The 52,894-nt window shown below is 64.6% G+C and carries 56 protein-coding genes; 37 read left to right on the top strand and 19 right to left on the bottom strand.

From position 1 onward, the window contains the following. Positions 1–557 precede the first annotated feature (557 nt). The 3 genes from GFY24_RS37170 to GFY24_RS37160 form a co-directional block, all read right to left on the bottom strand. Complete coding sequence (locus tag GFY24_RS37170; RefSeq protein ID WP_309231791.1) at positions 558–764, bottom strand: DUF397 domain-containing protein; 207 nt, start codon at positions 762–764, stop codon at positions 558–560. After that, on the bottom strand, positions 761–1,381 hold the full coding sequence (locus tag GFY24_RS37165) for a DUF5753 domain-containing protein (protein ID WP_153809802.1): 621 nt from the start codon (positions 1,379–1,381) through the stop codon (positions 761–763). The genes GFY24_RS37170 and GFY24_RS37165 overlap by 4 nt, the downstream gene beginning before the upstream one ends. Before the next feature lie 187 nt (positions 1,382–1,568). Next, positions 1,569–2,606 (bottom strand): IS630 family transposase, encoded by a 1,038-nt coding sequence (locus GFY24_RS37160; RefSeq protein ID WP_309231790.1) that lies wholly within the window; start codon positions 2,604–2,606, stop codon positions 1,569–1,571. Here GFY24_RS37160 and GFY24_RS42645 point away from each other — a divergent pair. Then, positions 2,589–3,185, top strand: coding sequence for a hypothetical protein (locus GFY24_RS42645; RefSeq protein ID WP_228567025.1), 597 nt, complete (start codon positions 2,589–2,591; stop codon positions 3,183–3,185). The two genes, GFY24_RS37160 and GFY24_RS42645, sit on opposite strands and share 18 nt — an antisense overlap. Positions 3,186–4,619: 1,434 nt before the next feature. On the opposite strand, the gene GFY24_RS37150 is transcribed toward GFY24_RS42645, so the two are convergent. Next, positions 4,620–5,396 (bottom strand): helix-turn-helix domain-containing protein, encoded by a 777-nt coding sequence (locus tag GFY24_RS37150; RefSeq protein WP_194853168.1) that lies wholly within the window; start codon positions 5,394–5,396, stop codon positions 4,620–4,622. A 416-nt stretch (positions 5,397–5,812) separates the two neighbouring features. On the opposite strand from GFY24_RS37150, the gene GFY24_RS37145 reads away from it, so the two are divergent. From GFY24_RS37145 to GFY24_RS37015, 27 genes are all read left to right on the top strand, one after another. Beyond that, the gene (locus tag GFY24_RS37145) at positions 5,813–5,959 is read left to right on the top strand and encodes a hypothetical protein (protein ID WP_153809799.1); all 147 of its coding nucleotides are present in this window, start codon (positions 5,813–5,815) and stop codon (positions 5,957–5,959) included. Positions 5,960–6,221: 262 nt separating this feature from the next. Continuing rightward, on the top strand, positions 6,222–7,022 hold the full coding sequence (locus GFY24_RS37140; protein WP_153809798.1) for a hypothetical protein: 801 nt from the start codon (positions 6,222–6,224) through the stop codon (positions 7,020–7,022). A gap of 17 nt (positions 7,023–7,039) precedes the next feature. After that, complete coding sequence (locus GFY24_RS37135) at positions 7,040–8,263, top strand: cutinase family protein (RefSeq protein ID WP_228567023.1); 1,224 nt, start codon at positions 7,040–7,042, stop codon at positions 8,261–8,263. Further along, entirely contained in the window at positions 8,260–9,381 is a 1,122-nt protein-coding gene (locus GFY24_RS37130) for a lipase family protein (protein ID WP_153809797.1), read from the top strand. Before GFY24_RS37135 ends, GFY24_RS37130 begins: the two co-directional genes overlap by 4 nt. Before the next feature lie 186 nt (positions 9,382–9,567). Next, complete coding sequence (locus tag GFY24_RS37125; RefSeq protein ID WP_194853167.1) at positions 9,568–10,989, top strand: cutinase family protein; 1,422 nt, start codon at positions 9,568–9,570, stop codon at positions 10,987–10,989. A gap of 117 nt (positions 10,990–11,106) precedes the next feature. Then, positions 11,107–11,826 (top strand): hypothetical protein, encoded by a 720-nt coding sequence (locus GFY24_RS37120; RefSeq protein ID WP_153809795.1) that lies wholly within the window; start codon positions 11,107–11,109, stop codon positions 11,824–11,826. A gap of 4 nt (positions 11,827–11,830) precedes the next feature. Next, positions 11,831–12,493, top strand: coding sequence for a hypothetical protein (locus tag GFY24_RS37115; RefSeq protein ID WP_153809794.1), 663 nt, complete (start codon positions 11,831–11,833; stop codon positions 12,491–12,493). Beyond that, positions 12,490–12,783, top strand: coding sequence for a hypothetical protein (locus GFY24_RS37110; RefSeq protein WP_153809793.1), 294 nt, complete (start codon positions 12,490–12,492; stop codon positions 12,781–12,783). The genes GFY24_RS37115 and GFY24_RS37110 overlap by 4 nt, the downstream gene beginning before the upstream one ends. Positions 12,784–12,909: 126 nt before the next feature. Continuing rightward, positions 12,910–13,845, top strand: a complete 936-nt coding sequence (locus tag GFY24_RS37105; RefSeq protein ID WP_153809792.1) for an alpha/beta fold hydrolase — start codon at positions 12,910–12,912, stop codon at positions 13,843–13,845. Next, positions 13,842–14,075, top strand: coding sequence for a hypothetical protein (locus tag GFY24_RS37100; protein ID WP_153809791.1), 234 nt, complete (start codon positions 13,842–13,844; stop codon positions 14,073–14,075). Before GFY24_RS37105 ends, GFY24_RS37100 begins: the two co-directional genes overlap by 4 nt. A gap of 20 nt (positions 14,076–14,095) precedes the next feature. Further along, positions 14,096–14,731: a hypothetical protein gene (locus tag GFY24_RS37095; RefSeq protein WP_153809790.1), complete on the top strand. Its 636-nt coding sequence runs from the start codon at positions 14,096–14,098 to the stop codon at positions 14,729–14,731. A gap of 20 nt (positions 14,732–14,751) precedes the next feature. Continuing rightward, positions 14,752–15,558, top strand: a complete 807-nt coding sequence (locus GFY24_RS37090) for a hypothetical protein (protein ID WP_153809789.1) — start codon at positions 14,752–14,754, stop codon at positions 15,556–15,558. Next, positions 15,555–17,009, top strand: coding sequence for a hypothetical protein (locus GFY24_RS41415; RefSeq protein ID WP_194853166.1), 1,455 nt, complete (start codon positions 15,555–15,557; stop codon positions 17,007–17,009). The genes GFY24_RS37090 and GFY24_RS41415 overlap by 4 nt, the downstream gene beginning before the upstream one ends. Continuing rightward, positions 17,006–18,481, top strand: a complete 1,476-nt coding sequence (locus GFY24_RS37080; RefSeq protein WP_153809788.1) for an SCO6880 family protein — start codon at positions 17,006–17,008, stop codon at positions 18,479–18,481. Before GFY24_RS41415 ends, GFY24_RS37080 begins: the two co-directional genes overlap by 4 nt. Further along, a complete protein-coding gene (locus GFY24_RS37075) occupies positions 18,478–20,259 on the top strand; it encodes a hypothetical protein (protein WP_194853165.1) in 1,782 nt (593 codons plus the stop codon). Before GFY24_RS37080 ends, GFY24_RS37075 begins: the two co-directional genes overlap by 4 nt. 30 nt (positions 20,260–20,289) lie before the next feature. Then, entirely contained in the window at positions 20,290–21,372 is a 1,083-nt protein-coding gene (locus GFY24_RS37070) for a C40 family peptidase (RefSeq protein ID WP_228567022.1), read from the top strand. Further along, positions 21,369–21,920: a hypothetical protein gene (locus GFY24_RS37065; RefSeq protein WP_194853164.1), complete on the top strand. Its 552-nt coding sequence runs from the start codon at positions 21,369–21,371 to the stop codon at positions 21,918–21,920. The genes GFY24_RS37070 and GFY24_RS37065 overlap by 4 nt, the downstream gene beginning before the upstream one ends. Before the next feature lie 113 nt (positions 21,921–22,033). Continuing rightward, on the top strand, positions 22,034–22,480 hold the full coding sequence (locus tag GFY24_RS37060; protein WP_153809786.1) for a hypothetical protein: 447 nt from the start codon (positions 22,034–22,036) through the stop codon (positions 22,478–22,480). Then, on the top strand, positions 22,477–23,457 hold the full coding sequence (locus tag GFY24_RS37055) for a hypothetical protein (RefSeq protein ID WP_153809785.1): 981 nt from the start codon (positions 22,477–22,479) through the stop codon (positions 23,455–23,457). Before GFY24_RS37060 ends, GFY24_RS37055 begins: the two co-directional genes overlap by 4 nt. A gap of 67 nt (positions 23,458–23,524) precedes the next feature. Beyond that, a complete protein-coding gene (locus GFY24_RS37050) occupies positions 23,525–24,400 on the top strand; it encodes a hypothetical protein (RefSeq protein WP_153809784.1) in 876 nt (291 codons plus the stop codon). An 86-nt stretch (positions 24,401–24,486) separates the two neighbouring features. After that, positions 24,487–25,398, top strand: a complete 912-nt coding sequence (locus GFY24_RS37045) for a hypothetical protein (RefSeq protein WP_153809783.1) — start codon at positions 24,487–24,489, stop codon at positions 25,396–25,398. After that, the gene (locus tag GFY24_RS37040; RefSeq protein ID WP_153809782.1) at positions 25,395–26,333 is read left to right on the top strand and encodes a hypothetical protein; all 939 of its coding nucleotides are present in this window, start codon (positions 25,395–25,397) and stop codon (positions 26,331–26,333) included. Before GFY24_RS37045 ends, GFY24_RS37040 begins: the two co-directional genes overlap by 4 nt. A 98-nt stretch (positions 26,334–26,431) precedes the next feature. Continuing rightward, the gene (locus GFY24_RS37035) at positions 26,432–27,307 is read left to right on the top strand and encodes a hypothetical protein (protein ID WP_153809781.1); all 876 of its coding nucleotides are present in this window, start codon (positions 26,432–26,434) and stop codon (positions 27,305–27,307) included. Between the two features lie 293 nt (positions 27,308–27,600). After that, positions 27,601–28,398 (top strand): hypothetical protein, encoded by a 798-nt coding sequence (locus GFY24_RS37030; RefSeq protein WP_153809780.1) that lies wholly within the window; start codon positions 27,601–27,603, stop codon positions 28,396–28,398. Next, a complete protein-coding gene (locus GFY24_RS37025) occupies positions 28,395–29,669 on the top strand; it encodes a hypothetical protein (RefSeq protein ID WP_153809779.1) in 1,275 nt (424 codons plus the stop codon). Before GFY24_RS37030 ends, GFY24_RS37025 begins: the two co-directional genes overlap by 4 nt. A 72-nt stretch (positions 29,670–29,741) precedes the next feature. Then, positions 29,742–31,598, top strand: a complete 1,857-nt coding sequence (locus GFY24_RS37020; protein WP_153809778.1) for a type IV secretory system conjugative DNA transfer family protein — start codon at positions 29,742–29,744, stop codon at positions 31,596–31,598. Continuing rightward, the gene (locus tag GFY24_RS37015; RefSeq protein WP_153809777.1) at positions 31,595–32,473 is read left to right on the top strand and encodes a DUF4913 domain-containing protein; all 879 of its coding nucleotides are present in this window, start codon (positions 31,595–31,597) and stop codon (positions 32,471–32,473) included. Before GFY24_RS37020 ends, GFY24_RS37015 begins: the two co-directional genes overlap by 4 nt. A gap of 32 nt (positions 32,474–32,505) precedes the next feature. Here GFY24_RS37015 and GFY24_RS37010 read toward each other — a convergent pair whose 3' ends face one another. The 7 genes from GFY24_RS37010 to GFY24_RS36980 are packed head-to-tail and all read right to left on the bottom strand — an operon-like array spanning position 32,506 to position 38,968. Continuing rightward, a complete protein-coding gene (locus GFY24_RS37010; protein WP_309231789.1) occupies positions 32,506–33,060 on the bottom strand; it encodes an AAA family ATPase in 555 nt (184 codons plus the stop codon). A 40-nt stretch (positions 33,061–33,100) separates the two neighbouring features. Next, positions 33,101–33,835 carry a class I SAM-dependent methyltransferase gene (locus GFY24_RS37005; protein ID WP_153809775.1) on the bottom strand — a complete coding sequence of 245 codons (735 nt, stop codon included), beginning with the start codon at positions 33,833–33,835 and terminating at the stop codon, positions 33,101–33,103. 3 nt (positions 33,836–33,838) lie between these two features. Continuing rightward, positions 33,839–34,768 carry a glycosyltransferase family 2 protein gene (locus tag GFY24_RS37000; protein WP_194853163.1) on the bottom strand — a complete coding sequence of 310 codons (930 nt, stop codon included), beginning with the start codon at positions 34,766–34,768 and terminating at the stop codon, positions 33,839–33,841. Next, positions 34,765–35,967, bottom strand: coding sequence for an arylsulfotransferase family protein (locus tag GFY24_RS36995; protein WP_153809804.1), 1,203 nt, complete (start codon positions 35,965–35,967; stop codon positions 34,765–34,767). The genes GFY24_RS37000 and GFY24_RS36995 overlap by 4 nt, the downstream gene beginning before the upstream one ends. 5 nt (positions 35,968–35,972) lie before the next feature. After that, positions 35,973–36,740: a creatininase family protein gene (locus tag GFY24_RS36990; RefSeq protein WP_153809773.1), complete on the bottom strand. Its 768-nt coding sequence runs from the start codon at positions 36,738–36,740 to the stop codon at positions 35,973–35,975. A 45-nt stretch (positions 36,741–36,785) separates the two neighbouring features. Continuing rightward, positions 36,786–37,757: a hypothetical protein gene (locus GFY24_RS36985; RefSeq protein WP_153809772.1), complete on the bottom strand. Its 972-nt coding sequence runs from the start codon at positions 37,755–37,757 to the stop codon at positions 36,786–36,788. Positions 37,758–37,768: 11 nt separating this feature from the next. Further along, complete coding sequence (locus GFY24_RS36980; protein ID WP_153809771.1) at positions 37,769–38,968, bottom strand: radical SAM/SPASM domain-containing protein; 1,200 nt, start codon at positions 38,966–38,968, stop codon at positions 37,769–37,771. 203 nt (positions 38,969–39,171) lie between these two features. On the opposite strand from GFY24_RS36980, the gene GFY24_RS36975 reads away from it, so the two are divergent. Then, positions 39,172–40,677: a peptide deformylase gene (locus GFY24_RS36975; protein WP_309231788.1), complete on the top strand. Its 1,506-nt coding sequence runs from the start codon at positions 39,172–39,174 to the stop codon at positions 40,675–40,677. Positions 40,678–40,833: 156 nt separating this feature from the next. On the opposite strand, the gene GFY24_RS36970 is transcribed toward GFY24_RS36975, so the two are convergent. The 3 genes from GFY24_RS36970 to GFY24_RS42640 all read right to left on the bottom strand — a co-directional run bounded on the left by GFY24_RS36970 (position 40,834) and on the right by GFY24_RS42640 (position 42,216). Then, positions 40,834–41,379, bottom strand: coding sequence for a hypothetical protein (locus GFY24_RS36970; protein WP_153809770.1), 546 nt, complete (start codon positions 41,377–41,379; stop codon positions 40,834–40,836). 2 nt (positions 41,380–41,381) lie between these two features. After that, complete coding sequence (locus tag GFY24_RS36965; RefSeq protein WP_153809769.1) at positions 41,382–41,843, bottom strand: hypothetical protein; 462 nt, start codon at positions 41,841–41,843, stop codon at positions 41,382–41,384. 64 nt (positions 41,844–41,907) lie between these two features. Further along, on the bottom strand, positions 41,908–42,216 hold the full coding sequence (locus GFY24_RS42640; protein ID WP_228567021.1) for a hypothetical protein: 309 nt from the start codon (positions 42,214–42,216) through the stop codon (positions 41,908–41,910). A gap of 568 nt (positions 42,217–42,784) precedes the next feature. Between GFY24_RS42640 and GFY24_RS36960 the strand changes: the two genes are divergently transcribed. Further along, on the top strand, positions 42,785–44,092 hold the full coding sequence (locus GFY24_RS36960) for a serine hydrolase (protein ID WP_194853162.1): 1,308 nt from the start codon (positions 42,785–42,787) through the stop codon (positions 44,090–44,092). Here GFY24_RS36960 and GFY24_RS36955 read toward each other — a convergent pair. Continuing rightward, positions 44,073–45,272, bottom strand: coding sequence for a helix-turn-helix transcriptional regulator (locus GFY24_RS36955; RefSeq protein WP_153809767.1), 1,200 nt, complete (start codon positions 45,270–45,272; stop codon positions 44,073–44,075). The two genes, GFY24_RS36960 and GFY24_RS36955, sit on opposite strands and share 20 nt — an antisense overlap. Positions 45,273–45,484: 212 nt before the next feature. Here GFY24_RS36955 and GFY24_RS41410 point away from each other — a divergent pair, with 212 nt between their 5' ends. Continuing rightward, entirely contained in the window at positions 45,485–45,814 is a 330-nt protein-coding gene (locus GFY24_RS41410) for a carbon storage regulator (protein ID WP_194853161.1), read from the top strand. Here GFY24_RS41410 and GFY24_RS36945 read toward each other — a convergent pair. Beyond that, complete coding sequence (locus GFY24_RS36945; protein ID WP_153809765.1) at positions 45,808–46,170, bottom strand: Rv2640c family ArsR-like transcriptional regulator; 363 nt, start codon at positions 46,168–46,170, stop codon at positions 45,808–45,810. The genes GFY24_RS41410 and GFY24_RS36945 overlap by 7 nt on opposite strands. A 97-nt stretch (positions 46,171–46,267) precedes the next feature. Here GFY24_RS36945 and GFY24_RS36940 point away from each other — a divergent pair, with 97 nt between their 5' ends. Together GFY24_RS36940 and arsM are read left to right on the top strand one after the other, a co-directional pair. Then, positions 46,268–46,798 (top strand): ArsI/CadI family heavy metal resistance metalloenzyme, encoded by a 531-nt coding sequence (locus tag GFY24_RS36940; protein ID WP_153809764.1) that lies wholly within the window; start codon positions 46,268–46,270, stop codon positions 46,796–46,798. Between the two features lie 36 nt (positions 46,799–46,834). Further along, positions 46,835–47,614, top strand: a complete 780-nt coding sequence (gene arsM / locus GFY24_RS36935; RefSeq protein ID WP_153809763.1) for an arsenite methyltransferase — start codon at positions 46,835–46,837, stop codon at positions 47,612–47,614. 150 nt (positions 47,615–47,764) lie between these two features. Here arsM and GFY24_RS36930 read toward each other — a convergent pair whose 3' ends face one another. Together GFY24_RS36930 and GFY24_RS36925 are read right to left on the bottom strand one after the other, a co-directional pair. Next, positions 47,765–47,998: a DUF2188 domain-containing protein gene (locus GFY24_RS36930; RefSeq protein WP_153809762.1), complete on the bottom strand. Its 234-nt coding sequence runs from the start codon at positions 47,996–47,998 to the stop codon at positions 47,765–47,767. Positions 47,999–48,424: 426 nt separating this feature from the next. Beyond that, positions 48,425–49,189, bottom strand: a complete 765-nt coding sequence (locus tag GFY24_RS36925; RefSeq protein ID WP_309231787.1) for a GNAT family N-acetyltransferase — start codon at positions 49,187–49,189, stop codon at positions 48,425–48,427. Positions 49,190–49,199: 10 nt separating this feature from the next. On the opposite strand from GFY24_RS36925, the gene GFY24_RS36920 reads away from it, so the two are divergent. Continuing rightward, complete coding sequence (locus GFY24_RS36920) at positions 49,200–50,060, top strand: MerR family transcriptional regulator (protein WP_255458844.1); 861 nt, start codon at positions 49,200–49,202, stop codon at positions 50,058–50,060. A 147-nt stretch (positions 50,061–50,207) separates the two neighbouring features. Here GFY24_RS36920 and GFY24_RS36915 read toward each other — a convergent pair whose 3' ends face one another. Beyond that, complete coding sequence (locus tag GFY24_RS36915; RefSeq protein ID WP_153809759.1) at positions 50,208–50,453, bottom strand: hypothetical protein; 246 nt, start codon at positions 50,451–50,453, stop codon at positions 50,208–50,210. 390 nt (positions 50,454–50,843) lie between these two features. On the opposite strand from GFY24_RS36915, the gene GFY24_RS36910 reads away from it, so the two are divergent. The 3 genes from GFY24_RS36910 to GFY24_RS36905 all read left to right on the top strand — a co-directional run bounded on the left by GFY24_RS36910 (position 50,844) and on the right by GFY24_RS36905 (position 52,808). Further along, positions 50,844–51,131, top strand: coding sequence for a DUF1918 domain-containing protein (locus GFY24_RS36910; RefSeq protein WP_309231786.1), 288 nt, complete (start codon positions 50,844–50,846; stop codon positions 51,129–51,131). A 648-nt stretch (positions 51,132–51,779) separates the two neighbouring features. Next, complete coding sequence (locus GFY24_RS41405) at positions 51,780–52,112, top strand: hypothetical protein (RefSeq protein WP_194853160.1); 333 nt, start codon at positions 51,780–51,782, stop codon at positions 52,110–52,112. 417 nt (positions 52,113–52,529) lie between these two features. Next, positions 52,530–52,808 (top strand): hypothetical protein, encoded by a 279-nt coding sequence (locus tag GFY24_RS36905; RefSeq protein ID WP_153809757.1) that lies wholly within the window; start codon positions 52,530–52,532, stop codon positions 52,806–52,808. Positions 52,809–52,894: the final 86 nt, after the last annotated feature.

The following is a 52,894-nucleotide window of genomic DNA, read 5'->3' as shown; positions in this document are numbered from 1 at the left end:
CCACGGCACCATCATCGCCGGTGGCCAGGTCGGTGACACTCAGGGTCACGTTCAGAACATCCGATCTCGCCCATATCTTCAGAGAACTACATGGTCACCATGTCTCGGGCGAGTCTGGCAGATAGGGTAACCCCAACAGTTCAACGGAGACCGCTACCCGGAGGCGGCTGGAACGTGTGGGATGTTTTCGGCACACGGGGCGCCGACGGATGTGGGCTGCCCTGATAGGGGCCGGCGAGGAGGCGGAAGAGCCGCTTTCTGGCAGCTAACGAAAAGCCCCGTCAGGCATGGCGTCCTGGCAGGGCTCTTCTGGGTAATCGACCAGTGCCGCATCAGTGAATGACTCGATACCAGTCGCTCGGAATGCTAGCTGACTATGCGGTGAGCCCAGGGCACTGCGTGGGTGTGTAGGGCCTGGGTTCGACAGTGTCGTTCTGCTGGCTGACGAATCAGGCGCAGGGTTCGAGGTGCTCGTAGAGTCGGGATGTCGAGTCAGGGTGGAAATTGCCACCCCGCCATCAACAATGGGTTCCACATCCAGCGGAGTGCTGCCTCCTCTAAGCCTGATCGAACCGGCGGTCCTTGACGCCCGCGGTGAACGCGGTCCAATCAGCGCTGCTGAAGAGCAAGGCTGGGCCGGTGGGATTCTTGGAGTCTCGGACGCCGACCACGCCTTCATCGAGGAAGGCGATTTCCACACACTGGGAGCCACTTTCGCTATAGCTGCTCTTGTACCAGTGTGCGTCAGTCAGGTCGACGTTCACGCCGCATACTCCCTTGCTACCCCGCGAAGAAGGTCTCGCGATTTCACCTCGTTCAGCGCATCCGTGCGGATGGCCTCGGCAAGCTCATGGTAACGCCGGACGTCGTCGGGCTTTTCCATGTACTGGTCATTGCCCAACCTGCCCTCGATGTACACAACGGGAGGTTCGATCTGTTTGCCTCGGTTGTCGGTACCGAAGTCCAGGAGGACGAATGTGCCGTGAAGGAAGCCCCACGTCATGCCTGCGGAGTACGGGTGAACGCGCACACTGACGTTCGGCATGGTGCTGGCTTCGGCAAGGTGCTTGAGTTGGGCGGCCATGACGCGTGTGCTGCCCATGACCCGGTGCAGGGCCGATTCGTGGAGTAGGACTTCCAGGGCCAGCGGGCGCGCCTTGCGGGTGACAATGATCTGTCGCTTCAAACGGACCTCGACGCGTCGGTCGATGTCGTCCTGGCTGGTGTAGCCGGGGAATGCGCCGAAGGTGGCCCGGGCGTAGTCCGCGGTTTGTAGCAGCCCTGGTACTTGCTCCTGGTAGGTGACCAGGTTGCGGGCGGATCGTTCCATTCCGACGTACATGTTGAAGGCATCGGTGAAGAGTCCGCCGAGGGCTGTCACGCCGTCGTCGTCCTTGCTCGACGCTTGGATCGAGAGTCCGACGGTCTTCTCGGTTTCCTCTGTGCTGACTTCGTAGAGACTGCACAGTTCCCGAACGTCTTGTTTGCGTGGGCTTTTCGACCGGCCTGCTTCGAGACGTTGGAGGGCGGCGGAGCTAAGTGGTCCCGCCCGCAAGTTCTTCGGGGGTTCACGCGGCGGCCGGTGAAGCGGCAGTCTGGTGATCGCAGCCGGTGGGCTGTTGGGAGTGCTCTTTCTGTTCGTGCCGCTCGATCCGGGCCATCAGGTCCTCGAGGTCGGCCGGGGTGAACTTCCATTCGAAGGGCCGGGCGGTCTCGTTGTAACGACGCCCGAAGACGGAGAGTCGGTCTTCGACCTGGTCAAGGCTGGTGAAATCGTTGGGAGACACGACTTTTCGTTGCACGATGGAGAAGAAAATCTCCACCTGGTTCAACCAGGAGGCGTGCACCGGGGTGTGGACCATGACCGCCTTGGGAAACCGCGCGGCCAGCCGATCGGCAGCGGCTTTGCCGCGGTGCGAGGATCCGTTGTCGACCACCCAGAACACCCGTTCGGCCGAGGCGTAGGGCTCGCTGGTCATGACCTTCTCCACCAGGGTCATGAACGGCACGATCCCGGTCTTGGCCGCGCAGTGCCCCGATACCTGGGCGTGGTGGACGTCGTAGGCGGCCAGGTAGGCCAGGGAGCCACCGCGGTCGTATTCGTGGTTGACGCGCATTGTGCGGGAGACGCCGGGCGGCAGTGTGGGGTGGCAGCGGCAGCGGGCTTGGATCGAGGTCTTCTCGTCGGAGGAGATCACGTACTCGTTGTCGCCGAGTGGGATGCCGCCCCAGACCCGCTGGTAGAGGTCGAGTACCCGGGCCGCTTTCGCGGCGAAGTCGGGGTCGCGAATGAACACCCACGACTGATACTGCCATGGCTTGAGCGCATCCTCGGCCAGGATCCGGCGGACGGTCGAGGCTGAGATCGCCGCCATGATGCCCCGGCCGATCGCCTCGGTGGCCAGGTCTGTGCTGCTCCACCGTGACAGCGGCACACCGGTTTCGGCCGGCAGCTGGCACGCCAGGGCTTTGATCTCGGCGCGTTGGACAGGAGTGAATCGGGGCGGCCGGCCCACACGGGGCCGGTCTTTGAGCCCGTCGAGGCCGTGGTCTGCGTATCGGCCACGCCAGGTTCGCACCGTGTCGAGATGGACCTGCTGCCGCACGGCGATCTTGTTGTTCGAGTAGCCATCGGCGGCATCGAGGACGATCCGAACACGCACGACCAGCCCGATCTCGGCGGTGCGGGAGTAAGCCAATTTCTCGAGCCGGCGCCGCTCGGACGCAGTCAAGGCAATCTGGCGGGCACGGGGAACAGACACGAAAATAACAGGCTTTCAACGACTTTCGAGACACCGACCGTCACGACCTTGCCCGATCACCTCACCTGCGCCGGCTCGACACACCGCAGGAGGCAAGATGACCTCATGCCCGCGATCCCGGACTCGACCAAAACCTCCCTGGCCCAGCGGCTGCACCAACATGCCGCCGCGCACTGGCCCCAACTGGCCGGCCTGCATGTGCGCTACCACGGCCAATTCGCCTACGTTGAGGGCGAACTGGCCGATGGCGACCGGGTGCCCCTGCTCCGGCTCCGCTACGGCGGATCGGCTTCAACGTGGGGATTCGGTCTCTACCTCGCCAGCAGCGGCAAATACGAAAACCAGATCCTGCCCACCGGATTCACCGCAGGCAGTCCCCAGGAAGCCCTCGACTGCGCCTGCGACCTCTACCTCGGGCACTGACCCCCGAAGAACTTGCGGGCGGGACCACTAAGTTGCACTTCTTTGGCTGCCATGGCGATGGTGAGACCCTTGGCTTCACGGCAGTCTCTGAGGAAGCGGCCGAGCTGGCGGCGCAGCAGTGTGGGGGACTCGGCCACGTGTGTCTCCTGGCGAGTGAATGCGGTTGCGTTCGATTCCTGAACCTGGTGGTGCCCTGTGTGTGAACGCATTTCTACCGCACCTCTGAACATGGTCGTGGGGGTTTGAGCGAGTTGCCGTGAATATTCATTTCTGCATGTTCATCGTACGGCGGCTGTGTTGTTCTGGACTCGCGCCCGATGGGACGACGAAGTCCCCTCACACTGTGTTGTCGCATCGGGCGCTTCCAAGCCGTCACTGCGAGTTGAGGTTCCGATGGAACAGCTGGATTTCGGAGACACTCCCGCCAGCCGGTGTGCGTACTACCGACGCATCTGCGACCTACCTGCTGGCGTCGAACCAGGAGTCGGGCGCATCTTGGTCACGGCAGGAAAGGTATGGGGGATCACCATGCCCTCGGCCGTCGGACATGCCGTCAAAGTTCATGTCGAACGCCGCCAGCCGCCGGTCGGACCGATCGTGTCGCATCCTCGAGCTCAGCGCTGGACCTTCCTTGTTCAGCCGGATATTCCCGGACGAAGTCCGGCTGTTCGCAGAACTGTTCCGCCACAGCGTGAGCGTGGTACGAGCCGGCGGCCAGATCACGCTGCCTTCGCCACATGATCAGCAGGGGCAGTTCCGGCGATGGGTCGAGCCACCTCGGGACGGGTTCCGACCATCCGGGATGGCAGTGATCGAATCGGTTCGCGCGTGCACCACGCGGCGGGGTTGAGATCCGTGCGACGCGACACGGTGGTGCGAGTTCTTTTAATGCCGCTCTGGTGGCAGATCCATCGCGATGTCGAAGCAACTCATCGGGACGCGCGGTGAGCGCAATGCGATCCGACGAGTCGCCGCTTCCCGGCGAGAACGATGTGCATCTCTCGGTATGCCTGTGTGGAGTTCGGTTGGACTACCGGGCATGCGTGACTGCTGCCTTGATCTTCGTTCAGGAGTGGTCGGAAAGGTATGGGACCCAGGAGATTTCGGTATCTCCGTGCGGCACCGTTGGTCTTCCTCGGCTTCCCTGTGAACGCCTGCACCTTGAACCATGATGAGCTTGCGAACCGCGGGCTCTGGATGCTTACCGTTGCGGCTGGGATGGGTTGTCATTGGACGGAATTTGCGCCCAGTGAGGCCCGCCACACATGTTAATGAATTGTTTCAATGCGGCGGACCGGCCAACACCGGGTGGGAACCACGACTCGTGGGTGACGGATCGTGGATTTGCTGATGACATTGATTTCTGATTGCTGCAATACTTAATTGCTGTATTTTGTGATGCGAGCCACATCAATGCCTGGTTTAAATGAGGCGCTATTGGCGGAGCGGCTCGAGTGGCCCGGAGTGGGGTTGTCGGAACGCCTGGCAAACGCGAATATCGTGAGTGTCGGCGACATCGGAGATATCGATGCTGATGGAGTACGGCTCACCTGTAGCCGGATCGCGCAGGTGGGTGAGTTCGTTGGGCTGGCGCGCGTAGGCGACGTGGATACCGCTACCGCTACCCCAGACCCGGTGGAAGTCGCGATCGCGTTTCAGGTGGTCGAAGAGTTCCCTTGCCCGGGGGCTGGTCCGGTAGAGGCCGAAGGCGCCGCGGAGCACCGCGGTATGGAAGCGGGCCTCCTGCTCCCACTGCAGTGCTATCTTCGTCGCCGGTCGACAATTCTTGCGGGCGCTGAACAGCCACACGGCGACGTTGTTGTGCGCACAGGCCAGGCCAGGCAGCGTGCGATAGAACGACTCGTTGGCAGAGAGCACATTCCATAGGGGATCGGTGTAAACGCAGATCATCCCGATCCGATCCATGTGCGCGAGCGCATCGATGCGGCTCGGGGTGTTGATCCGTTCGCGTAGCTCCTCAACCGAGGGTAGAGAGGTCGGCGGCTCCCACAGCTCTCGGGTGTGGCGTGCCTGCATCGGGTTCATGCCGTAGCTGGTGATGAATCGCTCGATCATCTCCCGTGCAGGGATGTAACCGCTCTCGATCTTGATGATGTAGGCCTGGCTGATGTCGGTACGGACGGCTGCCTGCTGCCGTGTGAGGCCACGGTCCTCTCGGACATGTCGAATCCAGGAGCCCAGGTTGGGCATATGGATTTCGTCTGCCTCGCCGATGTGGGCTCGTGCCGGCCGCCGGTGAGTATTTCCTTCAGGAGTCGGACCCATGTCCTCTCCCCCCTGTTCTGCGGTTGTTCGATCGCGTGGCTAACTGCGTGAATGACCCCAACTCCCCCTTGAGAACGCCCATTCCGGACCGTTCCTACCAGGGCATGATCGTCTCGGCAACGAAGATTCGCCATGCGGATTGCGGGGTGTTTGCGATTGTTGCAGCGCCGAGCGTGATCGTCGAACGACCGTCTGCTGATCCCGCACATCGAACACGTAATTTACTTATCAGCTTCGCTATATATTGGCTGCATATCCAGGGTTTGGATGGTAGTAAGATTCTTATTTGATAAATCCCTTATCATCGAAAGGTCTGGCGTGGACCGGATTCCGAGGTTTTGATGGTGGTGCAAGTCAACCGCTACGAAAGGCCAATCCCGGTGGATCCAATGGATATCTTGTCCTACCTGAACTTCGGCTCGTCGATCGCATCGAACGCGCTGGGCATTGTGACCCAGCTCTTGTCGCTGGCAGGGCAGTTCCTGTAAATCCCGATCCGTGTACGCAGGGCTCCTGACTGCGTCTCCGCAGCCAGGAGCCCTGCGCTCTCGAGTCCTGAACGCTCGTTGCATACGGGCAGGACTGCTCCCAATCCTGATGAAGGGTCTATTCGGCGTGCAAATTCCCAGAAGTAATGCAGCAGTCAATGCGCGGCCAGCGGTCGATGCCATCGGTGAGGGCCATCTGCGCCCGAGCTCGTTCTCGGCGAGGCCGATGATCGCGCGCTGTGGCCGCGTTGTCATCGCGGGTATGGCTCCCGTTTCGATAATGCTGTCGGCGCCGGGCCTGGCTGCCGGTGCCGGGCCTGGAGATATAGCCGATCAGCCGGGGGTCACCAGCCCGGCGCAGCCCGGCACCGCTGCCCCCGAAGTCCCACCCGCGCCGCCGAGTGACGGGCAGCCCCTGACTGATCAGGACACCCAGCAAAGTTCCGGGCAAACCCCCGAGGTACGTAATGGGCCTTTACCGCGGCCACAACCGTCCTCGGATCCCGCGCCGCAGGTCGAACTCGGTGACCTGCACCTGCCGGAGCCGGTCGCTCCGGTAGCGCCGATCCAGCCGCCGGACAACACGATTCGGATCGGGGAGTGGCAGTCCCCGTCTCCGGACTGGCTGCCCACGCAGGTGCGTGACTGGATCAATACCACTGCCGGCGGCGCGGAAGCGCAAGTCGCCACAGCCCTGGACTCCGTCGGTGTGCCGGCAGGGCGCTCCGATCGTGTCAGCGGGGCGACCTTGGCCGGTGCGGGTGTCGGCGGGGCTGCGGGAGGGGTGATCGCGGGAGGTCCGGTGGCCGCGATCGGTGCCGTCGTCGGTGGTCTTCTCGGTGGCACGGTGGGCGGAATCGCCGGTGCCGCACTGGGAACCGTTGTGCCGGTCCCGATTCTGGGCACCGTCACCTCGGGTGTGTTCGGTACCGCGATCGGCGCGGCGGCCGGTGCCGCCGTGGGCGCTGCCGTGGCCGGAATCCCAGTGGCCCTCGTGGGCGCTGTTGCCGGCGGCACGGTAGGGGCGGGATTCGGCGCCGGGGTAGGGGTGGGGCAGCCGTGAGTCAACGGATACTGCGTATGAGCGGTGGCACGGCGATGGCGCTCGTGTGCTGTGCCGGGCTCGTCGGTGGATCAGAATCCGCTGCGGCGCAGGAAGTTCCGATCGGGCGGGGTTGCCCTGCGCTCTATGTACTCGGTATCCAGGGAACGGGCCAGTCGTCGCCGACGGCAGACCCGACCGTGGACACCGGAGTGATCGGTGCACTGCTGGGACCGCTGGTCGCGGCCGTGCCGACGCTGGTCCAGCGCAGCTACATCCCCTACGAGGCAGGATTCGGGGGCGCGGTACCCGGCGGTGGCGCGGACCCGTACTCGATTTCGGTGACCTCTGCGCGTGTCGGCCTGGAGGACGCCGCCGCGGGGGTGGTCGCGGCCTGTCCTGACACGATGCTGGCGGCAGTCGGCTATTCCCAAGGCGCGCAGGCTGTTGCGGAGTTCGCTCGATCCGTGGGCTCCGGCAACGGGCCCGTCGCGCCTGAACGAATTGCTGGAATCGCCTTGTATTCCAACCCGACCCGATCCTCCGGAGCCCCGGTATTTCCTGGGCGTCCCGGGCAGGTGGTGCCCGATCCCGCGCCCGGCAGCGATGGCACCGCCGTGGCAGGAGTTCAGCTCACCAGCTCTGCTTCCGCCGGAGGGGGGATCGCTGATGACGACGCGACCTACGGTGCGTTGACCGGACGCGTGGCCGACATCTGTGTGGATGGGGACCTGGCGTGCTCGGCGCCGGACCACGCGGCGGTACTGCGCGTCGGCGCCGAACTCGTCGCCCAAGCCGACCTCCGAGATCCGCTCGCGGCGATCGGATCGATCTACTCGCTGCTCTCGTCTGCCCTCGGCGACGCCTGGACGACGTTCGTACTCAACGATTTCCACGTCCAAGGCGGCGATGTCGACTACACACCGGCGCGGACTCTCGCGCAGCGGTTGACCGATGCTTCTGACCCGCGCATCCCCAGCCCCACGGCCGATGACGTGGCCGCCGCGGCGAGGTGTTGGGGTGAGATCACCGCCGCTCTCACGCAGAACCCGCTCGGGGTGCTGCCGAAGCTGGTAGGGCAACTCTCCGCGGCCGGGGGGCAGCTCGTGGCCGACAACAGTGACATCGCGAACCCGGCGGAGTGGATTCGATTCGCCGACACCGTCTCTCGCCACAACGGCTACGCCGTCACCGGCCAGATGAGCTCAGGGATCGCCTGGTTTATCGCGCTCGCCACCGACATCGCGGGGAGTCGGCGATGACCGAGTTCTACACACCGGTGGCCGTGCCCACCGACCGCGGCCCGGGGGATCTCCTGCGCACCCAAACCGTCACCGTCGGAAATCTGGACAACACGACGCGGGCCTCTCGAATCGTCTACGTATCCAGCGACTCCCGCGGTGAACTGATCCCGGTATCGGGCACAGTCATCTCCTCGGTGTCAGCCTCAGCATCGGACCTGAAGCCAATCATGGTGTACTGCACTAGCTTTCATGGCCTCGGCGGTGAATGTGCCCCGTCGCAACTGTTGGTGAGCGGGGAGGAACCGCTCGACCAAATTCAAGCGGCTCTCGAGCGAGGCTGGACGGTCGCGGTCCCGGATGGTGAGAACCTCGGCATCACCGGGCTGGGACCGCATACCTTCCTCGCGGCCCGTGCGGCCGGTCAGGTGACGCTCGATCTCGCTCGCGCCAGCCAAGCACTACCCGAGGCGACGAGCGCGAATCCGAACCGTGCGCCGATCGTGCTGTGGGGATACGGCGATGGCGGTCGCGCTGTGGTGTGGGCAGGCGAACTACACCGCGAGTACGCGCCGGACCTTGACCTGCGAGGGATCGCCGCGGGCGCTGTCGTGAGCGACCCGGACGCATTGGTCCGGTCCCAGCACCGCGGTCCGTGGTCCGCTCTCGCGTTGGCCGGCTTGATCGGGCTCTCGCGGGCCTACCATCACCTACCGCTGCGACACGTACTGACCGAAGACGGCCTCCGTGCCGTCCGTCATGCCGAAACCCTCAGTGCCGCAATGCTCCTCGAACATTACCGTCAACCATTGGAGCACTGGTGTGAGCGCCCGGACCCCTGGAACGACGCGATCTGGCGTTACGTCCTGGCGCGCGAGAGCAGAAGCGGAGCCCGAACTCCTGCCGTGCCCGTGCATCTGTATCACGGCACCAACGATCTAGTAGTCCCGGTCGAGTCCGGCGGCGGTTTGTTCACCGAGTACCGGCGACGTGGGGTCGAGGTCAGCTGGCGCGAATACGACGCCAATCACTTTCGTACCGCCGTCGACAGCACACCAGATGTCGTGGACGAGCTCGCCGGCTTCCTGAATCGCCCCCACATCGGCCCCGCTCAACACAAGGGCCAGCCGACAAATTGATCGATCTCGGCCGAGCCGACTCGGGCACACACGCCCATTGATCATCAGAAATCGAGGTGAATCGCATTGCCGCACAATAGAAGAGGGCTTCTTCCTTCGATGCAGAGCGCGGTAGCGCGCGCGATCACTGGTCTGATCGCAGCGCTGTGCGTGTCCGGCGGTGTCGTCGCCTTGTCGGAAGCAGACGTGCCGATTGACCGCTCCTGCCCGGTGTTGTTCGTGTTCGGCGTCCAAGGAACCGACGAAGGGCCATCCGACGCTGCGTCGACCACCGACACTGGAGCACTCGGGCAGTTCTTCACACCGTTGCTCGCGCAATCCGGAAACGCCGTGCAGCGCGCCTATGTCCGGTACGGCTACGCCGAGGACAGTACCGAAGTCCCGTACCAGCAAGCCGTGGCTGACGCAGCGGATCTGCTCGGCAAGGATGCCTCGGAGGTAATTCAGCGATGCCCCGCCACACGCATCGCCGCCGCCGGATACGGACAAGGCGCCGCGGCAGTATCCGCATTCGCGCACACCGTCGGCACCAGCACCAGCCCGGTAAATCCGGACAAAGTGGCCGGGATCGCGCTGTTCGCCAATCCCACCCGCGCCGACAACTCCGTGCTCCCCGGTCGAGCCGGCCAAACCACCCCCGCCGCCGCGCCCGGCACATCCGGCACCGCGGTCTCTCAGATCACGCTGACGAACACCGGCACCGGTGGATCGGGCATCGCCAGCAACACCGCAGTCGACTACGGCTCACTCGCCGGCCGTGTCGCAGACTTCTGCACTCCCGGTGACCTGTCGTGTAGCTCCTCCAGCGATACCCCGCTGACGACGACCGTGAAGAACATTGCGGCACAGTCCGATACCAAGGATCCGATCACGGCGATCTCCACTATCGCGCAAGCGCTGGCGGCGACCGTGTGGAAAACGACGGTCGGTGTGGTCACCGAAGACCTTTCCGGCACCAGCCTCGATCAGCTGTCCTACGAGCCGACGAAAACCTTGGGGCAGCGGCTGGCCGAAGCTTCCGATCCCAGCACGCAGACGCCCGGATTCAGCGACGCACTCTCGGTCCTGTTCCGGCTCGGCGCCATCGGACTCAACACCGTGGTGTCGATCGCGCAGAAGGTGTTCACCACCAGCACGATCAGTGAACTCGCCACAGTGGGCATGGTCGATCCGGTGGCGGCACTGGCTACTCTCGGCACGAAAATCGTTGGCGCAGTGGCGGATCTGATCCCTCCGCAGACGGCGCTGGGATGGGTGGATCAGGCGTTCACCGCGATCACTTCCACCGTCACCAATGACAGTGATCTGTACAACCTGGCGACCTATACCCGATACAGCGACACCGCTGGCAGGCACGACTCGTACACCACTGCCTCGGCCGATTCCACCGGGACTGCTCCTCTCGCCGCCGCCGCAGCGTGGTTCGCCGCCCTGGCCCGCGATATCGCCGCGACGAATCCCGCTACCTCGCTTCCGCAATCGGCGATTCCGGACACCACCCCCGCTTCGAGCGGAGCAATGACGTCGCCCCCGCTCTCCTCCTACCGCGCGTCCGTCTCCGCGACGACCGAACCCTCACCGACCGGTACCAGTACGCCGGCCCCCTAGACCCCTTCGGGGCAGACGGTGGTCTCAGCGCCGAGACAACCAGACCAGTCCCTCGCGGGCCGTCTCCCCGAAGGGCCCGAACCACACCACCGAACCGACCCCAGGAGGTGAATCCTGATGCCCCACAACAATTCCACCGATGCCTTCACCCGCGTTGACAACGAGTGGGGCTGGCTCGACGACACACCACCCACATCACTGCCCACCCCGACCAGGACGTCCCAGACCGACGAAACCGAATGGCGTTGGCTGGAGGACGATTCCGGCGATGCCCGGCCGACAGGACGCACCGGCGGCACCACCGCGCGCCGCACACCGAGTCCATCGGTGCGCCGGTGGATCGCACCGATCCTGACCACGGCAGTCGCGACGACCGTGACCATCGCAGCAGTTCTCGCCCTGCGCCCGACCGGCGAGCCTCCGGTAGCCGTGTCGACCACCACCGCGCCATCGACCACCCCTGCGGCGATGCGTGAGGGCGCGTGCGCGGGGCTGTCCGCGGCGACGATCACTGAGGGCATCGGCGATACCTCGAGCGTGGCGGGGGTGATCGCGGCATTCGAGTACGCCTACTACCGGCAACGCTCGGCGGACACAGCAATACGTCTGCTGGCACCGGACGCCGGGATCGCACTCGAACCGCTCGCCGCCGGGATCGCTTCGGTCCCAGTCGGAACCACGCACTGCGTGGCGATCACACCGATCGCCGACACCACAGTCAATGTGCACCTCGTCGAGCTCCACCCCGATCACACCCGAACGGACTACCTGCAGGTGATCAACCTGCGCCGCACCGAGTCGGGGCTGCAGATCAACAACATCCAGAAGCAGGGGTAAGGCGATGCACGCCAACGTCATTCGCCTCCACGATCCCGACAACGCGGAACCCGGGCGGCTGGATCCGGACACTATCGCCGCACCCGTCGCCGAGCGCCAGGCCACCCTGCGACAGGAGCCGTTACCCACGACCGGGCCCTACCCGCCACTATTTGCCATGCTCGGCGCACACGGAGGCGCCGGCACATCCACACTGACACGGTGGTGGGCACACGCAGCCGATTCCGGGCTTGCGTGGCCCGCCTCGACGCGCACCACCCAACGGGTCGTGGTCGCCGCCCGTGACTGCATACCCGGCCTCACCGCTGCCGCAGATCGACTTCGGGAATGGCATGCGGGACTCGCTCCGGCGGGGATCAGCATTCTCGGTCTGGTGGTAACCCCTGCGCGCCCCGGCAGGGTTCCCGCGGCGGTCCGGCGCTATCGGCGCATCGTCGAGGACCTGGTGGATGGGGCGATCTGGTCCATCGACTGGCACGACGAACTCATCGTGTGCGAACTCGACGAACTCGCACAGTTCGCGCCGAACGACCCGCCACCGCCGCGCCGGGCGAACCTGACCACGGCCGTGCCCATCGACGTGCACCGCGCCGGCACTGCCATCACCGCCCGCATCGCTGCCACACGTGCTCACCCCGACGAAGAGGCTTCGGGGAGCCCGCGATGACGACCCCGCACCTTCTCATCGAGAGCATCGGTGTGCTGGCTCAGCAGGTCAACATCACTCCCGAAGCGCCACCGGGGTCCGCAGGCATTCTCAAGATCGTGAACTGGCTGTCGTGGTTCGTGATGCTCGCCGGAATCGCGGCGCTCATCTACGCCGGCGGCAAGTTCGCATGGGAACGCTGGCACGGTGGCGCCGTCGAAGCTCCCAAGATCGTCCTGGGCGCCCTGGTCGGCGGCATCATCGCCACCAGCGCCGGAACGATCATGACCCAGATCACCAGCGCCAAATGACCGGGCACTGTGAAAACCATTGGTGGCGAACACCTCTCGACCACCAGCGCGCGGTGTTCTCTGCCGCGCGGCCCGCGCCTCGGTTCAGCCTTCCTCCCGACTCCGATCTACCAGGACATCACTGCCATGACCGCGTTCCATCGTTGCGTTCTGACCATTCCCACCGTCGACGACTTACTCCTGGCTGTCACACGGCTGGGCTCACCCTCGGCACCGGCGACCGTGGTCTACGTCCATGGTCTGCTGTGCGACGGCAACTATTGGGCGCCGGTGACCGAATGCCTGCACGACCGCCTCGGCGGGGAAATCACGCAGATCGTCTACGACCAACGCGGCCACGGCCGCTCGGGCCGACCCGACCGCCGCGCCGCCACCACCCTGCGCCACCTGGTCGACGACCTCGACACCGTCCTGGCGCACGCCACCGGCGAAATCGTGCTCGTCACCCACTCGGCCAGCTCACTGCTCGCGGCCGCCTACGCGCAACACCACCCGACGCACGCCGCGGCCTTGTCGGCGCTGGTGCTGTTCGGCGGTGCGGGTGAGTTTCCCGAATTCCCCAGCCTGCCACAGCATTACCGCCAGTTGATCAAACGAGTCCCGCAACTGCGCCGCACGCGGCTCGACGGCGTAGCCGCGGCAACAGCCGCAGTAGCCGAACGACAGTTCCGCAGTGCGAGCCGTCGATGGGGATCGAAAGCGCATCTGATGTGTGGGGCGCACAGTGGAGACTCACGCGTGCTGGCGGACGTGATGGGCGCCTACAGCACCTTCGCTCTCAGCCCCGAGAGCACAGCGATCCTCCGCCGGATTCCCACGTTCGTGATCGCCGGCGAGCGCGATCGGGTTGTGCCATCGACCCAGTCGGTACGTCTGGCCGACCAGATCTGGGCCGACTACGAGCTCGTACCCGGGGCAGGGCATTTCCTGCCGCACGTGCAACCCGACCGCGCCGCCGAGGTCATCCTGCAAGCACTCGAAGTCGCCTACCGCCGCGAGATCGACCGACTGATCAGCAGCACCGAGGAAACCACAGTCGACGGGCGAGAGGACTCGCCGTGAGCGCCAAATCCCTTCCCCCGCAAGTCACCCAGTACCTCTACCCGCTATTGGGATGGCTGGCATGGATGGTCCTGCTGCTGTGCATCGCCCGCACCATCTACCTCGCCGGCCTGCTGGCGATCCGGCTCTACCGCGAAGAAGCCGTCGAAGGATTCGCCGGCGCACTGCTCGCCGCCGCTCTGATCGGCTCGGCCAGCGGCATCGCCGCTGCACTGTTTCCCACCCACTGACTAACCACGAGGAGATACGGATGAACCACCCAGTGGCACTCATCTCCAGGACTGCATTCGGACTCGGAATGTTCGTGTGGGCCATCCTGTGCGCTGGCTGTGCTCAACGCGCAACCAGTGAAGGGCCTGGTGCGCTCGCGGCCCCCGACTTCGAAGCGCGCCCGACCAACTTGAAATCCGTTCCTTTCCAAGGGATCTCGCTCCCGGTCGCGGACCAGGGTCCGCGCAATTACGCAGGCGCTGTGGTGAGCGGATTCGACCACAATCCCATCGGCGCATCCCTGGCCGCGATCCACGCAACAGTCCGGATATCGGTAGCCGCCGACAGTCAATGGGTGACGATCGCTCAGCAAATGCTGGCGCCCGGTCTAGGGCGTGATGCCTGGGCGGTAGCGCGTGCCCAGATCTCTGTCACCGGGCCCGCCACAGCCGACGGCCTGACGATCGCGGGCTACCGGATAGTGAGCTACATACCGGCCGCTGCTGACATCGACATCTATGCCGTCCAAGCCGACCGATCGATAACCCGCAACAGGGCAAACGTTGTCTGGCAGCGGGGGGACTGGAAGTTGCTCCTGCTCACGCAACCTCAATCGTCACCTGTGACCACCGTGGCCGCGCTGCCGGACGAGCTGATTGCTTTGCCGCGCCAATAGATATCCAGGACGTATTTGCCATGAAGCACCCTCGCCTGAAACTCATGCTGCTGCTGAGCGTCGCCGTGGTTGTCATCACCGTCACCGTTTTCGGCGTCAACAACGACCGTGGCCATCCCAGCGATGTGTCCTCGCCCCCGTCGGGAAAAGTGACACCGTCGGAGGGCAACGTGATCGACCCAACGGGTGTTCGGGGTATACCGACGACCGACCTGTTCGGAAATCGGCTCGAAGTTCCGGCGGACCCCGCCGGAGAGCCGCTCGCCCAGGATCCAGCGTGGCGACCAGATCCAGAGCAGTCGAACTATTTGACCGTCGCTCCAAGCCGCCTGCGATGGCAGCGTGGCTGGGGCGGTGCGGCGCTGCCGGTTTCAGGCAGCGACGGGCCTACCTCGATCGAGCGCGGGGTGGCGTCAGGTTTCGCTGACACACCCCAAGGGGCGGCACTGGCGGCCTGTGACGCCATCGCGCGCGCTTTCGCCGCGCCGGACGATATCTGGCCGAACGTCGTTCGCGCCCGATACCTCGGTGGTGGCCAACCGCTCGTGGACCGGATCGCGCAGAGTCGTGCCGAAACACCCACCGCGGCAACCTATCTCGTGGTCCCTGAGGGAATCCGAATACTGCCTGGCTATCGCGCCGACTTCGCGGTCGTGCAGATCGCAGTCCGCGCCAGCGGCGGATGGGCGTACGCCAACTGGCCCATGGCGTGGCACGACGGCGATTGGCGGGTGAGGGTCCCCGACGCAATTGAATCCCTCTGGGACCCAGCGATTCCCGTCGGCAGCCTGATCGATTTCGGTTCGTGGAAGGGAACAACGTCATGAACGCCGAGATCATGAAACTTGCTGCACCAATGGGCGATCCCAGCGAAGTACACACGCAATTCTCACCCGGCAAGATCTTGTGCAACTTGCCGAATGTCGTCGGTGCTGTGTGCCAACTGAAGGACTTTGGAGAAAAAGCGGCTGGATCGGCGGCAAACTCGGCCTTCGATGAGTTCGTGGACGGTTTCGGCCACGGACTGGCCAAGATCGTTCGAATGTCGATGACCTGGTGGGTCACCTTGCCTTCGCCGCAGTTGGCATCCAACACCGGCGAGCCAGGGCCGGTGCTGACATCGATTCGCGAGTACACCAGCGGCCTACAAGTGCTGTTGATGATCGCGGGCATACTCTTCGCGGCCGCGCGACTAGCCATGGCTAAACGGGGGGGAGTCGCGGGCGAAGCGCAGGAGAGCTTCCTGATCTTCGCTCGGGCGGTGTTCGCCTCGATGATGTTCTCGGCTCTGATCACCACGGGGACCAAGGCAGGCGATGCCTTCAGCAACTGGGTGATCTTCGGTGCGACCCGAGGGGATCTGGACGGGGCGATATCGCGCCTGGTGGATTATGACCTGCGCACGAATGGCAGCTTGGGAACCGGTGTCTTGCTGTTGCTTTGGATGCTGGGGCTCATCAGCATGCTGGTGCAATTGGTGATGCTGGTGATCCGGCAGGCGGTTCTGGTCCTGGTGGTGGCAGGGGTACCGCTGGCGGCTGCCGCGGCTGGGACCGGTCCCGGCTCGCAGGCCTACAAGCGAATGTTGTCGTGGGCGTTGGCGTTCGTGTTGTGGAAGCCGGTCGGCGCCCTTGTCTACGCGATCGCATTCACCGCTGCGGGTACCGGCAATGGTGGCCAGCCGGATGCGCAATTGGCGCTGCTGGGCTTGCTTCTGCTGCTGTCGGTGTCGGTGGTACTGCCGGCGCTGATGCGGTTGATCGCGCCAGCGGTTTCGACTTTGGGGGGCGGGGGAGGAGCGGCTGCTGCCCTGGCCGGTGGCGCGTTCGGTGTTGCCATGGGGTCTATCGGCGGCAAACGATCCAACGCGCGCAAGGTCAGCGAAGGCCAGAACACCCCGGGCAATGGGTCCGGTGGTGAGAACGGCGGCCCACCTCCAGCGCCTCCGCCTGGTGGTGGCGGAGGGCGGCCGATGTCCGGGGGCGGTGGTGGTGGTAACAGCTCCTCCGGTGGCGGTGGTCGCGGTGGGCCGGGCACATCAAGCGGCGGAGGGGGTTCGGCCAGCGGTCAGGCCGCCGCGGGCGGGCAGGGCGGTGGCGCGGCCGCAGCGAAGGGTGCGGCTGCGGCGGCAGGGCCTGCGGGAGTGGCGGTAATGGCCGCTCAAGGCGTGAAACAGGCGGTGCAGCAGGCGGGTTCGGCTGTGGAAGGCGGTGTACGTGAGGCCGCGGAGGCTGGTTGGGATGCGGATATGCCGGGGCCGTTGGAGGTTCGGCGATGACCTCCACGCGCATGTACGGGCGGTGGGAGAAGCCCCGTTCCGCCGGGTTCTTCGGGCTCACGTGGGGGGTGAGCATGCTCGGTCTCGTCCTGGTGATCGTGGTGATGCTGACCTTCATGCTCACTCATTCTCTGTCGCTGGTGGGTTTGGTAATCGGTTGCAGTGCAGTGCTTTTCGTCCCGCTCGCGATCACGATCAACGGCCGCACCGGCTGGGAGGTCGTGGTCCTGCGAGCGCAGTTCGCCAGGGCCCGGGGGCGCGGCGAACTCGAGTACCGGGCGGGTCGTTTCTCCCGGATCCCGGGGTTGGCGAGATTGCCTGGCCTGCTGGCGGATTCGCGACTGTCGGAATACGAGACCCCGGGCGGTAAGCGTTTCGCGGTGATCCATATTCGGCGGACCGATCACTACTGCGTGGTGCTGCGGGTGATGCCGCGCGGCAAGGAACTTGTCGACCAATCCCAGATCGATGCCTGGGTCGAGGATTACGGGCAGTTCCTGGCCGCGCAATCGCGCGGCGGGGAAGTCGTGGCGGTGACCTCGGTCCTGGACAATGTCGTGGAAACCAGGCTCAAACAACGGCGGGAAGTCGCGCGGCTGGTGCGTCCTGGGGCGCCGGAGTTCGCGCAGACAGTGATGCGCGAAGCCGCCACCGATATCGGTGGAGTCGGTGTCCGCATCGAAGCCAGGATCGCGATCACCTACCGGGCGATCGGCAAAGGCCGGATCCGCCGCGACACCGCCGAGCAGGCCCGCGAGATCGGTCAGCGCCTGCAGGGGGTGTTGTCCCAACTTGCCCGCGCCGGTCTGCCCGCGACGCCGCTCGAGGCGTGGGAAGTGTTGGGGCTGGTGCGTTCTCGCTACGACGTGGCCTCACAGCGCGATGTGGAGCGGGCCGGGCGTGAAATCCTGCGCACTCAGTCCTGGGACAGCGTCGGCCCCGTGGCACACGCGGATCGGTGGGACCACTACATCCACGACGGTGCACGATCGATCACCTGGGAGATGGACGCACCACCGCGGGGCGCGGTGCTCGAAACCGGACTCGAGGAGCTCCTACGTCCGCGCCTGGACGTACCGCGCAAACGCGTCGCGGTGATCTACCGGCTGCACTCGGCCGCCGAGGCCACCGATATCGTCGACTCCGACTACAAGGACGCGCTGGCGGCGGAGCAGACCGAACGCGGGATCGCTTCTGCTTCCGCGTCGATCCGAGTGGACAACACCCGCGCCGCGCGTCAGGAACAGGCCCACGGCGCCGGACTGACCAGGTTCGGAGCCCTGGTCACTATCACCGCTTCCCTCGACGGCGATCTGCCTGGGATCGAAGCGTCGGTGCGGGCCATGTCCGCGGCGGCGCGACTGCGTGTTCGCCGCTGCTACGCCGCCCAAGCCGCCACCTTCGCCGCGAGCCTGGGCATAGGACTGATCCTTCCTGAGCACGCCTCGATCTCCAAGCGGGTGTCGGCATGACCCGCCGCAACCGCGTCAGCGCCGCGACTCCCACTGTGCGCGAGGCGAAGTCGATGACGGTGGGTGGGATTTCCATCCTTACCCCTGAGGCTCGTACGCGCACCGAAGCTGACGCAGGGCGACGTGGACTGCGCGGCATCCGGGCGCGGTGGGCGCTCTCGGCCGACGATCATCGGCGTGCGAACGCCGCACGCCGCGTCGACGGCGAGCGACACAACGACTATCACCGGCCACTGGCAACTCTCACCGACCGTGGCTACGCGGGTCCCGGTGGCGGGCGCGCGAGCGTCGTCCCGGCGACGCCGGAATGGCGATCCACCACTGTGCAGGTCGCCGGTTTGTGGCCGTTTTCCGTCGGTGCGGCCGCGCCCACGGTCGGCACTCCTGTCGGTACTCACTACATCACTGGCGCCCCCGTGCATTTCGACCCGATGAGCTGGTTCCTGCGCGGCTATATCACCGCCCCGATCGCTTTCATCCTGGCGCTCAACGGATTCGGCAAAAGCTCACTCATCCGCCGACTCGTCACCGGGTCAGTCGCGACGGGGGAGACGGTGCTGTGCATGGGTGACACCAAGCCGGACTATCGCGATCTCGTCGAGAAGCTGGGTGGTCAGGTCATCGAGTTGGGCTACGGGTACGGCAGCATCAACCCCCTCGCGGTCGGGGCACTCGGCTCGGTCATCGGTCAACTCCCCGACACCGACCTACGCCGCCGCGTCGCCGCCCGGGTGGAAGCGGGACAGATCACCATCGTCGCCGGGCTCATCGAACTCGTTCGCGGCTCCCGCATCGCGGACTACGAGGAAACCCTCATCGCCGCCGGATTGCGCGAGCTCTACAGCCCTGCAAGCAGATTCACCGCCGACAGCCCCCCGCTGCTGTCGGATCTGCTGGCTGTCATCTCCGACGGAGCGGATCGGCTGCGGCAGTTCGCCGAGGAGGACGATAACCCGTCCTATCGGGCCAGTACCAAGATGCTCCGGCGGTCGTTGCGTGCATTGATCGAGGGTCCGTGGGGGGAGATCTTCGACCGGCATACCAGTACGCCGTTGGATTTGAACAGTCCGGCGGTGTGCGTGGATGTGTCGCGTATTCCCGAAGGGGACACCAAACTCCTTGCCGCCGTGTTGATGACGTGCTGGAGCGAAGGATTCGGTGCGGTCGCCGCCGCGCACGCACTCGCTGACGCGGGAGTGGCGCCACCGCGCACGTTCGGCGTCGTCATGGACGAGATCTGGCGCGTGCTGGGTGTGGGTGAGTTCATGGTCGACCGCGTCGACGCGCTGACCAGACTCAACCGTCTGCTGGCGTGCTGGCTGATCATGTGCAGCCACACCATCAAAGACCTCGCGAGCATGAAAGCGCTCGGCTTCTTCGAACGCGCCCGCGCCAAGATCATCGGGCCCGTCGGCCCCGACGAGATCGAACGCATCCGTTCCACGGTGTCGATCACCGAGACCGAGAAACTCTTGGTCACCTCGTGGGCCGCGCCGCGCCCACCCACCGACGACGGCCTCGACGGCGCGATCGTGCGCGAAACACCGCCGGGCACTGGATGTTTCCTACTCAAGACCGGTGAGGCCGCCGAGCCGGGGATCGCGTTCCGGATGACGATGACCCCGACCGAACGAGAATCCGGCATCCACAACACCAACAAACGCTTCGACCACCTCCAGCCCGGCGGCAGCGTGGCCGATGGCACTAGGTCATCGACAACCGAGGACGGCGAACACCGCACCTCTGCTGAGCCCGGGGCGCGGGAGGTAGGACGGTGACCGGTGAATGCATCGAAAACGGTAGCTGCATTGGCGGTTTCGCTTCCGGCCTTGTTGATCGTCCTGCTTATTGTGCTGATCGGAGCCGATTCCACGTCGTCGTGTGCTGCTGCCTTGTCGGGCAGTGGATTACAGGGCGCGACGGGTGCGTCGGTCGACGGGCTGAGCGAAGGCCAGTTGCAGCTGGCCCGCAACGGTGTCGCGATCGGCAGGCAACGCGGCGAACCGGACTCGGTGATCATCGCCGAACTTGCGGCGCAGTCGACCGAGTCCACCCTGCGGAATCTGGCGAACCCGGCGGTCCCGGAATCGTTGCGCTACAGCAACGACGGGCTCGGGCACGACGGCGACTCGGTCGGTCCGCACCAGTTGCGTGTGAGCGTCTGGGGATCGGTCGGGGTCGAGACGTTGATGAACCCGATCTATCAGATCAATTGGTTCTACGACCGCGCCGACAAGATCGCCGGACGCGACCGGATGTCGCCGGTCGATCTGGCGCAAGCGGTCGAAGCATCCAGGGTCAATGCGTATGCGGGACAACTGAATCTCGCACAGCGGCTCTATACGGAATTCGCGAACATCAACCCCGCGTCGATGCCCGACACCCAAGCCGGTCAGCCCGCGGCAGGCTGCGGATCGAACGGAGCCGGTGCGCCGCTGCCCGCAGCAACGAGCGCGTTCGGTGCCGCGATCATCGCGGCAGCCGAGAAATGGCTCGGCACCCCGTATGTATGGGGCGGCGGGGATCAGAACGGGCCGACCGACGGTGGATTCGACTGCTCCGGGCTCACCCTGTACGCGGTCTATCAAGCCTCTGGCGGCCGGCTGCGGCTGGCGCACTACACCCAAGCCCAGCAAGACGACCCTGCCTCGCAGGTCATTCCGTTCGAGCAGCGTCAGCCCGGCGACCTGATCTTCTTCACCTCCCCGGGCCAGAGCAGCTCCCACCATGTCGCCATCTATTACGGGCGCAACGACAAAGGCCACGACCTGATCCTGCACGCACCCCAGACCGGGCAGAGCGTCACGATCGCACCGCTCTGGGAGGGCGAGCACCTGAATGTGCGCCGCTTCAGCATCCCTGCCGACCCTGCCGAAGGGAAACGACTGTGACAGAAGATAACTCACCACTCTCCGGCCGACCCGGCCGCGACGGAGCCGACCGGTTCGGCGCCCCCTCTGCTGAGACAACGCACGGCAACCGAGCCGCCTGGACCGGTAAGCTCACGACCCCTGAGGAACGCATGGCGGCGTTGGCTGCCCGCGGGCCCTATCTGGTGCTCTGGACCGCCGCCACGTTGCGGACCTTCACGGTGGCCCGACCGGACCGAACGGTGATCTGGCATTCGCGTTTCCATGCCGATGTCGTCATCGACACTATCGATGACGCGGCGAAAGCTGGGGCACTGCAAGCAATCTGGACCGCGGCACGAGCCCGCGAGGAATGGGGCGCCGACGTCGCGACACTGCGGCTGACAGTGGCCAACTCCGGGGTCGATCGCGGTGCGGTCGAGGCTGCGGCGATCAGCAGCGGGCTAATCCTGGACCTGGTCGTCGACGCGCTCAGCAATCCCGCCGTCGATCACCCGCCCGGACGCTGGATCCACTGGTGGACACGCGATCTCGGCGCACTCATCCACAACCCGCAGGGGCTGGCATGACACCGGCAAACACATGGCCCACCAGAGGCATGACCGCGCTCACCGTCAGCGTGCTACTTACCGGTGCTGGTGCCTGTGGTAGAGCCCCAACCCCGGGCGAAGCACGAAACAGGATGGATTGTCCCGCAGCATCATTCGCCGACCCATTCGCACGAATCGATCCCTGCTCGGCCGCGGAGGTCGCGGTCGCGGCGCTGGAGACGGTGTTCACCTACCGGCCCAGCGAACAGGCCGACCAACGCTCGTCCTTCCGGGCGGCGACACCGCTGATGACGACCGACTTCGCCGCGCGCTGGGACACCACAGGCCCGGTTCTGGCACCGATCACGAGCATGCGGTGGCAGCAGTGGCGCCGCCTCGGAATCGTTCTCACCGCGACCGCCCGCCTCGGCGATGACGACCATCCAGCCGACACGGACACCCTCTTCGCCCGCGTTGCCACCGTGGCCCTGCACCCAGGAGGCGGCACACCGTCAACCTCCCTGGTCGTTTACATCCGTGCGATTCGCCCGAATTCTCCTGCGGGGTGGCGCATTTCAGCGTTGGAGGTGAGGACATGAGCGGTGGCGACCCGGTCGAAGAGGGTGGGCAAGCGGTCCGAACCGGATTCGTGCAAGCCATGCAAACAGCGGCGATGACGATGAACCTGCTGCAGCGTCGCGGCGCCGAAGCGCGATCGCAGGCCGAATTCGACCGTCGCACCGACGACGCCGAGCAGCGAATGCGGCAAAACACCGAGGTGCATGAGCTGAAAGTGGAGGGCTACCACACCCGCCAGTCGAACGAGGGTGAACTCCACCAGCTCGAAAAGCATTTCAAGACCCGGCAGTTCGAACGCGCCGAGGAGCTACACGATCTGGAACGTCAGATCAAAAAGCGTGTCCTCGAGCGTGGCGACGCGGATCTGGATCGCCGTGCGGCAGACAGCACAGCCGAACGCGCGAACAAGGATGACCTGCACCAGGTGCAACGGCAGAATCTGCTCAATCGCGCAGGCTGGGAGAAAGAGCGCCACGACCTGGACGTGGAATACAAGCAACTGCTCATCGACATCCGCCGCCGCGCCGCCGGTTTCACCGAAACCCTGACCGGGCAGGACCGCGACCAGGGCGCGGCGATGCGTGCCGCAGCAGCCTATGCGGCCGCGGACAGCACCGCGCACTTGTCCGATCAGCATCAATCCCATGCCGACGCCTTCGCCGAGCGGCTCACCGAGGACGCCGACCTGAGCGTCCACGACCTCCTCGACGCCGATTCTGGCGCACCGGCCGGCGCCTCGGACATACCGCCGGCGGTATCACGCGCCACGAACGGGTTGGCCGAGGAACTGAACTTCTACATCGTGGTGAACCACCACGCCCAGCAGGACACCAACGACCCGGAACCGCCCGTCGTCGACGGGACCGTGATCGAGGCGGCGATCGAGGCCGCCGACGTCATCGATGTCGACGTCATCGACGGCTACGGCGAAGACGCTGACCCCAGCAATGCCAGCCCCGAGCCGCCTTCGCCGCCGGACGTGGGGATGGAACCATGACCGACGAGCCTTGCCAGGCACCGCAATGGGTCTGCCGCGCAGAACAACCGCGGGCAAGAAGGCCGAGATGAGTAAGCCGACCCGGATGCAGACGAAAGTTCTCAAGGCCGTGCATGTTCACGCCGCGACCGCACGGGTGATGCAGGACCGAGCCAAGGCCACGCAGCAAACAACAGGGCAGTCCCCGCCTGCCTCGTGGTACCAGGATGTGCACGGTCGAGCTGTGCTGCGACAGGAGCTGGAGAACGCCGCCACCGCCGCGGGAATCCCTGCAGTCTGGGTCGCCCAGGTCCGGGAGCGAGGCGACTTGGGCATGCGGTGGCGTGCCGATGTGCATTGGCGCGCACCGCAATTCATCGACCGGGACCAACTCCTGAAGAATCTGGAACAGCAGGTGCGCGGTGTGCAGGACATGGCAGCGGTCGCGGCAGTGCACGGGGAGCGCGGCGCGAAATCGGAGGTCGGGACCGCGCAGATGTTCGATCGCACACTGCGGGTGCTGACTCAACGGATCAACGCTGTGGCCGCCGTGCTGGAGGTCTCAGCGACTGAGGCCGAACAACTCTGGGGCGCACACACCTGGTCCACCGCGGCCGAGGGCGTCCGCGACCACAACCACGACACCCTCGCCGACCGATGGCGCGCGCACGCCCGCACCGACACGACCGACCTCGCCCTGCAAGCCAAAGCGCTCACCGACGCCGGGATCACCGCAGGCACCCGGGCACTGCCCGCCCCGAGCGACATGACCGAGCTGATCCGGGCACAACTGTCACCGACCACACCACCGGAAACCGGCACCGGTCCTGCCGAGCCAGGCGCGCAGATCACCGAGGCCATCGAAGTCGCCGGAATCACCAGCGACACAGCCACCGAACTCGTCATCACAGACAGCCCGGACCAATCACCAGCCACCACAACAGATCTCGGGATCGAACCATGACCAGGGCTAGTCGAGAACTACGGGTGCGGCGACCAGGTTGTGAAACCCATTCCAGGACACCATGACTCGACGATCGAGGAAGAGACATGACCGAACCGAAGTCCGTCACAACGGCGGCAAGTGTGCCGGCCTGGCGCGCACGGCTGCTGGACCGCATCCAAAACCTGGCTGCCGACCGGGCGCGAGTCCTCGGGCAGGGGTATCAGATGCCTGAAGGTGGGGGAGAGGCGTCGGTGCTGGCGTGGCGAACCCAACTGCAACTGCTGGCCATCTCCCGCGAGGAGGCCGTCACTCAAGCGCTGGCGGTCGGTATCGCACGGATCGATGTCGACGACGCTCTTTTTCTGGGACATCAAGGATTTCGTGCCCCCGTCGACGCCGTGCAGCCCGGGGATCCGGTCCGCGAGATGATGATCGACGGCGTCGTCAACGACACTTGGCAACTGCAGCACATGGCCGCGATCCATGTGGCGCGTGATCAGCAACTTCTCTCGGACGCACACTATTTCGAAGACCCACAGGTGCTGGCCCAATACGAGCGGAATATGGCCGCGCTGTGGATGCGGGCCAGCGCGGTCTCACGTGCGGTCTCGCTGACCGCGGAAGAATCCGAAGGAATGTGGGCGACCGACCCCGACGGCTGGCAGCAGATCCTCGCCGCGTCGGTCGACACCTACGACGCTCGAGGGCTGGAAGAACGCTGGCGCATCTACGCCTGGCCGGGGATCGCGGACGGCGCCCACAGGGACCTGGCCGCGCTGGGTATGGACCCCAGCCGCGCGTTCGCGATCGAACCAATTCCGGCCCCGCACACCATGTTCGAGCACGTCACCCATGCACTGAGCGCTGAACGAGACGACCCGGGGACAAACACCATCGACCACGCTGTTGATGCCGCGCTGCCGACCGACCCCGACCTGGACTGGCCGACTTCTCCCGCGGTGGAAAGCGGTCCCGCGTCTCCCGCGCCGGACGCGTCCACCGGAGCCGAGCCATGACCGAGTCGACAAACGATGGACCGAACCCCCGCAATATCGCGGCCGAACACCTCGAGCTGATGCAGCAGATCCAACAGCTGGCGCTCGAGAGCGGACAACTGCTGGCGCGGATGTACGAACCCGGCCTGAATATGCCGCCAGCACAGAACATCATCACGCGGATCAACGAGTTGGACCGTGAGCGGGATCTGACCGAAATCCAGGCTCGCGCCTCGGGCGTGCCGCCCGAGTGGATCGATCGGGTCCGGACGCTGGGCCAGCGGGGATTCCTTTGGCGTCCTGACCAGTCATTGCCCGACCTCGCCCCAACCGAAGGTCGTCGCCCCGTTCAGCGCGTCGCCGAGGACATTGAGCGGCTCAAGGACATGGCCGCGGTCGACGTCGCCTATTTCCACCAGCGGGCCGCCGATCCCGCACTGCGACAACCGGAAAGTGCTGCGGGCGACCAATTCTGGAGAAACATGACCGCGGTGTGGATGCGTGCCGGGCGCACCGCCGCCGCGATCGGTATGAATGCGCACGAGCGCACCAAGCTGTGGACGGTGACGCCGGGTGAGTGGGAGCGGCGCGTTCACCGATACCTCAACGATCACGACGGCAACGATCTTCGCTCCCGCTGGCACGGCTACGCCGACAACACCATCGCCGCAGACGCGCGCAAGTCGCTCAACAGTCTGCGCCGCGCCGGGCGGCACGGCCCCGATATCCCACTACCCGACATGCCGTTGTCACCGGACCAGATGCTGGCACAGGCCCACGCTGCGGCGAAGACACAACCCGAGTCGAGTATTCGCCAGGGAGATCTGCTCGCTTCGGCCGTCGATGCCGCACTGCCCGATGAACCAGCCAGCAGCTGGTCCGCTGATTCGCTGACCCCCGACGCCGACTATGGGCGCGAACGCGGGCCTGATGCTTCCGGTGGGCCAGGTCCCTGACAGGTCACTCGAATGTTGGTGTCCTAGAAACTATTCGATGGCGAGAACTGCTGACCATGACTCAACCGGACCCAGTACCACAGTGGAAAAACGAACTGTTGCGGAGAATTCAGGACCTCGCCGCCGAGTTCGTCCGCGTCGAAGCCCTCGGCGCGGACGGTTACGACGGCACCGACGGTGCCGCGGACCAGGATTGGCTCGACCACCTCGATGCGCTCAGCGCGGTTCGCGAATCCACCGAACACATCGCACGCTCGCTCGGAGTCCCGCAACCGTGGATCGAACGCGCTCGCGACCTCGGAGCCGGTCGCTCGCCGGCACCGGACCCCGAGCCCGCGGCCGAACAAGCGCCGAGCGAGGCCAAACAGTTCTACCTGGACATGCTGAGCGTGGACCTGTGGAACCTGCAGCGCATGGCGTTCGTCGTCGCCGCACGCGAAACCCGACTCGCCGAAGGCGGGTACGGATTCGGTGCCGACCCGGTGGCCGGTGCCGCATACCGCCGCAACATGGCACATCTGCACACGCGGATCTCCGCTCTCGCTGATGCCGCCGAAATCACTGCTCGTGATGCCGAAAAGCTGTGGGACAGTGCTGAAGTCGATGACCTGCGGCATGTGACGGCGGCGGTGGTGAACCGCTGGGACGACCTGACCGTGGAATCTACCTGGCGTCGATACACCCGAGCGGACTTCGACGCGGCGTTGCCGCCATACATTCCTGTCGATAGTGATGGCGGGAAAGCTGCGGTCGGCACCGGAATCGGCCCGCCCACACCGGAACAACTCATCGCCCGGGCCACCGACCTGTTGCACGACACCCGTATGGGGGCGGCCGCGAGCAGCAATTGGCACATCGAAGCGGCAATCGACGCGGCCCTGCCCTCGGAAACGAACTGGAGCTGGGGAAACGAACCACCCGAGACTCGCCCGGCCACCCAAGAACCCGAACGCGGCCACGGACCAGAACCCTGACCGCTCCCGCACCACCGCAAGACCCGAACCCTGCGCTGATCGGACACCGGTGACCCAACTACCGCGATAGGCCGACCGCGAACCCCGAACTCGCTGTGGCGCTGGCGCCAACCACTGCGAACAACACCTGACACCACACCGCGAGGGACATCGCAACCACCGCACCGGATCAACCATCCGCGGCGGACCGCTTCGAGAGATGAAGACGGAAACTGATGTCCGACAACAGTTTTGACAGCTCACCAGATGAGCACATCCTGCCGGAACCAGGGTCCGGCCCGCACCGACCACACGTGCCCGAACTCGGCGTTCCGCAGACACCACGAGAGAGTGCGATCGCCCACCAGTACGGTAGCGATGACATCGATGCCGTGCACGCGGCACGCCTGAAAGCCGTGCAAGACACCGCGTTCCTGCACGCGGCGCGGGCGGCAGAGGCCGGCGCCGACCCCGCTGGGCAATCAGCGGTGTACACGAACAAAATCGGCGAGGATCTGCGGCAGGCACGACACGCTGCCGAACGCGCGGGAATCACCCTCGCCGATATCGACCATGCGGAAACAATCGGCAGTGGCGGAACCTCGTGGGACCAGCAGCCCGCCCACCGATTGCTCGGGCGCCTGGAACAACTCAGCAAGCAGTCGTACCAGTGGGTCGGCCGAGCGATCGAACAGAACGAACGCATCGAGGACCTGACCCGGCAACTACACACCGCGCACACCACCATCGAGGAACTCCGCGAGGATCTCGCGCACACCGAGAACACCACACGCGAGCTCCTGAGCGACGTTACCGACCACGACTGGCACAACGGCACCAGGCGCCGCGACCTGGCACCGGCATCGCAATGGCCACAAAGGCTCAAAGACGCCAACACCGCCCTGGCCGCCGCGAATCGCCTCGAGACCCTCGATCCGGAACTTCCCGCACCCGAGAACTTCCCGATCCCCGGTGCGGGCCGGGACATCACCGATGCCATCGATGCTGTACTGCCCGGCGGCGGTCCGGCCGGTCCTCACGGTGACGAGCTCACCGCATCGGCACCGGCACCGGACTCGGCCGGTGGGCCCGACCTGGAGGTCGAGCCATGAGTTGGGTCGGCGAACCGATCGGCTACGCCAATCCCGACTACTACCTCGACGCGGCCACCGGAACAGAGAAGCAACTGCGCGCCGACTTCGCCAAGTACTACCAACTGCGCGAAATCGCCCCGTTCGGCCTCACCCCGGCGGACACCGCCGAATTGAACACTCACGTAAACGATCTCGCGGCGCGGTGGGGACGACACGAATCCCCGCAATGGCGCCGCACCTGGCAGACACTGCAGTCCGCGGTCATGGGATGGGAGGCTCGTCCGGACCTGGCCCGCCGCAACTTCGACCAACTCGACCGCGCCCGCGCCGCCGGCGACCTCACCATCGACGACGATCTCTGGCGCAGCCTGCAACAAGCCCGAGCGATCACCGGCCACGGACCCGGCACGACCGACGGCTCCGGCCAAAACTCCGACCGCCGCTACCCGAACCTGCAATTGGGAACCTCCACCGCACCCCACACACCGGGAAAGGCACAGGAATCCGATCTGCGGACCGCCGTGGAGAGAACCCTCGGCGCACCCCGCGATCTTCGTTCCGCGGCGACGATCGCGACCGTCGAGCAGGTCGATGAGGTCATCGCCGCCACCGACGAAGCCCTCGATGCCGAGGAACAACTCGGCGACCTCGACAATGGGCACGAGGCGCGGATGGCGTTGCTGCCCCGGACGATTCGAGAAGCCCCGGTGAGCTACAACTACACCGAATCCGCGACGTGGGAACTGCGGCAGGCAGCGTTGCTGCGGGAAGTGCAGGACCTGGCCTGCGAGCACAGCAACGTCGCCGACACCTTCGACGGCCACGATGACCAAGCCCGCATCACACGCCTGGAAGCACTGCGCCACGGCCTCGCCGGTGCACGCCGCGACGCGCTCCGCGCGGGAATCCCCGCCCCGGACGTCGACCGGGCCTACATCCTCGGACGCGACGGCCTCTACTGGAGCAACGAACCCTCCGACCCGCGTCTGGGCCGCATCGCCCAACTGACCGCCGAGCGCGACCACGCCCGCGCCCAGGCCGCCAGCCACCGTACCGAACTACGACCGGATACCTCTCGGTCACTGTCGCCCGGTAACGAAACAGTCAGCGCCCATGACGATTTCAGCGCGTCGAGGGCCGCAGTCGGCGCCGACGACGGTGCCCGGATCGTCGAAGCGATCGATGCCGTGCTCGCTGACACCGACGTCGATGACTGGGTGGTGCCCACAGACTCGCAACAGGTCGGCGCGCGAGCGCCAGCAGGACGCGAGATGGGTGCAGAGCTGTGACATCTACTGCCAGACAACATAATCCGACTGCGTTCACAGATTCATCCACAACGGTGGAAGGAGGTCTTCGCGTTGCCGACACGAGAAACTCGTCGCCGCAACACCGGGGGATTCGGTGAGGAAACCTGGCTACTGCTGCTGTTTCTCGCCGGTGTCCTGCTGGGCCTGGCCGGGTGGGTGGCGATGTGCCTGGGCAGCTGGTGCGCCGGACTGCCGGTCACCGGCAACCCGGTCGCCGCCTACCTTCAGCTGGCCTTGGGGCGAGGTCGCTGGCCCTGGCAATCCACCTGTATCGCACTAGCTTTCGCGATCACCGCCTCCGGTGCCGCGGCCATGACCCGTCACCGGTTCCCGCGGCGAGGCGGAATCGACTCGGCGGCACGGACAATGGCACCACCACGCACCATCAGCATCGCCCGCTACCGGGACAACATGTCCGCGGCGGCCCGGTTGCTCAAGGACGCACCAGGCAAGGTGAGGGCACTGCCGGGGCCGCCGCTGGGGCGCACCGTGGCCGGGGACGTCGAGTTGTTCGTCCCCGCCGAGCTGGGTGTGTTCATCGCGGCCGGGCAGCGGACCGGCAAAACGATGGCGTGGGCGATCCCCGCCGTCTTGTCCGCCTGGGGGCCGGTGTTGGCCACCAGCAACAAACCAGACCTGTACCGGCACACCAGATTCGGGCGCGCGCAACAAGGTCGGATCTGGTTGTGTGACCTGCAAGCGGTGTGCGGGCGCGCCGAGTGTGACTTCTGGGTCGATCTGCTCGCGCAGGTCACGAGCCTGCCCGCGGCACGGAAGTTAGCGGCGTTCTTCGTCAGCGGGTCCTCCGGCTCGGCCGCGCAGCAGGCCAACGCGAAGGTGGACTCCTACTTCGATGGCGGAGCGCAAGAACTGTTGAGCCTGTACACATTCGCCGCCGCCTGCGTAGGCGGCGACCTGCTGCATGTCGCCGAATGGCTCTCCGGCGACCAGGACCAGACACCCGCCCTGATCTTGCGCCACCACGGCCACCACCGCCCTGCACAACGAGTGCTGGACGCCCAAAGCCTCTACGCGCGGCAACGAGATGGGTTGTACGACATGGGAAGACGATTCCTCAACGTCCTGTCCGACGAGAACTACGCCCGCATGGTGACACCCCCCACCCGCAAACGCTTCAGCGTCTACGAAGGCGCGGAGAAGATCGTTATCGACATCGAACACGAACCCATACGGCACAAGCTGCCCGAATTCACACCCGCCCACTTCGTCAGCAGCAGCGACACCCTCTACGCCCTGTCGATGACCGGCCCCGACTCGGCAGGCCCGCTCACCGCCGCCCTCGTCGGCCAGATCCTCGAAGCCGCACTAGCTCTCGCGCGCGCCCGCCTGGACGGCCGGCTCGCGGTGCCGCTGCTGGCGGTGCTGGACGAAGCGGCCAACTGCGCTCGCATCGGCGAGCTACCCAGCTACTACACCTACTGCGGTGGCTGCGGAATCATCTTGATGACGATCATCCAGGTCCTCGAACAAGGCGAAGACCTCTGGGGCATCAATGGCGTGAAAATCATGCGGGCCCAATCGATCGAGATCTACGGCGGCAACATCGCCGCTGTCGGCTACCTCGACGAATGGTCGAAAATGATCGACGACCACGACGTCGCCGACCACTCCCGCTCGATAGGACCCGGAGGAGTCAACCGCACCACCTCCTGGCGCTCGGAACCAGTGCTCAACGTCGCGAAACTCGGTGCGCTCCCCAAAGATCGCGCCCTGATCCGGCTTCCTGGGCACCAGCCGATACTCGTCCGCAAGATCTTCTGGTGGAAGCACCCCGTCTTCGCACCGCTCGTTACCGCGTCGCTGGCGCAGTTCGAACACGCTGTCTCCCTGCGCAAACAACCCCGCGCGACCCCACCATCCGCACATGAAGGAGGCGACCAGCCATGACCAACCCCGCTGCCAGCGCCACGCCCCAACCAGGCGGTACCGCGAAGAAGCCACCCAAGCCACCGGCCTACCCGGACTTCGTGACCTTCGCCGAGAAATGGCTTTTCCCCTTCCAAACTGTGCGACTGGCCGAGGCGAACCGGGAACAAACCTATACCTGGTGCCCGCAGTGGTGGCGTCACCGCCCGGTCGCGGTACGCATCGCGGCCCTGCACAACGCCTTCGAAGCTTCGCGCCGCACCCGATCCGGCAGCGCGATATCCACCTTGCTGCTCAGCCACATCGACGCCCACATGAGGATCATCCTCGACGCCGCCAACGGGCCGCTGTACCGCTGCACGAGAACCAAACATGTAGCCCTGCAACCGCTTTCCGCCGACCCAGTACCGGCGGGATGGTTCGGCGACCTGGCAAGGCCCGCGAACACGAACGGTGACCGCAAGCGCAAACCCCCACGGTTTGCGCACTACAGCGAGTTCGTCGATCAGTGGCTCCTTCCGGTGACCGCGGTGCGCATTGCGGCCAATCACCGCGAAGGGCAATACACCTGGTGCCGGCAATGGTGGGCACACCACGGAGTAGCGGTGCGTTTCGCCGCCCTGCGCGCGGGATTCGAAGCCGCACGTCTCGCCGAGGACGGGACCGCGATGAGCACCCTGTTCGTCTCACACATCGACCCTCATATGCGGGTCATCCTCGATGCCGCACAAGGCCCACTGCACCGCTGCACCCCCGATCGGCATGTACCCCAGCCTGGTCTTCCCTTCACATCGATACCTGCGGGCTGGTTCGGATCCGTAGGTAGCTCGTTTCCGGTCGACGAGCTGGGATTCGGACCGGACTTCAGACTGCTTCGAAACATCGATGTCGGCTGACAGATCCACCGGGTACGAACCGGTTGCGAAGGTCAGGCCGCGCCCCGGCCTGGTTGGGTGATGAATCGTGCGATTTCTTCGAGACCAGGCCGGTAACCATCGGTGGTGTCGACAGTCAGTTCCGCGACGTCCATGCTTAGCGGCACGAAGGAGCTTGCCGAGTGGGTACCGGCGGTGATCGCCGCGATGAGATCCCCGTCGTTGTGTGCTTGCCGGTGTGGATTGGTCTCAGCGCGGTGGGTAATTCGGTCGTACAGCACCGATTGCGGTGCCATGCAATGAATGACGCGGATCTGGGCGAACTCGGCCAACGGCTCCAGGTTGGGTCGCCACAGCTTGTCCTGGAACGCAGCTTCTGCAACGAGGCTGACACCGGCACGTGCTAGCACGGTCAGGGTGTTGAAGAACGCGTGCAGCGCCGGAATATTGAGATCGTCGAATCCGCCCCCCGGAGACGATGTACTGGCTAGGACCATTCCCTGTTTGATTTCGTCGCGGATGATCGCTGGGACGCCGATGTCGTTGGCGAGGGCATGGGCGAGCGTCGACTTACCTGACCCGGGTGGGCCGCTGACGACCGCGATCACCGGTGCTCCTGGGGAATTGGCCATAGCGAATTCTGGCACTTCATGCATCGGTGTCGATGTTGCTGTCGCCCGAAGACGACTTGGCGAGCCGATAGGCGATGAAGCCAGGTTGCCGGGTCAGGATCTCGTACTCGGCAGGATGGGTGCCGGCCATTTCCGCAGTTGGCTGGTGTTCGGTGATCGTGGAGATCGTGAAGCCTGCAGCGATGAACTCGGCACACCATGCCTGTAGGGGTTGGCGCCAGAAGCGGTGCGTGATGCCGCAGGACCACTGCTGCTCGACCCAGCCGGTGTCGAAGTAGCTGCCGGAGGCGATAAGCCAGTCCGCGGTCGGATGGCTGGTGGACACGATCAGGTGCCCGCCGGGGCGCAGGACGCGGTGAAGTTCGCGGAGCAGTGAGATCCGGTCGTCGATGTAGTGGATTACCAGGGCGAGCAGGCAGATGTCGACGGAGTTGCTGGCCAGCCAGTACAGAGGTTGGGTGAGGTCGTGCTGGCGAAGGGTGATCTGTCCGGAGGCGTGGCACCGGGCCAGATCGATCATGTTCGCGCTTTGGTCAATCGCTATGACGTAGGCACCGCGGACGAGTAGTTCGGTGACGTACAGGCCAGGTCCGCAACCGGCGTCGAGGACGATGCGGCCGGTGAGGTCGCCGAGGAGGTCGAGTACGGCGGGGCGGTCGTAGTGGGCGTTGTATGGGCTGTTGGCCGCCTCATCGGCGAACGCGGCGGCGTGCCGGTCGTAGGAGGTGGTGACAGCATCATCGGTGAGCATCGGTTACCTGACCTTGGCTGCGTGTCGGCCGGATGAATAGTGTTCGGGCAGAATCGAATCCAGAACAGCATGGTCGGCGGGCTTGCCGTTGGCGAAGCCGCGGTACAGGCTCCGTACGGCGGATTCGTAGATGTGGTCCGGGGCGGTGCCGCCGCAGCTGATGAGCCGGTCGAGTCGGACGTCGAACTCGGCGAACCAGGCGCGGTAGTCGAGGATCTGCTGATCGGTGCTGGGCCATGTGTTGAACAGGTGTCGGTGGGCGAGGGTGAATTGGGTCGGGCTCGACAGGTATGCACCTGAGACCGCTCCGCGACACTGGGGCACCTGGTGATAAACGCTGGTCGTCTCGCCCAGGTAGGCGAACCGGTATCCGAGGTTGCGGTGCAGCCTCAGCCATAGATCCCAGTCCTCGCAGTGCGACATCGACTCGGTGAACCGGGTCGGGGTATCGGTGAAGTTGCGGCACATGAGCGCGCCGGTGTGAATGTAATTGGCGCACAGCAAGAACCGGGAGTCGAATTCGTAGTCCTTGCGGGGCAGCCAGCGAGAGTGGCGGGGAGTGGTTTCGATCCATCGGGAGCTGACGAGCGCGCTGCCATAGACGGCGTCGGCGGTGCCGCGGTCCAGCACGGTGTGTGCCGCGCGCAGGTGCCGGGGGAATACGAGGTCGTCATCGTCGAGGAACGCGATGAATTCGCCGCTCGCTGCGGCCAATCCGGTGTTGCGGGCGCGGGAGACTCCGTGGTGGTCGTTCTCGATCAACCGGATCGGCAATGTGGTGCGCCAGCTGTCGACGACCAGCCGGGCAGGCTGATCGCCGCCGTCGTCGACGACGATGACCTCGAAGTCGGTGTATTCCTGGCGGGTGAGACTGCGCAGCGCTCGATGTAGGGGACCCGGTCGGTTGTAGGTGGGGATGATGATGCTGATCATCGTGTCCTCGCAGGGGCGAGTAGTTCGCATCGCAGCAGCTCACGTGCCATCAGAGTGGTCGGACTCGTTGTCGGCCCGACCATCACCGCTGCTGCGGTATCGGCGCCGACGGCCGCCATGCGGTAGAACGGGGCGCGCTCGTTTGCCGTGGTCAGGATGCGCGCAGCCCACGCCGCCTGCCCGGCGCGGGTCACCTCGAGCACCCGGCCGGCCTGGGCATCGCTAATGAGAATGTTTCCGTCAGCGAGTGGTTCTGCGCCGCCGGCCAACGGGCAGAACAGGTTTTGCGGTGGGTTGGCGACATGCTGCCACCTGATCGCCTGGTGGGCCGGGTCGACCTCGAGCACGCGGGAGTATCCGCAGCGTTGGCCGTTGTCGAACACCAGCAGGTGGCCCCCGGGCAGCATGGTCGGCTGGTGCTGGCCTGACAGTTCACCAGGTCCCCACCACCAGCGCACCACGCCGGCGTACAGGTCCACGACCGCGATGCAGTCCAGCCCGCGCATCGACACCAGCACATCGCCGTCATTCCACAGCCCGGCCGGATGCGCCTTTGCTACCTCGATGGTGTTGGCGTGCAGGACATCTGCGGGAGAGCCCGGGATCTCCCGTAGCAGCCTCGAAGCTTCTCGGCCGGGCCGCGCGGGGCCGGTAGCGGCGAGGTCGCGATAGACCGACAAGGCCTCATGGTGGTACAGGGATCTGCTGCGGCGTTCGATATGGCTGGTGATCAGCGTGGACAGAACCCGATCGCGGGTCAGCAGGTCGAACAACGAGTGGATCTCGGTGATCGCGCCGGTGTTGTCAAGAATGGTGACCGAATTGTCGAGCAGCACAAAGGGTTCGGTTGGCCCATCGAGGAGTCGAGGTTCTTCGGTGAGGACGTAGATCTGGCCGGAATCGGTGACGTCGAGGTCGTGATGGACGGGCAGCTCGGCCCGCCATATCAGCGAGGAGTCCGGTGCCAGCTTCAACAGCGAGTGCAGTGGCACTGTGGCATACAGGCTGGCGTCGGCGGCGAGCTCGACGTGGTTCCAACCGCGCAGGTATCCGGGTGGTTTCGTAGTGGGGTCGGGTTGATCGAGTTCGCTGCTCCAGGCGTGGACGATCTCGGCATCACGGTTGATCAGGCATGCCACCGGCCGCGGGTAGGTCGACGACGGCGAGAACAGGAAGTGCGTCGTATCGGGTGGGGGCATCGCAATCACGCCCGCCCAGAATCGATAGCGAGTTCGCGCCGCACCGCTGAGGCCATCTCTTGGGCGACCTGGTCGGCGACGCGGCCACCGATATCGGCGCTGGCTTTGCGCGCGGTGTAGACAATCCCTGAGGGGGTCGCGGCATCGTCTGGTAGCGGGAACAGGTGGTAGCTGAAACGCCGAGGTCCCAGACCTATCGGATCAGTGTTGGCGAGATCGGGGTGGGTGGTGCCCGGGGCGATGTGCATGACCAGACTGGATTCGACCATTCCCGCGTGGTGGTCGTCGCTGCGGGCAACGCCGGTTTCGCGGGCGAGTGTATTGCGGAACGTTTCGCCGACGACGTCCCACCAGTTGACGATCATGACCCGGGTATCGGGGATCATGGCGGTGACGATCCGGGCGGCCTCGCACAGGAAGCTGATGTTGTCGATGGCGGAGTTGATGATGATCTGTTGTCGTGCACCGTGTTCGGCCAGGGAGGTCAGGATGTCGGTGACGAGGTGGATGAAGGTCGATCCGCTGATGGCGATGGCGCCGGGGAAGGTGCCTCCGAGTCGTTGTGGTGGGGTGGCGACGCCGTAGCCGATCGTCGGAGTGATCCAGGCGTCGATGTCGGCGGCCAGGCGGCGGGCGAAGTAGTCGCTGATCATCGTGTCCGCGCCTAGCGGTAGGTGGGGTCCGTGAGGCTCGACGGCCCCGATCGGGATGATCGCGCAACCGTGTTGTGTGCGGGCGCCGAATTCGGGCCAGGTCATCTCTGTGAGAAGCATTGTGAATCTCCTTGTGCGCCAGGGTGAATGTCGAGGGTGGTCGGGTCAGGCGTCGGTCCAGCCGAGGCTGGGCACGACGGAGGGGCGCAGGTGCTCAGCCAGGCGCAGGTTGAGGAAGTCCTCTTTGTTGGCGCACCCGGAGGCAGCTTCACAAGGGGCCCAGGTGTTCTCGCGCAGATGCAGGTCGAAGTCGGGGTCGAGGACGTTGCCGTAGCGGTGCATTCCCAAGGTGGCGTAGCGCGAGCAGCGGTAAACGTCGCCGTGGATGTCAAGGAATAGGTAGTCAGAGCCGGCCCGGCATGCCCGGTGCTGGGGCGAGACCAGTCCGGTGAGGGCGGCGCGGGTGAGTTCGGGGTTGCCGCCGCAGGTCGCGATCAGGTCGAGGACGTTTCGTCCGGGGCGCAGCACGGGTACCGCGGCAGCGGCGTCGATGCTCGTGGAGTTGTCGGAGGGCACCGAGGGGTCGTAGCCGAGGTCGAGGTTGAAGCGCAGTCCGGCGGCATCGGCGGCGGCTTTGACCCGGGCGATCGTGGTGGTGTCGTGGTCGGCGAACAGCAGGGTGTTCACCACCACGAAGCAGCCATAGGTGTCCTGGGCGAAAGCGGCGGCGGTGATGAACTTTTCCAGGCTCATCTGTCCGTCGTGCCAGCTCAGCCACAGTGACAGTTTTCCGAGGTTGGCGTGGGGCTCCAGCAACGGCAGACGCCGTTCGAGCAGCGAGGCGTTCGACAAAAGTTCCACGAATCGCACACCGGGCTGGCGGGTCAGCCACGCAGCGCGGTCGAGGAACACCGGTGAGGCGAAAGGTTCGCCGAGGGTGCCGAGCCGGACATCGACGGGGAATGGGCGAGTGCCGATCCAGTCGACGATGGCGGCGAAGGTATCGCGGTCTTGGTCTGTGCGCCAGTCGAATCGGTTGCTCTTCGCCCAGTCGCCGGTCGACACGCAGTAGGTGCAACCGAAGTTGCAGAGTCGTTGTGCCGCGACGTACCAGATCCGCACCGGTCGTGAAGTCATGTCAGGTCTCCTCATCCGAAGGTGGCGATCGGCCGGAATTCGCGACCGGGGTAATCGAGTGCCTGGTTGTGACAGCGCCGGCACAGGAAGTCGACAGCTGACTCCGTGACGCCGAAGACCTTCTGCCGCAACAACACTGCGGCGTCGCTGCTCATCAGGTCGTGCAGGGAGCCGTCGCGAATGTTGCCGAATCGTTCGCGCTGGTAGTAGTCGTTGCAGCACAGGAACAGGTCCCCGGTGACGCTGATGTTGGCGTGGTGGACCGGCCAGCCACAGCCGGTGAGCCGTCCGCGCGCCTGCACGTTCTGGAAGTACTCGCCATCGACGTCACCTGCACGGTCGCAGGTAGCCGACGCGGTGACCTGCACCCCCAGCGGCAGGTAGCGGCGGCCGATCTGCTCGACGTTCTGCGCCAGTTGCTCACCGATCCCATTGACCACGATCTGGATCCGGAATCCGGCATCGATTGCCGCGCGCAGATTCCGGGTGGTGGCCTCGTAGCTGCGGGAACCGGTCAAAGCAGCGAAGCGCTCGGGGTCGACACTGGGCAGGTTGACGATCAGGTGCCGCAGCACCTTTCGTTCGCACAGTGCCTCGATCTTGGCAGCGGTGAGCGCGGAGGCGTTGGTGTAGAGCGCCAACTCGAGCCCGTGCTCGGCCAGAACGGTCAACCGGTCGCTGAAGTAGCGATCCAGGGTCGGTTCGTTGAAGAACTGGAAGGTGACGTAGTCGATGCTGCCGTGCGCAGCAAGCTTGGCGATGACCTCGCCGAACAGCGACATCGGCATGGTCTGGCGTGGTTTCGGATCGGTGGATACCGGGCAGAATCGGCAGCTCCAGTTGCAATGTGCGGTCACCTCGATCTCCCCGGACACCAGGCGGTAATCCCGACACAAGTCGACCGGGGCTTGAACCCATTGCCGCGCTGCGGCTTCGGCGACCAATTCGGAGCCGAACCGCTGCGCAAGGTCAGTGCGATCCTGCGGTTCACGAGCGCTGGCGATCAACAGATCGAGCATGCGTGGATCGGCATGCCAGTCGATGCGGCGATCCAGGCCCAGGATCCCGAACACCGCTTTGTCGGTGGGTGTCTCGCTATGGGGGAAGGTGGGGCCGAACGTATCGGTCAGGTAGAGCACCGATGCTGCGGCGCCCGGGTCGACGCGAGTCAAGTAGGGCGAGGTCTGAAGGGAGCTGACAAGTGGTGCCATACCGGCGCACCTCTCTGGTTGTGACGCGCGAGACTGGTTCTTCCGACACCGTCATCTGGCTCCTGTCACCATCGAAAAGAATGTGATTGTTGTGCCGGCAGGTGTCCAATTTCCCCATGGGTGCAAGGTGTTTCGACAGAGTGGGCGCATACTCACGGAGTACTCACGCACACGCACACCCCCGTGGACAGGAGCGCACGACAGTGACCCCGGCTGACGCCTCGCCCGTTAACGAACCTGTGGGAACACCGGTCAACGTCTTCGCGCTAGAGTTGCGCCGTTGGCGGGATGTCCGTGGCTTGTCGCGCCGCGCGTTGGCCATCAAGCTGGGCTACAGCCGCCCCTACGTTTCCAAGATCGAATCCGGCACGGAGAAGCCCTCCCCGGGATTCGCCGCATGCGCCGAATCGACCCTGCAGGCCGGTGGTGCACTGCGGGCCGCGTTCGCCGAATTCAACGCGGCACGGCCCAGCGCCGCACGTGCTCCCGTTGCTGCCGAATTGAGTGACCCTGCGGGGTCACTCGTGGTCGACCACGACGATGCGAGCTTGTCCTTCGACGGACACACCTATCGGCTCCGCCAGCGGCGGCGTTTGATCAACGGCGGTGCTGAACCCATCACCCGATACCTGATCAGGATCTCCGTGGACCGCTACCCCGGCGACCCGGAACGATCCAACCAGCTCTACCAGGAACACCCGCTGACCTGGGAAGAGATCGACTTGCACGCCTGGTACGGCGAAACCCGCACCGAGCCTATGGCGTGGACAGCCCACCATGACCGCGATGCGTTCAAAGAAGTCTGGCTCGAGTTCAGTGAACCCGATGGCGGGCGTCACTTCCCGCTCTACCCCGGCCAAGCATGCTGGATCGACTACGAATACACCGTCTCGGCGGCTCACTGGGGCAACTGGTTTCAGCGCGCCGTCCGCCTGCCTACCAATCGTCTGTCGGTCCGGTTGGATTTCCCAGCTTCGCTCGAACCCTCGGTATGGGGGCTCCAGACATCGATGACCGCCGAAGGGCAGCCGTTCCGCACGCCTATCACTCATCAGGCCGACCAGGGACGAAACATCTACTCCTGGTCCACCGAGCACCCGCCGCTGCATGCGCGCTACCGACTCGAATGGGATTTCCGCGGCCGCGGCGACGATGAACGAACTCCGCCGAGCAAGGTCATGGCCGGCCTGGGCATCGCGCAAGAAGGTGACGAAATCCTGCGTGAGATCGCGCGTCCATTCGATCTGCCCGCCGAAGCCGAAGATGCACGCCGCGTTATCGCTGAACTGACTTCGGCCGCCCAACGTGTTGCCCAAGCTCATGTGTTCGGTAAGGGGATGGGCATCGCCGCACCGCAGATCGGCATCAGCAGAGCCGCAGCGATCATCCGTACCCCCAACGGGGACACCATCACCCTGTTCAATCCGCGCATCGTCGAAACCGGCGGCGGCGAAGACGACCAATACGAAGGATGCTTGAGCTTCTTCGACTTACGCGGACGGGTACCGCGTCCGTTGACGATCCACGTTGAACACACCGACATCGACGGCAACACCCGGATCACCGTGTTCGACCGCGGAATTGCACGCCTGGTCGCACATGAAGTCGACCACTTGCACGGAAAGCTGTATCTCGACCACATGAAGCCTGGTGTGGAGCCTATCTCCGTCGAGCAGTACAGGGGAACCGGCACGAACTGGGCCTACTGACCAGGATTTGCCGGATGTGGTAACGATTCGGCGTCGGATCTCAAGCCGCGTAGCGGTGATGTTCGGCGGCGGCACTCCGAGCTGCGACAACACCGGCGAAATTGTCCCTCCGTGTCCACGTCGTGGTCGGTCTCTATGAGCATTCCGCAACTGGCGCTACGAGTCGTCTGGTTGATCCACCGGCTGACCGGATGTGACCGTGAACCTGTCGGCATCAACAGGAAAGAACGCCTGCACATGTGTCGCGGGCGTTGTCCCGCAGGAGGACTCCGGATTCGGTAGGCGGGGTTGGCCATAGACCACCTCGTCCACCAGATCCGACCATGCGATGGCATGCTGGCTGGCCGTATGCCAAGCGCGATGAACGAGATCCTCACGTCGTTCGGCAAACAACGCGGTCACGGCATCCAAATGCGCCTGCACCATCTCATCGACGGCCCTCCCGGGCGAATCGGCGCACGTGTCGGCGAATGGGGCATGATGCAGCGTCCACAAGTCGATCTGCGCGATCAGTTGCAGTCTCCGGAGATCGAAATCGGGTGGCCCCGTGGGGTCATCGCGGTGGGCCAGGTGCAGCTCCGCCAGTGCCCGTGCGCGTTGTGTGATCGGGTGCGCGTCCTGAGTATCTCCGAGGTGGCCGCAGATTGCGGCGAACAGCTCATGCCAATCGGGCAGGAGCGGAGGAGGTGCGCCATCGCTCATGCTCAGTTCACTACGCGGGGAAGGGAGTTCGCAGAATCTAGTGTGATCGCTACGGCCTTCTCGAAGGGTGGGCGGAGCGTGCTCACTGGACTGTCGAGCCAGACGCGCATCTTGTCAGCGGGGCCGGGCAGCATGATCAATGCGCCTTTCGGCGTCCGGATCGCCTGTACGCGATACAGCTTCGAGAACAGGAAGATGCTGCGGGTGTCTTCGGCGGATGCCGCTTGAGTGAGAACCGTCAGAGCGCCGGTGAGGCGGTTTTCGATGATCGGCGTAGTCAGTAGTTGACGGCTCAGCTCGACCCGCACGCGGTCTCCCAGGACAGCTGGCATCTGAATGGCATCGACGAGCCCGGCGCGTAGGATGATCTGGTTGTACCTGTCGATGTGAGCACCGGTAAAGCCGTTTTCCTCGCAGTATCGATCACGTTGGGCTGCAACGGTTTCAGTCAAATCGGTGGACATGTCTCCCTCGCGAACCGTGAGCTCTCGTCGGGTGCGGAGGCGATTCTCGGACATCGTGGCAACCTCAGTCGTCTAGCCCGGCGGATAGAAACGCGTGTGCCGCCACCCAGAAGGTGCAGGAAGCGTCATGGGAATCGCGATTCAGAATGCGGATCGCGCTGATATCGGTAATTTGATTGATGTCGTCATCACAACACCGAATGTGACGATCATTCGAGATCGGTTGAGATGATAGATCTTTCGGCGGCACGATGACCTCCCCAGGCGTGCTAATCGGCAGCAGGACTCGGTGCCGGGGCACATCGCCGGCGAGGTAGTTCAGTCTGGCGGCGATGCACCATCGCGTCGATGAGGTGATCGCGGTTCCTGGCACCGAATGCTTTGAGTCGCTCGCGCGTAGCGCCCGGGTCCGTTGGTGGACCGTTTCGGGTCCTTTTCGGTCCGTTACCGGACCTCTTGTCTGCCAGCTCGCTTTGGTCGCCCCGTCTATGGGGTCGTGCTGCGGGTGCGTTTCGATTTTGGTCGGCGTAGCTGCATGTCCACGTCTGTTGCGCCAGGCGGTGGGCTGCCAAGAGTCCGGCGGTCGACTGCCCGGCGGATGCCAGGGCGCTCGTCGCTCACGTCGTGGCGGCGCTGAGGTCGTCGTTTCAGCTGGTCTGATGTTCGCCGTTATCTTCGTCATTTGCCGCCATCTCACTCGCACTCGCCGACCTCTCGTGGAAGGTTGGATCCAGGCGCGACCCGCCGCGGTTGCTGTTTCGATAACCACTGCTAGCCAAGGTATTTCGTGGTTTGGAGGTCGCTTAAAGCTGCATATCGCTGTGTTCAAAGCGTCGCGTAAGGGGTCGGTCGACGGAAGGTTGTCGATGCGGACAGATCTTTTGTCCGCATCAGTGCAGGATTGCCATGTGAGATGCTCTGTAATGACGGAGAGAGGGGTTATGGACACCGATTTCCAGTCCGAACTGGCCGAACGCGTAGCGCGTGACCAGCGCGATAATCGACTGCCCAGCCTCGCTGTTGCGGTGGGCGTCGACGCTGTTCAGCTTGCGGAAGCATCGGTCGGGTACGCCGACGTCGACAATCAGGTCTGGGCCGATAGCGCCACTCCGTATCGCATTGGGTCGATCACGAAGACCTTCACTGCGGCTCTGACGTTGTCGTTGTGCCAGGGTGGTGAACTCGCTCTGGACTCACGGGTGGACCGGTATCTGCCCGGGACTCGATTCGGACATCTCCCACTGTCTACTTTGCTGTCCCACAGCAGCGGCCTGCAACGGGAAGTTCCAGGTGACATGTGGACGACGATGCAGGGCCCATCGGCATCGGAGCTGTACGACGCGTTTGACCATGTCGAGTTGGTCGCCGAACCGGGCCATCGGTGGCACTACTCGAATCTGGGCTACGCGGTGATCGGCCAGATTATCGAACGCGTGACCGGCTCACCTTGCGAAGCACTCATCGACCAGAGACTGCTCAATCCACTGGATTTGGCTCGCACCACATGGAAACCGTCCGAAGACGCCGCTGTGGGGTATCGCCTTGATCCATACGCCGATCGCATGCACCGTGAGCCGGCAATGGACCAGGCCACGGTCGGAGTAGGTGGTCAGCTGTGGTCCACCTCCGAGGACTTGCTGCGATGGGGACATGCGCTGTGCGGCGGAGAGCCTGACATCGTGACGCCGACTGTGGTCGAGGCGATGCACCGTCTTCAGATCATGGTCGACACGACCTCATGGGGGAGGGGTTGGGGATTGGGTTTGATTCTCGAACGTCACGGGGACCGTGTCCTCAGTGGACACACTGGGGCGATGCCAGGGTTTCAATCCGCAATCAGTCTCGATCGCACGACGAAGACGGTCGTGGCCGCACTCACCAACGTCACCCGCGGAATTGCTCTCAATGAACTCACCTCCGATGTTGTTTTCGAGGCGATAGAGGCCCGCCCGGCATCGTTACGTCCGGCGTGGCAGCCTGCACCGCCTTGTCCGGAAGAGTTGCATGATGTGCTCGGCAGTTGGTGGACCGAATCGGACGAGACGATCCTCCGGTGGTGCGGTGACGGTTTGCACGCGCACTTGGTGTCCAGCCCAGCTACCACCGATACGCGATTCGTGAAGGAAGCGCCCGGAAAGTACCGTGCCATCATCGGCCGACTGCAGGGCGAGCTCCTGATAGTCACACGAACACCGGACGGCATCGAACTGCGGTGGGCTACCTATCCCCTCACGCGCACGCCGAGATGAACTCGCGCAGTCGATCTCGGGTCGTCGACGATGCCGGGTCCGCGCACGCCGTGCTCCGCAATTTCAGATCGGCCGCGCGGAATACCTGTACAACCCTAGGCGTCACTGGCCCTTGTTCTGCGTAGTCGAGGGTCTGATCGATGCCGGCGACAGCGGCCTCGATCTCACCCAGCTGCAAGTTGGCGTCTGCGCGTTCGAGTTGCCAAATGATGTTGTTGCGCACGAACGTCGGTGGTGCAGCATCTTCCTGCTCCTGCAGCGCCTGCACTGCCTGGCGGGGATTGCCTAGGTCGAGAAGACATGATCCGCGATGGCCCGACAGAGCCGTGCGATCGAACACAGCCAGCCAGTATGGGTCGGAGTTGTCGGTGCAGTGCTGAGCGAGTGCCTTCTCGGCAGCGGAAAGCATGTGTTCGCAGAGATCCGTTTCCCCCATTTTGGCGTGCGCCCGCGCGGCCATTGTGGCGACGAAGGCGGCCAGACGCAGATTGCCACTGCGGTAAGCCCAAGACAGCGCGCCGTATGCGAGCTCCGCTCCGCGTGCGGGATTCCCGCTCCAGGTGGACATGAATGCCGCGTTCGGTCCACCGATATATGCGATGAGATCCAGCGCCTTCGCTCGTTCGGCGGACTGGCGAGCCTCGGCGAACATTGCTTCCGCGCTTCTGTGGTGGCCGCGATCGAACATCATCCAGCCTGCAAGTTGCTGCGCCTCGGATATAGCCCTCCACAACGTCGTTCGCTGATCGGTCGAAACTCTCGTCGCCACTGCCGCTGCAGCTTTCGAGTGGCCGACGACTTCCTGAAGGCGATCAGCTGCCATCGTGTGGTCAGCAGTGCGCACGTCGACAATCAGACTTCGAAGCCGCTCTTCAACGACTTCTGCTGAGAAGCCCTCAACGACGGGAATGACTGTGCCCCCATAGAAGTCGACGAACTTCGCGGCGAGACGCACCAATTCGCCTTCAGCGCAAAGCGCCTCGTCCAGGCGGTGTACCAGGTCAGCGTGCGGACGCCGTTCGGCTTTCTCGATCTTCCCGATGAGTGCTCCGCTAGCCAGGACGCACTTTCCGAGCTTTTGTAGCGAGAACTGCCGCTCAAGTCTGCGGTCGCGTAGCGCAGCACCGAACGCCGCCGCAGCCGATGCCCGGGGATCCAATTCGCGCAGCGCTTGGCCCACGACGGGATTATGCGCGCGTATCTTCAATGCCGCCAGCGAACACATGCATTGGCCGGTTCGAACCGCACGGGTCGCGGCATAGTGTTCGGGTCGATGCGGGTGTGGCTGATGGCGGATCGCTGCTCGATGCCAATCGGCTTCGCGCACTGCTCCGCTGGTCCCCACTGGAAACGATCTCGCAGTGCTACCCATCGAGGGAAGAAGGACATTCGATGGCCACGGTGATTGTTCGCAAGATCGGTGAAGCACTGCGTGTTGGTGACGACATCAAGGTGACCATGGTCGTGATCAAGGGGCAGAACGGGCGGATGCAGATCGACGTGACGGGGGCGAGTGCACTCCGTTGTCGTAATCAGGGCCAATCCGGGGGAACCGGTGTCGGAGGGCGAGTCGCGCTCGATTCCGACTGCGGCAACAGGATTCGCTGTGAGTGGCAGCTCGGCTGGCTCCTCGGGCTGTTCGACCGTGGCAGTGGCGACGATGTAGCCCTTGGGTCACGTCACGTCCCGCCCGGGCGAGAAGTCAACGGGACCGGCTATTGATTGCAGCAGTTGGGGTCCAGGACGATGCATAGGGCGGAAAGTGCGTCGCGGCGGGCGCGGTAGTAGGCGTTCATTCCACGTCGTTCGGATTCGACAAGGCCGGCCCTCTTGAGCTGGCCGAGATGGTGGCTGACGGTCGATTCGGCAAGTCCGACGGTGGCCGCCAGATCGCCGGTGTTCTGCTCTCCTGCAGGGCTACTGAGTAGCAGTGACATCAGTTTGACGCGGGCGGGGTCGGCGAGGGCCTTGAGCCGCAGTGCCACTTCGAGGGCGGCGGCATCGTCGACCGGTCCGGCGGCCACGGGGACGCAGCAGATGGGCGCGGACATGTCCACCAACGGCAGGCTCTTGGGCATGGCTCCACACTAACCAGATCATTGACATATGTCGAAATGGTCGTCACTCTGAGATCGTCGGTAGTTCGACATATGTCTCACAAGTGGAGGTTCTCTCATGTCTCGCATTCAGCTCGCCCTCAACGTCGATGACCTCGACCAGGCCATCACGTTCTACTCGACGCTGTTCGGCACCGAACCGGCCAAGCGCAAGCCCGGGTACGCGAACTTCGCGATCACGCAGCCGCCACTGAAGCTGGTGCTGCTGGAGAACCCGGGCCAGGGCGGCAGCCTCAATCATCTTGGTGTGGAGGTGGACTCCAGCGACGTCGTGCATGCGGAGATCGCGCGGTTGTCGGAAGCGGGGATGTTCACCGAGGAGCAGATCGCGACCACATGTTGCTTCGCCACGCAGGACAAGGTGTGGGTGACCGCGCCGGATGCCGAGCGTTGGGAGGTCTATACCGTGCTGGCCGACAGCGAAACCTTCGGTACCGCACCACAATTGATCGGTGAGCCTTCGGTGACTCCGAATTCCGACGCGGATGCCCCGTGCTGCGGGACCGCTGAAGAGGCCGCGGCGGAAGGCGTGTGCTGTGGCAGCGCCGCCAAGTCCGACGCGGTTGCCTCCGGCGCCGGCTGCTGCTGAGATACGGCTCGGCATCCAAGAAGTGGATGCTCAGCGATGGTGAGCGATCCAGAACGCGACGAGGCTCATGAAGCCGTCCGGCACGATATGCGTCGGCTGCAACAGTCATTCACCCAAGTCGGAGGCGATGGTTGTGGTTGCGCGACAGGCAACTGCACCGGCAATGCGGCGCCGTTCGATGAGGCGGGATTCGGCCAGGAGTATTACCCGGCCGCCGACCGTGACCTGGTACCCGTCGATGCGGTCGCCGCCAGCCTCGGTTGCGGCAACCCTCTTGCGGTAGCCGAGCTTCGCGAGGGTGAGACGGTGCTGGATCTGGGTTCCGGCGGCGGCATCGATGTCCTGCTGTCCGCGCGGCGCGTCGGCCCCACCGGCCGCGTGTACGGGCTGGACATGACCGACGAGATGCTGGCTCTCGCCGAAGCCAACAAGGAGAAGGCGGGCATTGTCAACGTCGAATTCCTGAAGGGCACAATCGAATCCATCCCATTGCCGGACAGTTCTATGAATGTGGTGATCTCCAACTGTGTGATCAACCTGTCGGTCGACAAACCCGCGGTGTTTTCCGAAACCTTCCGCGTCCTCATCCCGGGCGGCAGGTTCGGGGTGACCGATGTCGTGGCCGAGGATCATCTGACCCCGGCCGACCGGCGTGCTCGCGGTGAGTTCGTCGGGTGTATCGCCGGTGCGCTCACGATGGCCGAGTACCGAGAGGGCTTGGAGGCGGCCGGGTTCACCGACATCGAGATCGTCTCGACCCATCAGGTCGCCGAGGAGATGCACTCGGCGATCGTCAAGGCCGTGAAATCTCGATAGATCCTGCCTACGGATTGTTGCTCGGTGGACTCACCTGAAACTGTTGACAACCGGCCGCTTTGGTACGCAACGCACCGGATCCGATGGCTCTAGATGTGATTCGGTAGAGCCATCGGATCCGTGCTGGCTGCCGGCTACACCGCTATGGGGCTATCCCTTGGGCGGGAACGGATCGTGGCCGGGGGCGACGGTGTCCGAGTCGCGAATCCGGCCGTCCGGGCGGTGGATCACGGCCTCGCCGCCTCCGTTGTTGCCCAGGATGCGCTTGGCGATCTTCGTGGCCTCGGCCTGGGTAGCGGCAGTCGCGCTCGCGCGAGTCGCGCCGGGCTTGCGCACCTGCCAACCGTCTTCGCCGCGGACGATGTGACGTTCGTTCCGAGTCATTGCAGACTCCTTCCAGCCAATTCTATACCGGCGGCTCGGGCCCGATCGGATACGGGTCCAAGGTCGTCGAGGTATGTTCGGCTGGCACAACCACCACGAAGTGCAACCTGAACGAGCCTCGGCCGGTAGCCCCGGGCGGGGCTCGTTCCCTTTCGGGGATTGGCTACCGAAACGCTACACCTAGTGGCCGACATCAACGCGCGACACAACATGTTGCGACGCAGCGATTCTGGATACAGCTACAGCTGGGTAGGTCGCAGCGAGTGGACCGCCTGTCCGAGATGCGCAGTTCGAAGCCCTTGCCTGGACACCCTCGCCAAGATCTCTATTGCCTGCTTGCGCAGGCGAGATCGCCGATTCGGCAAATCCATTCTCCTGGAAGTGGACATTCGGGTGTCCGTCCACAAGTGGATCGAAGCGATTGCGTTAGCTGGCGGGGCTGCGGCGTTCGAGAAGAACAGTGTCACGCCAGACGCCGTCGAGTTGGGCGATGCGTTCGCGGACGCCGATGGTGCGGAATCCGGCCCGGTGGTGCAGGGCGATGCTGGCGCGGTTCTCGGGGAAGATCGAGGTTTGCAGGGTCCACAGCCCGGCCTCGTCGGCGGCGATGACCTGGGTGCGGGCTAGGGCTTTGCCGACGCCCCGGCCGCGCATGCCGTCGGCGACGTAGACGGAGGTTTCGGCGACGCCCTGGTAGCAGTCGCGGGTGGAGACCGGGCTGAGGGCGGCCCAGCCGACTACCTGGCCGTCGATTTCGGCGACCCAGCGGTGGTCGGGTAGCCATTGGGAGTTGAGGGCTTCGTGGGTGGGGACCTCGGTGGCAAAGGTGGCGTTGCGCGTGGCGATTCCCTCGCCGTAAATGCGACGCACCGCATCCCAGTCGGCGCCGGTCAGGGCGCGGACGGCGACATCGTCGGGAATGTTGTCGGGGCAGCATGGCTGGGGCGGGAGGACGCCCATGACGGCGTCGGCGGCGTGGGGGAGGCCGGTGCAGCAGGCGGGGTTGACCGCGACGACGGTGCTGGTGCGGTCCTTGTGGACGTTGACGAAGCCGACCTCGGCGAGTTTGCGGACGTGATGAGACACCGTGGGCTGTCCGATGCCGAGGGCTTCGGCGAGTTCGCCGACCGTGATGCCGGCCGGGCGGGTGGCGACGAGACTGCCCGCCAATCGTGCTACCGAACTGCTCACGGTCGGCCAGTTGGCGCAGCGGACTGGGTTGTCGGCGCGGACGATCCGGTTCTGGTCTGATACCGGGGCCGTGTCTCCGGTGGCGCGGTCGGCAGGCGGGTACCGGCTCTTCGATGCCGCTGCGGTCGAGCGCATCGAACTGGTTCACACGCTTCGGCAGCTGGGCCTGGATCTGCCGACCGTGCACCGTGTCCTCGAGCAGAAGGCCACCTTGGCCGAGGTCGCGGAAACGCATGTGCGTGCCTTGGACGCGCAAATCCGGTCGTTGCGGTTGAGTCGAGCCGTGTTGAGCACTGTTGCCAAGCGCGGCACATCCACGCAGGAGATGACATTGATACACAAGTTGGCGCAGCTGTCCGCGCGTGAACGTCAGCAGATCATCGACGGGTTCGTCGATCGAGTGTTCGCCGGGGTCGAAGATGAGGATACCTTGGTCATCGCGGAGTTCATGCGGGAGCTGCCCGACGAACCTTCGGTCGAACAGGTCGACGCCTGGGTGGAGTTGGCTGAACTGGTCTCCGACAAAGAATTCGAACAGGTATTGCGGCGCAGGGTCATCAACAGCGGGCCCGACAACCGCATCGAGTTCGGACTCAACATCCGCCCCTTGGTGATCGAACACGCTGGCCGCGCTGTTGACTCGGGTATCGCACCCGAGTCCGAGCCGGGTCGGATGACCTTGGACCGTATCGTTCCAACGGACCTGCCTGCGACTGAACAGGTCTCACTCTTGGCCTGGCTGGATACCGTGACCGAACCACGTATCGAACGGTATTGGCAGCTGCTGAGCCTGATCAACGGCCACACGCCCGACGAGCCGAGCGTGCCTGCCTTCAAATGGTTCGCCGAAGCCTTGAGCGCGCATCGATAGGTGCTTACCTCGGGCAAACGCACTCATTTGCCGCATGGCGCGCTGACCGAACCGGCCAGTGCGGCGCATCTGAAGATCAACGAGCCCTGGGTCCTTGCCGTCGGCAGGATACAGGCTACTGCCAGATGCGTTCCGTACTGGCCTCCGCTACCGACTCTCGCGCGAAAGTTGGCCAGGACCTGCGCTCTCTGACGTCAGCGGCGGAGTCCGGTGCTCGCCATGGCGGGCAGCGTCGCGGGCCATCGCCTTGCGGTGCTCATCACGGAATCGTTTGCCGATCAGCACCACAAAGACCACCGCCATCGCCACCGCGCCAACCGCACCGCTATGGGTCACGGTGCCGACCACTCCTGCCACCACTACCAAGCCGACGGCCGTCAGAAACCAGCTCACCGGAATCAATTTGCATCCCCCTCTGCACCTTCAGATTTCGTTGCCGAGCGATCCTAACCGGCTCCGAGTATCAAACCCAGTGTTGCGCTAGCCCATTGAGACCGCACCGCTGATCGCGCTTACTGGACCGGCCAGCGCGATCAGCGGAAGATCAATTGGCGGTGGCCATCCGAGGCCGACTGAACGCACTGATCTGCCGATGTGCGCGTTTGCTCCGGAGACAGACTCAGGCAGTTTTCGAAATCTCCCGGTGGTCGTTGCGTCCGGTGCGCTGGCGAATCAGTCCAGGTGGGTCCGGCACTGTCCGGTGGTGTTCGCGATACTTGTGACGCCGTGGTGACATCGAGACCTCCGGTGCATTCAAGACCGTGCCTGGGCTGGAGTCTGTCCATGGATGTCGAACGGCTCCGTCGAAACCGGCGAAACAACAAGCTGAGAACCGTACCGTTGAATTCGGAAGGTCAGCGAATGGTGACGAGGAGGCTACTCATGCGGGCATCAAAGGGCGACCGGCTGGTCACGCATGGCCGGGTTGTCGGTGCGCAGGATCACGTTGTCGAGATCGTCGAAGTGCTTGGCCCCAACGGCACACCTCCCTACCGGGTACGGGCCGAGAATGGCCACGAGTCGATCATGTCGCCCGGGCCGGACTCAGTAGTGGACCATCGCAAGGGATAGACCTCTGACTGCTCTTCCCCCACCTTCCTCATACTTGCCGCCCTCAGCGGAGCTAGCAAATTCGACAGTCCCTCGGCACCACCTTCCTCATTGCCGATTGCCTCGAGCAGAACCGGCTCAGTCGATGGGTGGATGTATGACGCTCAGTGAACGGCGATGGGACACCAAGCCCGACAAGCGCATCAGGAGGACGTTCCTCACGTCCAGACCCGGCACAGAATGCCTTTCTATAGCCGCATACCGCGCTGACCAAGCTGGCCACGAGCTCGAAGTTCCCTTGCGAACCCGCGCGCCTTCGCTAGCGTCGACGTCAACCTCAGGTCCGCGTCGCATCTCATTGCCGAATTTGCCTTTATAGGTTCAAGAGGCGGCGCTGCGCGCCGCCGCCACGCTGGCGCCGCGCGCCCGCTCCGCTCGTCCCTCACGTCGCGGGAGCGTCGGCGCGTCGGCGACACCCAGCACCGCTGGGAACCCATTGGGTTACTTCACCAAACGGCCTGGATAGAAAGATCGGGGCGGGGTTGGGAGCCTAGTTCCCGCCGACTGTCCTTCGCTCGGTCATCGATTCGGCCGGCACTCCGGCATCGATCGAACCGTTCACCACTCGCCGCGGTTGTCATACGGTGCTGCCGCACGAGCTTCGCTCGCTTGCCTCCCAAGACCCCATCTGCCGCAGTCACGCAGCTGGTCACCTCACACCACATCGTTCTCATCACCGGGTCGCGTCCGGGTGTCGGTTGCCGGGTGGGGGCATTCCGTGGTTCCGCAGCCGAATCCGGTAGTGGCGGTCACCAGGTTCCTTCCCTGGGGCGATCGATCTGCCGAAGGCATACCACCCCCACCGTCCAGTGCACCACCCCGAAGTGCCCCAACCCGGCGACCGACACCCTCCCCCTCTACGTCCCCGGCGATGAGAACGAGGTGGTGTGCCGCGAGTGCCTCGACGCCTACTGGGACTGCCGCCGGACCCTGGAGTACTGAGCGCCTGGGGGCTTCGGCCCCCTTCTCGGTCACCGGCAACGAGGCCGGACAGCGAGTCGCCAACGGCGTCGACTCCAGACCACAGACCCCCGGCACCCCTCGATCCGCCGGGACCGCCTATCCGGTACCGGGCACCTTCCCGCCCGCGCCGGATAGGTGGGTATCGACCAGGTGGTGCAGTAAGCACCCCCGCCTCCTCAGCGGCCCGATTGTCTCGCTCCAGGAGAACGAGTCAAGGACCACCTGCCGGTGTCCGCTACGCGGTGCCTACGGCATCCTTGACACGCCCTCCCTCCGCAGAGGATGGCCTGTATGAGGAAGCGGGGGAAGAACAGTCGCCAGTCACGCCCCCAAATAGGGTGGCTGGCTCAAGCCACGCGAACTAGTCTCACGCTAAATTCAAGAGGGGCAAAGTCGATGTCCGATGCCACGAAGGATCACGAACCTAAGGGTTACCACGAAGAGCCATCGGTAGTTCAGCTGCATCGTGCAATCGGAGGCTACGTCACAATCTTCTCGGAGCTGATTGCCCAGATGAGGCGAGATATCACCACATACTTCGAACCCGTGACCGTTGAACACAGCCTTGCCGGCAACCCCCTGCTTGATGTGCTGTTCGCGAGCATGACCGCCAAACCGATAGTCGAAGCCTTTTCCCTATCTGCCAGACTCGCCCGAGACATGGTGACCATGTAGTTCTCTGAAGATATGGGCGAGATCGGATGTTCTGAACGTGACCCTGAGTGTCACCGACCTGGCCACCGGCGATGATGGTGCCGTGG

This window comes from Nocardia sp. SYP-A9097, from assembly GCF_009649815.1.
Taxonomy (GTDB): domain Bacteria; phylum Actinomycetota; class Actinomycetes; order Mycobacteriales; family Mycobacteriaceae; genus Nocardia.
This window is presented reverse-complemented; position numbering and strand designations above follow the sequence as displayed.

Coding starts and splice junctions, on each gene's coding strand:
- GFY24_RS37050 (WP_153809784.1), top strand. CDS start 23,525: ATGAGTAAGCCGACCCGGATGCAGACGAAAGTTCTCAAGGCCGTGCAT.
- GFY24_RS37135 (WP_228567023.1), top strand. CDS start 7,040: ATGAGCGGTGGCACGGCGATGGCGCTCGTGTGCTGTGCCGGGCTCGTC.
- GFY24_RS36965 (WP_153809769.1), bottom strand. CDS start 41,843: ATGTCCACCGATTTGACTGAAACCGTTGCAGCCCAACGTGATCGATAC.
- GFY24_RS36910 (WP_309231786.1), top strand. CDS start 50,844: ATGGATGTCGAACGGCTCCGTCGAAACCGGCGAAACAACAAGCTGAGA.
- arsM (WP_153809763.1), top strand. CDS start 46,835: ATGGTGAGCGATCCAGAACGCGACGAGGCTCATGAAGCCGTCCGGCAC.
- GFY24_RS41415 (WP_194853166.1), top strand. CDS start 15,555: ATGAACGCCGAGATCATGAAACTTGCTGCACCAATGGGCGATCCCAGC.
- GFY24_RS37000 (WP_194853163.1), bottom strand. CDS start 34,768: ATGATCAGCATCATCATCCCCACCTACAACCGACCGGGTCCCCTACAT.
- GFY24_RS36985 (WP_153809772.1), bottom strand. CDS start 37,757: ATGACTTCACGACCGGTGCGGATCTGGTACGTCGCGGCACAACGACTC.
- GFY24_RS37140 (WP_153809798.1), top strand. CDS start 6,222: ATGGCTCCCGTTTCGATAATGCTGTCGGCGCCGGGCCTGGCTGCCGGT.
- GFY24_RS36995 (WP_153809804.1), bottom strand. CDS start 35,967: ATGCCCCCACCCGATACGACGCACTTCCTGTTCTCGCCGTCGTCGACC.
- GFY24_RS37005 (WP_153809775.1), bottom strand. CDS start 33,835: ATGCTCACCGATGATGCTGTCACCACCTCCTACGACCGGCACGCCGCC.
- GFY24_RS36945 (WP_153809765.1), bottom strand. CDS start 46,170: ATGCCCAAGAGCCTGCCGTTGGTGGACATGTCCGCGCCCATCTGCTGC.
- GFY24_RS37115 (WP_153809794.1), top strand. CDS start 11,831: ATGCACGCCAACGTCATTCGCCTCCACGATCCCGACAACGCGGAACCC.
- GFY24_RS42645 (WP_228567025.1), top strand. CDS start 2,589: ATGGACCTGCTGCCGCACGGCGATCTTGTTGTTCGAGTAGCCATCGGC.
- GFY24_RS36930 (WP_153809762.1), bottom strand. CDS start 47,998: ATGACTCGGAACGAACGTCACATCGTCCGCGGCGAAGACGGTTGGCAG.
- GFY24_RS36980 (WP_153809771.1), bottom strand. CDS start 38,968: ATGGCACCACTTGTCAGCTCCCTTCAGACCTCGCCCTACTTGACTCGC.
- GFY24_RS37145 (WP_153809799.1), top strand. CDS start 5,813: ATGGTGGTGCAAGTCAACCGCTACGAAAGGCCAATCCCGGTGGATCCA.
- GFY24_RS37130 (WP_153809797.1), top strand. CDS start 8,260: ATGACCGAGTTCTACACACCGGTGGCCGTGCCCACCGACCGCGGCCCG.
- GFY24_RS36960 (WP_194853162.1), top strand. CDS start 42,785: ATGGACACCGATTTCCAGTCCGAACTGGCCGAACGCGTAGCGCGTGAC.
- GFY24_RS37045 (WP_153809783.1), top strand. CDS start 24,487: ATGACCGAACCGAAGTCCGTCACAACGGCGGCAAGTGTGCCGGCCTGG.
- GFY24_RS36990 (WP_153809773.1), bottom strand. CDS start 36,740: ATGCTTCTCACAGAGATGACCTGGCCCGAATTCGGCGCCCGCACACAA.
- GFY24_RS37060 (WP_153809786.1), top strand. CDS start 22,034: ATGGATTGTCCCGCAGCATCATTCGCCGACCCATTCGCACGAATCGAT.
- GFY24_RS37110 (WP_153809793.1), top strand. CDS start 12,490: ATGACGACCCCGCACCTTCTCATCGAGAGCATCGGTGTGCTGGCTCAG.
- GFY24_RS37075 (WP_194853165.1), top strand. CDS start 18,478: ATGACCCGCCGCAACCGCGTCAGCGCCGCGACTCCCACTGTGCGCGAG.
- GFY24_RS36905 (WP_153809757.1), top strand. CDS start 52,530: ATGTCCGATGCCACGAAGGATCACGAACCTAAGGGTTACCACGAAGAG.
- GFY24_RS41410 (WP_194853161.1), top strand. CDS start 45,485: ATGGCCACGGTGATTGTTCGCAAGATCGGTGAAGCACTGCGTGTTGGT.
- GFY24_RS36940 (WP_153809764.1), top strand. CDS start 46,268: ATGTCTCGCATTCAGCTCGCCCTCAACGTCGATGACCTCGACCAGGCC.
- GFY24_RS37095 (WP_153809790.1), top strand. CDS start 14,096: ATGAACCACCCAGTGGCACTCATCTCCAGGACTGCATTCGGACTCGGA.
- GFY24_RS37025 (WP_153809779.1), top strand. CDS start 28,395: ATGAGTTGGGTCGGCGAACCGATCGGCTACGCCAATCCCGACTACTAC.
- GFY24_RS37090 (WP_153809789.1), top strand. CDS start 14,752: ATGAAGCACCCTCGCCTGAAACTCATGCTGCTGCTGAGCGTCGCCGTG.
- GFY24_RS36970 (WP_153809770.1), bottom strand. CDS start 41,379: ATGAGCGATGGCGCACCTCCTCCGCTCCTGCCCGATTGGCATGAGCTG.
- GFY24_RS37150 (WP_194853168.1), bottom strand. CDS start 5,396: ATGCCCAACCTGGGCTCCTGGATTCGACATGTCCGAGAGGACCGTGGC.
- GFY24_RS37015 (WP_153809777.1), top strand. CDS start 31,595: ATGACCAACCCCGCTGCCAGCGCCACGCCCCAACCAGGCGGTACCGCG.
- GFY24_RS37055 (WP_153809785.1), top strand. CDS start 22,477: ATGAGCGGTGGCGACCCGGTCGAAGAGGGTGGGCAAGCGGTCCGAACC.
- GFY24_RS37120 (WP_153809795.1), top strand. CDS start 11,107: ATGCCCCACAACAATTCCACCGATGCCTTCACCCGCGTTGACAACGAG.
- GFY24_RS37040 (WP_153809782.1), top strand. CDS start 25,395: ATGACCGAGTCGACAAACGATGGACCGAACCCCCGCAATATCGCGGCC.
- GFY24_RS37080 (WP_153809788.1), top strand. CDS start 17,006: ATGACCTCCACGCGCATGTACGGGCGGTGGGAGAAGCCCCGTTCCGCC.
- GFY24_RS37105 (WP_153809792.1), top strand. CDS start 12,910: ATGACCGCGTTCCATCGTTGCGTTCTGACCATTCCCACCGTCGACGAC.